This is a genomic window from Mycobacteriales bacterium, assembly GCA_040902655.1.
In the GTDB taxonomy this organism is placed as follows: domain Bacteria; phylum Actinomycetota; class Actinomycetes; order Mycobacteriales; family SCTD01; genus SCTD01.
This window is the reverse complement of sequence record JBBDWV010000056.1, coordinates 1-57,174: the sequence shown is the minus strand read 5'-3', so window position 1 is coordinate 57,174 and position 57,174 is coordinate 1. Positions and strand designations below refer to the sequence as shown.

Sequence of the window (57,174 nt, the reverse complement as noted above, 5' to 3'; positions counted from 1 at the left end):
TCGTGTTACCTTCCCCGCGTCCACCAGGGGTGGGGATGGGGTGGGGATGATGCAGCGCATTCCGCAGCGGATGGTTGTCATGGCCGCGGTCGTGTCGCTGGGGGTGGCCGGACTCGCGCCGGCGGCCGCCGCTCCGAACGACGGGGCCGGGCCCAAGGTGGTCGCGGCCGTGCAGGTCACGACCGACACCAACCCGATACGCGCGCACTCCTCGCCGCAGATGGCCATGAACCCCACGAATGGCGAGCTCGTCATCGTCAGCTCGGAGGTGCGTACCGACTTCGGCTGCCTGGTGCACCTGTCGACCGACGGCGGCCGGACCTGGAGCCAGGGTGGCGTCCCGATGCTGGAGCCGTGGACGGAGTGCTCCGGGAAGGCCATCAACGGTCCCTACGCCACCGCCGCTTTCGACCAGGCGGGCGTCCTCTACGTTGCTTTCTACGCGAATGACCCGAAATACGCGGCTGCCGCGAACCTGCCCATCCATATCTTCCTGGCCCGTTCGACGGACGGCGGGCGCACATTCGAGACCAACTTCGTCTATCGGGCGCCCGAGCCGGTGGTGGAAAACGAAGGTTTGCACAACAACGACCGACCCATGGTGGCCGTCGACCAGCAGGATTCCGAGAACGTCTACGTCTCGTGGATGGGACGCGGTGCCAAGGGCCAGAAAGGAACGAAGGCGCTGGTGGCGGCGTCGTCGGACGGCGGTCGGACCTTCCAGGAACCGGTCGACGTCACCGACGAACGCGGCGGCTACCAGGCGCGCCCGGCGGTCACGCCGGACGGCACCCTGCACGTCATCTACCCCATCGGCCTGGATGCCCGGCCGGAGGGGGTCGAGGCCATGGAGGTCGTGCGCACGGTCTATCACCGGGCTTCGAAGGACAACGGCGCGACGTGGTCGACGCCCGTAGAAGTCGACGAGGGGAACGCCGGATTCTTCGGCGGCCGCAAGTACCTGCTCGTGGCGGACCAGGAGGGCGGCGCGCTCCACGCCGTCTGGTCGGCCAGCGAGGTGCCGCTCTTCGACCCCAACGAGCAGGACGTCGACGTCTTCCTGCGCTCCTCCAGGGACGGCGGCCAGACCTGGGAGGAGCGGGTCACGGTCAACGATGACGCCGACCGCGACCTCGTCAACCACTACGACCCGGGCATCGCGATCGCGCCCGACGGTCGGATCGACATCGCCTGGTACGACTTCCGCAACAGCCCGTATCCCGAGCGCTTTCCGGCCGCGTTTTCCGCGCCGTTCAACCACGACGGCTATCAGGACGTCTACTACACCTGGTCGATCGACGGGGGACGCAGCTTCGCCCCCAACCTCCGGGTGACCGACCGGATCATCAACCGCGAGATCGGGGTGTGGTCGAACAACGTCCACAGTCACATGAACGTCGCGATGGCCTCCACGAACGACGCGACGTACTTCGCCTGGCAGGACAGCCGCAATGGTGACGAGACCAACCAGGCAGAGGACATCTACATGACCTCGGCCCTGCATACGGAGGATGTCGCAGGCGGGGAGCAGGGCGCCCCCTGGTGGGCGGTCGTGGCCGTGGGGGGATCGACCTTGCTGCTCGGCGTGGGGCTGGCCCTGCTGGGCCTGTCGTTGTCGGGACGGCGCCGGCTCGCTCCCACGACGGCCTGACCGCCGGCGCCTAGCCGCCCCCGCGAGGCGTCCAGGACAGGATCGCGTTCGGCAGGGTCGGGACCGGCGCGCGCAGCGTCCCGTCCTCGCGGCGGACCAGCCAGGTCTCCAGCAGCGCGGAGAGCCGGCCTCGCACGTCGTCGGCATCGTCCAGCCGCAGCAGGTCCAGGTGATCGTCGACGGCCTCGGCGACCGTTGCGTAACGGTCGGTGGCCGCCACCTCGACGATCTCGACCTGAGGGTCGATGTCGAGCTCGCGAAGGACCGCCACGGCGTCCAGGTACGTCGGTGCCGGTGGCCGCGGGCGCCCGTGGAAGTACCGCCACAGCGGGTCTGTACGCAGATCGGCCAGGCCGGCGCCCAGACAGACGAACACCCGGCGGCGGGCGGTCCGGTCGAGCCGCGCGAGGAACGTTCGCGCGTCGGTCAGCACCGGCAGGACGTGGGCGCAGAGCACGACGTCGCCGGTCACCTCGTCGAGGTCCTCGAGCCGGCCGTGCACCGTGCGGACGTTGACCACCCCCTGCGCGCTGGCCAGCTCGTCCAGGACCCGCAGCATCTGTGCGCTCGAGTCGACTGCCACGACCTCCCGGGCCGCCGCCGCCAGCGCCAGCGCCAGCCGTCCGGTGCCCGCTCCCACGTCGAGCACCACCGTGTCCTGGTCCACGTGTGGTCGGATCCGTGGGAGCAGCGGGTCGTGTGCGGCCGTGCCGGCGACCCGCCGGGCGAATCTGTCGGCCCGCTCGTCCCAGAAGGCGGGGGAGATCCCGTCCCGGCCGGGGTCGAGGAGCTCGGAGGCCGCCAGGCGGTCCCGCACCAGGCGTTGCCATCGCTGCGTTGCGGACACCGTGCGCATGCTGCCACCTCGGCCGGTGCACTCCCGGGCGCGTCGAAACCGCTCCCGCGGCGGGTGCCCGACCTAGACTCGGACACCGTGAGCTGCCGGTGATCCGCCTCGAGCACGTCCGCAAGAGCTTCCCCACGAGCACCCGGCCGGCCCTGGACGACGTGACGGTCGACATCGACAAGGGAGAGTTCGTCTTCCTGGTCGGGAGCAGCGGCTCCGGCAAGTCGACCTTCCTGCGGCTGCTGCTGAAGGAGGAGGTCCCGAGCGCCGGACGGGTGCACGTGGCCGGCAAGGATCTCAGCCGGCTCTCGAACTGGAAGGTCCCCGCACTGCGCCGCTCGATCGGCTGCGTCTTCCAGGACTTCCGGCTGCTGCCCAACAAGACCGTCTTCCAGAACGTCGCGTTCGCGCTCGAGGTGATCGGCAAGTCGCGGTCGGTGGTCGACAGGGTCGTCCCGGAGGTGCTGGAGCTGGTGGGGCTCGAGGGCAAGAGCAGGCGGATGCCCGACGAGCTGTCAGGCGGCGAGCAGCAGCGGGTCGCGGTCGCGCGGGCCTTCGTCAACCGGCCGATGATCCTCATCGCCGACGAACCGACCGGCAACCTGGACCCGAGCACCTCGGTCGGCATCATGAAGCTGCTCGACCGCATCAACCGCACCGGCACGACCGTCGTGATGGCCACCCACGACGCCGCGATCGTCGACTCGATGCGCCGCCGCGTCGTGGAGCTGTCCGACGGCAGGGTCGTGCGCGACCAGGTCCGCGGCGTCTACGGCTACGGCGCGTAGGACAAGGGACCCCTCGTGCGCGCGCAGTTCATCCTCAGTGAGATCGGCATCGGCCTGCGCCGCAACCTGACCATGACCGTCGCCGTGGTGGTGACGGTCGCGATCAGCCTCGCGCTCTTCGGCTCCGGGCTGCTGATCCGCAAGCAGGTCGAGGCGATGAAGGACTTCTGGTACGACAAGGTCGAGGTGTCGGTCTACCTCTGCGGCGAGTCCAGCCAGGCGGCCAACTGCGGCGGCGCGGCGGTGACGGAACAGCAACGCGACGAGCTGGAGGCAGACCTGCGGGGGATGCCCCAGGTCGAGCAGGTCTTCTACGAGTCACAGGAGCAGGCCTACGCGCAGTTCCGCGAGCAGTTCCAGGACTCGCCCGACCTCGTGGAGAACGTCACGGCCGACGCGCTGCCGGAGTCTTTCCGGGTGAAGCTGAAGGACCCGACGCAGTTCGAGGTGGTCGCGAGCGCCTTCGCGGGGCGGCCGGGGGTCGAGGAGGTGCAGGACCAGAAGGCGCTGCTCGAGGGCTTCTTCAACGTCCTGAACAAGCTCCAGCTGATCGCTCTGATCATCGCGGGGATGCAGGTCGTGGCGGCTGTCCTGCTGATCAGCAACACCATCCGGGTGGCGGCGTACAGCCGCCGCCGCGAGACCGGCATCATGCGGCTGGTCGGGGCGAGCAACCTCTACATCCAGCTGCCCTTCCTGCTGGAGGGGGTGCTGGCGGGCCTGGTCGGTGCGGGCTTCGCCAGCGCTGCGCTGGTGGCGCTGAAGGCCGTGCTGGTGGACGGCCAGCTGCGGCCCAACTTCCCTGTCATCGCCTTCGTCGGCTGGGGCGACGTGCTGTCGATCGTGCCGTGGTTGTTCCTCACCGGCATGCTCCTGGCGGGCCTGTCCTCCTTCGTCACCCTGCGCCGCCACCTGCGTGTCTGACCAACTTTTCACCGGTCCCGTGTTAGGCATGATCTTGTGGACGTCCCTGCTTCCCCCGGGCGCCGCCCGGTGCGGACGCGCCGGGGATCGGCGCTCGCCCTGCTGCTGGTCAGCGGGCTGCCGTTGCTGCTCGTACCCGGCACCTCCGCCAGTGCCACCGCCACCGCCACCGGGGCGGTTGTCGCTGCACCGCCGTCGGGGCAGAGCCTGGAGGAGCTGCGCCTGCGGGAGCAGGAGGCCGCCGGCGACCTCGAGGACTCCGGCGCCCAGGTACAGGCCGCCGCGGCCGCCCTGCGGACCGTGGTCGCCCAGCTCGCCGGCGCCCGCAGCGACGTCGCCCGGGCGAAGGGTGAGCTGGCCGGCGCGCGCGCGAAGGCCGCCGCCGCCACAGCCTCGCTGCGCCGCGCCGAGGCCGCTCGGGAGGCCGCCCAGAAGCGGGTGACGGCGGCCGGCAAGCGGGTGGACCAGGGCCGGGAGGACGTCGGCCGGCTCGCCCGCCGGGCCTACCAGCGGGGCCGGCTCGCCGGTCTGCGCGACGTCATGGAGGCCGGCGAACCGCACGACGCCGTCCAGCGCGCGAGCATGCTGCGCTCGGTGTTCCGCTTCCGGAACGACAGCCTGGCGCAGCTGAACCGCGACCGGCTGGCCCTCGCGGGCACGCAGGCCGAGCTGGCCGCCGACGAGCGCGAGCTGGACCGCGCCCGCGCGGCCGCCGACGCCGGCGCCGCCCGCACCCGTCAGGTCGCGGTCGAAGCCGAGCAGGCGGCCGCCCGGCTCGAGCGGCTGATCGAGCAGCGCAAGGCCGTACTGGTCAGCGCCGAGCAGCACCGGGCCGCCGACCTGCGGGACTACCAGGCGGCGCAGGCTGCATCGAAGGCGCTGGCGGAGCGGATCCGCGCTGCCGCCGCCCGCGCCGCCGCCGCCCGGGCCGCAGCGGCGAGGAAAGCAGCGGCCGAGGCCGCGGCGGCCGAGGCCGAACGCAAGCGGCGGGCCAAGGCCGGCAAGCCGGCACCTCGGGGCGGGAGTGCCGGCCAGCCACGCAACGGCCGGATGCTGTGGCCTGCGCCCGGCCGGCTGACCAGCCGCTACGGCTACCGTCGGCACCCGATCTACGGCGACCGCCGCTTCCACGCCGGGATCGACATCGGCGGCGGCATGGGCGCCCGGGTCAGCGCGGCCGACCCCGGCGTGGTGACCTACGCCGGCTATGCCGGCGGCTACGGCACCCTGGTCGTGGTCAGCCACGGGGTCGTGAAGGGCAAGGATCTCTCCAGCGCCTACGCGCACATGGGCTCGCTCGACGTGCGCGAGGGGCAGATCGTCGTCCGCGGTCAGAAGGTCGGCGAGATCGGCAACGAGGGCAACTCGACGGGTCCGCATCTGCACTTCGAGGTGCGTCTGGACGGCTACCCGGTGGACCCGCTGGACTACGTCGACCCGCCGTAGACTCGGGCGGTGACCAAGGGATCCGCCAAGAGCCGCAACCCGGCCAAGGGCCCGCCGGACGGCACCCGTGGCGGCCGCAACAAGCTGGTCGCGCAGAACAAGAAGGCCCGCCACGACTACTCGATCGAGGACGTCCTCGAGGCCGGGCTGGTGCTCACCGGCACGGAGGTGAAGTCGCTGCGCCAGGGCCGCTGCTCGTTGGCCGACTCCTACGCCGGTGTCCAGGACGGCGAGATCTACCTGCTCGGCGCGCACATCCCGGAGTACACCGAGGGGACCTGGAACAACCACGCGCCGCGCCGCCCACGCAAGCTCCTGCTGCACAAGAAGGAGATTGACGCCCTGGCCATGCGCACCCGTGAGGGTGGGCTGGCCCTCGTACCGCTGTCGCTGTACTTCAAGGACGGGCGGGCCAAGGTGGAGCTGGCGCTCGGACGCGGCCGCAAGTCGCACGACAAGCGGCAGGTGCTGGCTGAGCGCGACGCCCAGAAGGAGATCCGCAACGCCATGGGGCGGGCGCTCAAGCGGGGCCGGCACTGACGCTGCACGACGCCGACGTCCCCGCACTCTGGCGGGACCTCGGCCTGCCCGGGCTGGTGGACCTGCACGTCCACTTCATGCCGAAGAACGTGATGGACAAGGTCTGGGCGTACTTCGACGCCGCCGGGCCGCTGGTCGGCCGCCCGTGGCCGATCACCTACCGGACCGACGAGCAGGACCGGCTCGACCGGCTGCGGGCCTTGGGCCTGCGGGCCTTCCCGTCGCTGGTCTACCCGCACAAGCCGGGCATGGCCGGCTGGCTCAACGCCTGGGCGGCCGATTTCGCAGCCTGCCACCCCGACGTCCTGCAGACCGCCACCTTCTATCCCGAGCCCGAGGCACCGGCCTACGTGCGCGACGCCCTGGCTGGTGGGGCACGCATCGTCAAGGCGCACCTGCAGGTGGGGGCGTACGACCCGCGTGATCCGCTGCTCGACCCGGTGTGGGGCCAGCTGGCCGAGGCGGGTGTGCCGGTGGTCGTGCACTGCGGGGGAGGCCCGGTGCCGGGGCGGTTCACCGGCCCCGGGCCGATGGGTGAGGTGCTGGCCCGGCATCCGCGGCTGACGGCCGTCATCGCGCACCTCGGGATGCCGGAGTACGCCGACTTCCTCGACCTCGCCGACCGCTACGAGCGGGTCCACCTGGACACCACGATGGCCTTCACGGACTTCACCGAGGCCCGGATGCCGTTCCCGGCGGAGCTGCGGCCGCGGCTGCTGGAGGTCGGCCCACGGGTCCTGCTGGGCAGCGACTTCCCGAACACGCCGTACGACTTCGCGCACCAGATCGAGGCGCTGGTGCGGCTCGACCTGGGTGAGGCGTGGCTGCGGGGGGTGCTGCACGACAACGCGGCGGCCCTGCTCGGGCTGTAGTTCTTTCGGGTCAGGCCGGGCAGTCCCAGCCAGCTATGCACAGAACGCGATGAGTCGGTCACGATGTGTGGAGCTGCTGGTGTATGACCCGACCTGAGGTGAAGCCGTGTCCCACCTGTCCGCGAGCGCCGCCGGGCCGCCGCCGGCCGTTCTCGCCGAACAGCTGCCGTTCCACGACGGTCTCCGCAGACGCCGGCTGCTGCTCCTGCTCATCTGCGTCGGGAACATCGCGATCAGTGTGGCCGTGATGGGTTTGGCTCTGTGGAGCCGGTCGGCTCTGGTCGTCCTGCCGCCGCTGCTCGCCCTCGTGGGCATCGCCTACCGCGGCTACCTGCACGCCCTCGAGGAGCGGGACGTCTGGCAGCAGCTGGAGAAGGCGGCGCGGGAGCTGAACCAGCTCGACGCCGCGGAGGTTGCAGCGGTCGCGATCGGCCGGCTGACGTCGATGCTGGGGGCTGACTGGGCCGAGATCATTCTGCACAGGACGGCGACCTCGCCTGCCATGACCTACAGCGGCACGTCCCAGGGGCTGGACGAGGAGCTGTGCCGTCCGACGGATGCGCGGCCGGCGCGGTCGGCAGACGCAGGATCCGCACAGGTCTTCTACTCCGCGCCGCTCGACGGGCCGCAGGGCGCGGTCGGCACGCTGCGGGTCGGCTTCCGCGAGTTCACCGTCCTGAAGAAGCGCGAACTGCACGTGCTGCGGACCTTCGCCTACGCCGTCAGCAGAACGATGCAGAACGCGCGGCTCTACGACGCGATGTGCCTGCACGCGGCGGCGAAGGCTCACGAGGCCTCGCACGACGTTCTGACGGGGCTGGGGAACCGCGCCCTGCTGCACGACCGGGCCGAGATCGCCCTGGCGGCCGCAGGACCTCGACGGCAGTGCGCGTTGCTGATCGTCGACCTGGACCACTTCAAGGAGATCAACGACACCCTGGGGCACGCCGCGGGCGACCTGTTCCTGCAGCGGGTCGGCCAGCGCATCCTGTCCTCGATGGGTGAGGCCGTGGCGGTCTGCCGGCTCGGCGGCGACGAGTTCGGCATCCTGATCGAGGGGCTGCCGGCGGCCCGGCACGCCGATGCGGTGGCAGTCCGCCTGCTGGACATGCTCGCGCAGCCGGTCAGCTTCGACGGCCTGCACCTGTCCGTCGAGGGCAGCGTGGGGGTGGCCTGCTACCCCGACGACGCCTCCTGCTTCGAGGAGCTGTTGCAGCGGGCGGACGTCGCGTTGTACCAGGCCAAGTCCTCCCGGGGCTCGTTCTCGCACTACCGCGCGGACCGGGACCCGTCGAGCCTGCACCGGCCGGCGCTGGTGGCGGAGCTCCGCGCCGCGCTGGCCGAGGACCAGCTGGTGGTGCACTTCCAGCCACAGTTCGATCTGCAGAGCGGTGCAGCCAGGGGGGCCGAGGCGCTCGTCCGCTGGCAGCACCCCCGCCGGGGGCTGCTGGCTCCAGGGGAGTTCGTCGACGTCCTCGAGCATTCCGGGCTGGTCGGCGACTTCACGATGGTCGTCCTCGAGAAGGCCGTGGCCGAATGCGCCAGCTGGTCGGCGGGCAGCGTCGCCCTCACCGTGTCGGTGAACCTGTCGGCACGGAACCTGCTCGACAGCGAGCTGCCCGACCAGGTCCGGCGGGTGCTGCTGCGCCACGGGCTGCCGGCCGCGCGACTGATCCTCGAGATCACCGAGACGACCATGATGAGCGAGCTCGACGTGGTCGAGGAGGTGCTGTCCGGCCTGCGCGCCCTCGGTGTGCAGCTGTCGGTCGACGACTTCGGCACCGGCTACTCCTCCTTGGCCTTCCTGCAGCGGGTGTCGGTCAACGAGGTCAAGATCGACCGCAGCTTCGTGGCGGGCGCGGCGACCCGTGAGAGCGACCGCGCCCTCGTGCGGGCCACCGTGCAGCTCGCCCACAGCCTGGGTGCGCGGGCCGTCGGTGAGGGCGTGGAGGACGAGCGGCTGCTCGTGACCCTGCGCGAGCTGGGCTGCGACCTGGCGCAGGGCTACCACCTCGGCGTCCCGATGCCGGCCGAGGACCTGCGCAAGGCGCTGGGTCTTCAGGTGCGCCGTCACCCGGTGCCCGTACCACGTACCGCGGAGAGCGTGCGGCACCTGCGTGCGGTGGTCGGCGCCTGACCGCTGCGCCCACGGGGCCCCGGACGGGTACGGCCGCCGGGCACGATCCCGTCCCGCCCGGCGTTACTCTTGTCGTAGCACCACGAAGGGGGTGACAGGTCTCGACTTCGGATGTCGAGGCAGGTGAAGCGGGCCGAGGAAGGCGACGATGATCTCGTTAACCAACAACGTCGCAAAAAAATCAAGCGCCGACACCAGTCCGCGCGCGTACGCTCTCGCTTCCTAGCTAGAGCGTCGCTGTCAGCCCGGGAGAGCCTCCGGCCCGGGACCTGGCATCGCTAGGAGGACCACCACCCGCTTTGGCCACGGGGGCGGGTGGTGAACCACCGTGGCTGGGCCCGTTCCCGAGCTGCTGGCGGCATCGGGAGGGCCGAGAAAAGCACAGCCAGCTGCGCCCGGAGAAGCCCTGCTGAGGTACCGGAGGACGCGGGTTCGATTCCCGCCACCTCCACTGAGACAGCACGATCGCTAGACGACGAAAGCCCTGGTCGGAGGCCTGTGCTCCCGCCGGGGCTTTCGCCGTCCCTGCCGCCTCCGTCCCGGTCCCGGACGGCCAGGAGGTAGCCGTCACGAGCGACGGTCGCTGCGGGGCATGGGCACGGTGTGCCGCTCCGGAGACGTGTGGGCTGTCGGGCGACGTACACCACAGGTCAAGAATCTGGAAATGTTGACCTGTGGTGTACAGCCGCCGTGCGGCACATGTCGCTGCCCGCGTGGGCCGTGCGTGACTTTGCACGGCCCGCCAACCGGTCAGGCCTCGGCGGCGAGCAGTTCGGAGAGGTTGCGGTCGACCGCGTCGAGGTAGGTCTGCTCGAAGCCGAACAGCCCGAAGTGACCCGCGATGCTCGGCAGCACCCGCAACTCGCTGTTCGGGATGAGCTGTTGCTCGGCGGCACAGTCCCGCACCGGGAAGAACATGTCCTCGTCGATCGGCATGACGAAGGTCTTCGCCGTGATGCGCCCCAGGGCCGCGGCGAGGTCGCCGCCGGTGTTGCGGGCGACGTCTCCGCGTTGCCACTTCCACGCCATCGTCAACAGCGCGTTCGGGTCCATCTGGCTGAACACCGCCTCGATGAAGCCCTCCAGGAACTCCTCCATCGTCGAGAAGCTGGTGTCGCCCACGGTGATGCCGCGCCAGAACTCCGTCTTCCAGAACTGGGTCGACAGCCCGAGGACCGCCCAGATGTCGGCGTGCCGTCGCAGCCCGGCAGCGACCTGCTCGTGCGAGGAGTACTCGCCGCCCTGGAAGCCGGGGTCGGAGGTGATCGCGTCCATGAGGGTCTTGGTGAACAGGAAGTCGTGCGGGGTGTTCTGCGCCGTGCCGGCCAGGGCAGCCGCCCGCAGCACCATCTCCGGGTAGCGCACCGCCCACTCGTAGGTCTGCTGGGCCCCCATCGACCCGCCGACGACCAGGGAGAGCCGCTCGATGCCGAACAGGTCCGTGAGCAGCTGCCGCTGCGCGCGGACGTCGTCACCGATCCGTACGTTCGGGAACTTCGACATGGCGACCGGCCCGTCGCTGTTGTGCGGCGAGGTGGACAGGCCGTTGCCGATCTGGTTGACGACGACGATGAACCAGTGAGCAGGGTCCAGGGCGCGACCGGGGCCGATGTAGGCCTGCTCCCACGTCTGGTGTGTCCCGCTGAACCAGGTCGGGATGAGGATGGCGTTGTCCCTGGCCGGACTGAGCTGGCCGTACGTCGCGTAGGCCAGCTGCAGGCCGGGAATCGTCCCGCCCTCCTCGAGCGTGAAGTCCCCGATGTCGTGCAGCTCGTAGGCACCCTGCACCTCGGGTGTGTAGAAGTCGTTCTGGATCATCCGGTTCCTCCTCCTGCGACGTGGTCGCGGCATCCTGTCGCAGTTTCCGCTGCCATGGGTGAGCTGGCTCGACTAGGTGCCCTCGACATCTACTGACACGCTGCGGCCGCTGCTCTACACATACCCGCAGCACCTCATCGGCGTCGTACACCCGGAGCCGCGGGCGGCGCGCCCTGTCACCGGAGGCCAGCAACCATGCCCGTTCTGAACTTCCGTCTCGCGGCGACGGCGGTCGTGCTGGTGGTGACCGCCACCGCGTGCAGCAGTGGGAACGGGACGGAGGCCGGCGGGTCCGGGACCACGACCGCGGCACCGGAAAACGAGCGGATCACGCTCCGGGTCGCCGCCAACAAGCAGAGCGGCGGTTACCCCACGCCGTATGCCTCCATCCGTGGTCCCGGGAAGCTGGTCACCACCTACCTGTTCGACACGTTGGCGTTTCCCGATGTGACCGGGGAGCCCAAGCCGTGGCTGGCGAAGTCGTGGTCGTCCTCGCCGGACGGCAAGACGTGGACCTTCACGCTCCACGACGACGTGACCTTCCACGACGGCAAGCCGCTGACGTCCGAGGACGTCGTGTTCACCTTCGACTACAACCTCTCCGGCCCCGGCGCCCAGACCGGCGTCGGGCGGGGGGTGGACTACCTGGAGAGCGTGGAGGCACCGGACCCGGGCACCGTCGTGATCACGCTGAAGAACGCGCGGCCCAGCTTCCTGACCGACATCGCGGGCACGTTCGGCTTCGGCATCGTGCCCAAGCACATCTGGGCGGACGTCACCGACCCGGCCCGCTTCCAGGGACCCGAGTCGCTGATCGGCTCCGGGCCGTACAAGCTGGAGACGTTCGACCTGACCACCAACAGCTTCAACTTCGAGGCGAACGAGGACTTCTTCCTCGGCCAGGCCCACGTCGAGAAGTTCCAGATCGTGCCGGTCGCCGACCCGCTGCTGGCGCTGCAGGGGGGCGAGATCGACGCGGCCAGCGCCGGCAACGCCCTCGTCCCGCAGGTCCAGTACGACGCCCTGGCCGAGCAGTTCGAGGTGCTCACAGCCCCAGGCGAGTTCAACCTGGCGCTGTTCTTCAACCCCGACAGCGGTTTCCCGTACGACGAGAAGGCCTTCCGCCAGGGGGTCGTCTTCGCGCTGGACCGCGAGGACATGGTCGAGCGGCTGCTCGGCGGGCGAGGGGTGCCGGGGCCGGCGGGCGCGTTGGGGCCGGGCAACCCGTTCCTGAACGAGGACCTGCCGGAGTATCCGTCGGACAAGAAGAAGTCGGCGGCCCTGCTCGACCAGGTCGGTCTCCGGGACCGCGACGGCGACGGGCTGCGGGACAAGCCCGACGGGTCACCGTTCCGCATCCCCCTGTCGGTGGCGGCACCGGACAGCCAACAGGCACAGCTGGTGCAGCAGTATCTGCGGGCCGTTGGTCTGGAGGTGCAGATCGACGCGGTGGACCAGCAGACGTCGGACGCCCGGGGGGCCGGCGGGGCCTACGCCATGGCCATCCAGCACTTCGGCGGCCTGTCCGGCGACCCGTCGGGGCTGATGCCACAGTTCCTGTCGACCTCCAAGAGCACGTCCTTCACCCGCGTGCACGGCTACGACAACCCGGAGTTCGACCAGATCGCCAAGCAGCAGTCGAGCATGGTCGACGCCACCGAGCGCCGGAAGCTCGTCGACCGGATGCAGGCGATCCTGGCCGAGGACCTGCCCCGCATCTCGCTCTACGTGCCCGAGCAGGTCAGCTTCGTCGATGCGGAGAAGTTCCAGGGGTTCGCCTACACGCCGGGCTGCCCCCCGTGCGGGGTGACCGGCAACAAGCGTCATCTGGTCGTGGGCAACGCCGAGCCGGCCGAGCCCAACCAACCGGCGGGCTGACCTGGTGACGCGACCGGCCGATCCGACGTTCCTCGCACCACCCGGGCAGGTCGCCGACTGGCGCAGGGTCCTGTTGTGCGATGTCGCCGCCGGCACCGGGCTGCTGGAGGCCCTGCCCGGCACACCCGAGGTCCTGGCGGAGCGGCTGGAGCTGGACGCCCACGCGCTGCGGGTGCTGCTCGACGCCCTCACCGTCTACCAGGTCGTCTCGGGCGACGCGGATGGGACGTACGTCCGGGGCGCCGAGGTGCCGACGGACAGCACCCTGGCCGGCCTGCGGCACCACGCCCGCGCGCTGCGCCGCTGGGCGGCCGCCCTCGAGGACCGGACCCGGGACCGGCCGATCTCCTCCGCAACCGGCCCGGCTGACCCGGAGGCGTTCCACGACGCCCTGGCGGTGACGGCGAGGCAGGCGGCGCCCGGTGTGGTGGACGCCTGCCTGACGCGCTTCCCCCACGCCCGCAGCGTGCTGGACCTGGGCGGGCTGCACGGCGAGTACTCCCTCGAGTTCACCCGCCGAGGACTGGCGGCGACGATGCAGGACCAGCCGGTGATGGTCGAGGTGGCCCGGCGGCGGGGCCGGCTGGAGGCTGCGGGGGTGCAGCTGTTCGCGGGCAGCTTCTTCGACACGGTGCCCGAGGGGCCGTTCGACCTGGCGTTCTGCTCGGGCATCACGCACACCTTCGACGGGGACCACAATCTGGCGTTGTTCGGCAACTTGCGGCGGGTGCTGGTTCCGTCGGGTGCCGGGGTGGCCGTCGTGACCTTCCTGCGGGGGCGGCACCCGGTCTCGGCCCTGTTCGCGGTCCAGATGCTGCTCAACGCCAACGGCGGCGACACGCACACCGAGGCGGAGTACCGGCAGTGGCTGGGCGACAGCGGCTTCACCGCCGATCCGGCTGTGGTCGACCTGCCCGATCAGGCCGCACGGTCGGTGCTTTTTGCCAGCTGAGCCGGCTCGCGGCGCTCTCGAGGTCACCGACCTGGTCGTCACCTATCCAGGGCCGCCGCCCGTTCGGGCCGTCGACGGCATCAGCCTGCAGGTGGCGCCGGGAGAGTGCCTGGGGGTGCTCGGCGAGTCCGGCTCGGGAAAATCCACCTTGGCGCGGGCTGCCCTGGGCCTGTTGCCGGAGGGGATGGTCTCGGGGCGGATCCGGCTCGCGGAGCTGGACCTGCTCCCGCTCGACGAGGACGGTTGGCGCACCGTCCGCTGGCGACGGATCTCCTTGTCCTTCCAGTCGACCTCGGCCCTCAACCCGGTGCTCCGCGTCGGTCAGCAGCTGGCGGAGCCGCTGAGGATCCATCTGGACCTGGGCCGGGAGGCGGCCGCCCACCGCGTCGAGGAGCTGCTGGGTCAGGTCGGCCTGGGGAGCTGGGCCGCCGAGCGCTACCCCAGCCAGCTTTCGGGCGGTCAGCGCCGGCTGGTGCTGCTGGCCATGGCGCTGGCCTGTGGACCCGACGTGGCCATTCTGGACGAGCCCACCGCGGGTCTGGACCCGGCCACCCGCAATCTGGTGCTCGACCTGCTGCAGACGGTCCGGGCCGGCGGCACCTCGCTCGTCGTGCTGAGCCACGACGCGGACGCCCTGGAGCTGCTCGCCGACCGGGTCGCCGTGCTCTACCGCGGGTGGCTGGCCGAGATCGGCCCGCGCGTCCGGGTCCTCGGCGACCCCCGAAATCCGTACTCCTGGGCGCTGCTGAACGCCCGGCCCACGCTGGCGTCGGTGAAGGACCTGCGTGGCATCCGAGGTGCCCCTCCCGACCCGACCGAGCCTGCCGACGGCTGCCCGTTCCTGGGCCGCTGCCATCAGAGCCGCGACGAGCTCTGCGCCCCGGCGGCGCCGCCGCTGGTGCCGCCGCCGGGAGAGGACGGCGCACGGCTGGTCGCCTGCGCCCGGGGCGGCGTGGTCGCCCTGCTGTCCGCCCGCGACCTGCGCAAGACCTACACCTCGGGCGGCATCCTGGGCCGCCGCTCCCCGGTGCCGGTGGTCGACGGCATCAGCCTGGACGTACGCGAGGGTGAGGTGGTCGGCCTGGTGGGCGCCACGGGTGCGGGGAAGTCGACGCTGGGCCTGCTGCTCACGCGGCTGCTCGATCCGGACGCAGGAACGGTGTGCTTCGACGGCCAGGATCTCCTCCGCGCAAGGGGGGAGCAGCTCAAGGCACTGCGTCGGCAGGTCCAGATGCTCTTCCAGGACCCGTTCGAGGCGCTGTCACCCCGGCTGACGATCGGCGATGCGGTCCGCGAACCGCTCGACGTCCAGGAACTCGGGGACGCTCCGGCCCGCCGGGCGGCGGTCCGGCGCGCTCTGGTCGACTGCCGCCTTCCGGACGGCGAGGCGTTCCTCGGCCGGCACACCCACGAACTGTCCGGCGGTCAGCTTCAGCGGGTCGCGCTGGCCCGTGCCCTCGTGCTCGAGCCGCGGCTGCTCGTCGCCGACGAGGCGGTATCCATGCTGGACCCCAGCGAGCAGGCGAAGATGATCCAGCTCCTCAAGCACCTGCAGGTGGAGCGCGGCATGGCGATGATCTTCATCTCCCATGACCTGTCGGTCGTGCTGCGGGTGGCGGACCGGGTGCTGGTGCTCGACGGCGGTCGGATCGTCGAGGAGGGGGCCGGCGGCGGCATGCTCGCCGCCCCCCGACATCCGGTGACCCGATCGCTGCTCGCGGCCGCCGGTCGGGACCTGCTGTTCGCCGGTGCCGATGGCCGCCCTGCGCAGGATGTCGTGGAAGATTCGGCCCTGGACGGCCCCGGTACCGTCCGACGGGACCACTCGCGCGCGAAAGGGAGACGACCATGACGACGGACGAGAAGAGCCTCGACGAGGTGGCGACCTTCCACGGCCACGTCTGCCCGGGGCTGGCGATGGGCATGCAGGCGGCCCGCATCGCCCTGCGGGAAATCGGTCCGCACTCCAAGGACGAGGAGGTCGTCGCGGTCGTCGAGACCGACATGTGCGCCGTGGACGCCATCCAGGTGCTGACCGGCTGCACGTTCGGCAAGGGCAACCTGCTCCACCGCGACTGGGGGAAGAACGCCTACACGTTCTACCGCCGCTCCGATGCCAAGGCGATCCGTATCGCCGGCCGTCCGGACGCCTGGGTCCGCGACCCCGAGCACCAGGAGCTGTTCGCCAAGGTCCGTGCGGGCACCGCCAGTGACAGTGAGCGGGAGCGGTTCGCCGAGCTGCACGTGTCGCAGTCCCACCGGGTGCTGGAGATGGACCCGGAAGAGCTGTTCGCCGTGACGCCCGTGACCGGCGGCCCGCCCGGGAAGGCCCGGATCCACGCGTCGGCGCGCTGCGTGGCCTGCGGTGAGCAGGTCATGGAGACGCGGGTGCGCCGGCTGGGCTCGGCCGACTACTGCCAGCCCTGCTTCGACGCGGCGCTCGCCGCCGGCTGATTCGACCGCACGGTCGGCCCGGCAGGCGGGCTACCGCTGGTGCCGGGCCAGGCGCGGACTCAACCGGCGCTCGAGCGCCGTGCCCAGCAGCGTGATGCCTACGATGAGGGCGACGAGCGCGACGATCGGCGGCACCAGCCACCACGTCCAGGCCGAGGTGATGAACACGGCCCGAAAGGCGATGGCGTCCCGGATCATCGCGCCCCAGGACGGCTCGGTGGGGTCGCCGACGCCGAGGAAGGCCAGCCCGGCCTGCAGTGCGACGGCCCGGCTCGCCGCCGGGATGAACTCCGCGACGGACAGCAGTGACAGGTCGGGCAGGATGTGCCGTCGTAGCTGGTGCCAGGTGCCGGCACCGAAGCCGGTGGCCGCCCGTACGTGCGTGCGCGTGCGCAGGCTCAGCACCTGCGATCGCAGAATCCGCGCCGCCGTGGGCCAGAACAGCAGCGAGATGACCAGGGACAGGCCCAGCACCGAGCCGCCGGTGAGCGCGCCGACCAGCAGCAGCAGCGGCAGCTTGGGCAGCACGAGCACCAGGTCGGTCACCCGCATCAGTGCGGCGCTCGGCCAGCCGGGGAACCAGCCGGCCAGCACCCCGACCAGCGTCCCGAGCACGACGGTTCCGGTGCCTGCGAGCACGGCGACCAGCACCGAGGCGCGCACTCCCAGCAGGAGCTGGCTGGCGATGTCCTGGCCCAGCAGGTTGGTTCCCAGCAGGTGCCGCCCCCCCGGGCGCGAGAGCGACGGCCCGGCCAGCTCGTTCGCGCCGAACGGCGCCAGGCGGCTGCCGAACAGCATGAGCAGGACGTACAGCACCAGGATCAGCGCGCCGACCAGCCCAGCCGTTCCGGGTCGCCGCAGCCGCCGCCGCGTCGGGCGACCGGCGGCAGCAGGGCTGACTGCGCCCGTCACCGGTCACGCACCCGCGGGTCGAGCTTGCCGTAGACCAGCTCCACGACCAGGTTCGCGAGCAGCACCACGAGGGCCAGCAGGATGAAGGAGCCCTGCAGCAGGGGGTAGTCCCGCGAGGTCACCGCCCCCTCGACGAGGGTGCCGATGCCGGGATAGGCGAACACGACTTCCACGAACAGCGAGCCACCGACGGCAAAACCGGCCTGGATGCCCAGGGCGGTGACGAACGGCAGCATCGCGTTGCGGGCCGAGTGCCGGTACTTCAGCAGCCGGCGGGGCAGGCCCTTGGCCCGCGCCAGGAGCATGTAGTCCTCACCCAGCGTCGAGATGACCGTGTTGCGAACGATCAGGAACTTGTTGGCGGCCAGCCCCAGCGTCAGGGCCAGCAGGGGGAGCGCCAGGTGGTGGAGCACGTCTCCGACCGCCTGCACCGGTGACGTGTAGGACGCGAAGGCCGTCTGCCCGCCGGCCTGCGGGAACACCGGCCAGGTCACCGCGAACAGGATCAGCAGTGCGCTGGCGATGGCGTACTCGGGAATGGCCCGGGAAGTCGACAGCACGACGATCAGCGTCCGGTCGGCGAAGCGGCCACGGTGCCAGGCGGCGTGCACCCCGGCGAGGAAGCTGATGGCCGACGACAGCGCCAGTGCGCTACCGGTCAGCAGCAGCGTCCAGGGCAGGCGGTTCTGCAGCAGCGTGCCCACCGGCGCGTTCTGCGAGATCGACCAGCCGAACTCACCCCTGCTCAGCCCGGACAGGTAGGCGCCGTACTGCTCGTGCAGCGGCCGGTCGAGTCCGTAGTAGGCGGCCACCTGGTCACGGGCGGCCGCGTCGTAGACGTAGCTGCCGCTGTCCGGGTCGTCCAGTTGCCGGAGCGGGTCGCCCGGGAGCAGTCGCGGCAGGAAGAACACCAGCGTGACAACCGCCCACAGGGTGAGCGCGTAGAGACCGACGGTGGTCGCGTACCGCGTCCAGGATCGATGCTGCCCCGCCCGTTCAGGAGGTGCGGCCGGCCCCGCCCGTCCAGGAGGTGCGGGCGCAGGCGCGGCGTGCAGGGCCGGATGCACCGCGCGGCTCACCTCCTGCGGCCGACCCCCCGGAGGTGGCCTGGGCCTCGACAGCGCGCAACAGTAGGGGCAGATCGGTGCGGCGTCGCCCCCCGCTTGCACAGATCTCGCCGCTGACCCTGTGGTGCCGCATCCACGGCGGGCCATCGCCATCTGCAGCAAGATCTTCGGAACATCCACAGCCTCCTGGCCCTGTGGATGTTCCGAAGATCTTGAGGCTGGCCCGCTCCCCCGCGCCGCCGGACGACTCATGTTCCGGCCCCGCCTGCCGAGGATGTACGAGGGGCACGGGGGGCGAGTCGAGGAGCAGCAGGTGCAGGCAGGACGGGCAGTACTCGCGGTCGTGGCAGCAGCCCTGGTGGCGGGCGTGGCGCCGGTGGTTGCCAGCGCCCCGGCGCAGGCCGCGTGCGCGACCAACACCGGCAAGAGCATCAGCGGGACCGTCTTCGGGCAGGACGGCCGCGACGTCAACGTCTCCATCGGCTTCGACCTGGTCGACCGCAACGGCAAGGCCCTGAACGCCGACCCGAAGAGCGCCGGCTACGGCTGCGCCAAGACCGGCGGCTACTCCGTGCCGCAGAGTTACCTGAACCACTTCGTCGGCCCCGAGGGTGCGCCGCAGAACAGCGTCATGAAGGACGGCAACCGCACGACCCGCGCGTGGCGGCTCGGCAACATCCCGAGCAACGCCGTCGGCGCCTACATCGAGGTCTACTCCCGCGGCTACAAGGGCAGCCCGTGCAAGGACGCCAACGGCAACTACTGCTTCAACCCCCCGACGGTGACCAAGTACGGCTACGCCAACAAGCACCTGGTGCCGATCGGCACCCAGAACCTGCCGATCCGGCTGGCGATGACCTGCGCCTACCAGGGCACCACCGGCAACATCCAGGGCAAGATCTTCGATGCCGCGGGCCGGCCGGTGAAGGTCAGGAACGTCTTCGCCTGGACGGAGACGAAGTGGAACGCCTGGCCCTTCTACCAGGGCTGGGGCAGCGCGTCGTTCCCGCGCGACGGCTACTACGTCATCAACTCGCTGGCCAGCAAGCAGAGATACACGATCTGGCTGACGACCGCCGACGGGCGCACCATCAAGCGGACCGGCGTTCCGGTGAGTGACTGCAAGGCGACGCCGCTGTCCTTCCGCGTCTGAGACAGGGTCCCCGCCCGGCTGGCCCGGCGCTGCGGGGGCGTGGCACCGTGGAGCGGTGCCGAGGCGGTGGGAGGCCAGGGTGATCGACGTGTCGGGCGTGATCGACGTGCGGGACGACGGCGGGGTGCTGCCCGGACAGGTGCGCGCGTGACCGCACCCGCCGAGCTCGACCTGCCGGACGTGGACGACGTCGCCGACACCGACCGGCCGTGGGTGGCGATCGTCTGGAACGACCCGGTCAACCTGATGAGCTACGTGACGCACGTGCTGATGGAGCTGTTCGGCTACCCGCGGGCGCAGGCCGAGAAGCTCATGATGGACGTCCACTCCAAGGGGCGGGCCGTCGTCAGCAGCGGTACCCGCGAGCAGATGGAGCACGACGTCGCCCGCCTGCACGCCAAGGGCCTGTGGGCCACCCTGCAGCAGGACTGATGAGGTTCTCCCGCCGGCACGGCACGGTCACCGCCAGGCTCGACCGGGTCGAGGCCGACGTGCTGAGCGCCGTCGCCGGGGACCTGCTCGTCCTGCTCGGGGAGCAGGACGAGCAGGGCAGCGACCCGCTGGCCGCCCTCGTCGGCCTGTCCGGCGGCCCGGCCGAGCCGCCGGCCGACCCGGCGTTGGCCCGGCTGCTGCCCGACGCCTACGGCGACGACGAGGCGGCGGCCGGCGACTTCCGCCGCTACACCGAGGGCGACCTGCGGGCGGGCAAGCGGGCGAACGCGACCGTCCTGCTCTCCACGCTCGCGCCGCTGGCCGGCAGGGGCGGCCGGCTGGTGCTCGACCGTGACCAGGCAGCTGCCTGGCTGGGCTGCCTGAACGACCTGCGGCTGGTGCTCGGCACGCGACTCGGGGTCACCGAGGAGACCGAGCTCGACCCGCGCGACGAGGACCCCCGCGCGCAGGCGCTGCAGGTGTACGGCTGGCTGGGCTGGCTGCAGGAGTCGCTGCTCGGCTGCCTGGACCTACGCGGTCCTCGGTAGCCTCGGACGCGTGCTCCAGATTCCCCAGGCGATGGTCGACCGGATCGTCGCCCACGCCCGCCGCGACCATCCCGACGAGTGCTGCGGCGTCGTCGCCGGCCGGGACGGTGTCCCGAGCCGGCTGTTCGAGATGGAGAACGCCGAGCGCTCGCCGACCGGCTTCATGTTCGACAGCGCCGAGTGGCTGCGGGTCTACCGTGAGATCGACGACGCCGACGAGGACCTGCTGGTCGTCTACCACTCGCACACCGCGACCGAGGCCTACCCCTCGCGCACCGACATCCGCTGGTCGGTCAACACGCCCGGGACCTCCTGGCTGCTCGTCTCGACCCGATCGGCGGACCTCGAGCTGCGCTCGTACACCATCGAGGACGGTGTCGTGACGGAGGAGGAGGTCAAGATCACCTGAGCCTGCCGCATCCCGGGCGGAACAAGGCTCGGCTCACCCCCTGTTGTCCTGTCCTGACATCCGCGACACGAGGAGAACCGTCCGCATGGCCATCGAGGTCCGCATCCCGACCATCCTGCGCACCTACACGGGGGGCGAGAAGCTCGTGGAGGGCTCCGGCAGCACGCTCACCGCGCTGCTCGACGACCTCGACAGCCGGCACAACGGCCTGCGGGGCCGGCTGGTGACCGAGCAGGGCGCGCTGCACCGCTTCGTCAACGTCTACGTCAACGACGAGGACGTCCGCTTCCTCGGCGGCCTCGACACCAAGCTGTCGGACGGCGACTCGGTCACGGTCCTGCCGGCGGTCGCAGGCGGAGCCGCGCAGAAGGGGACCGCGGGCGGAGCCGCGCAGAAGGGGACTGCGGGCGGGTGAGGTTCGACTCGCTGCTGGAGTCCGTCGGGCACACACCGCTCGTCGGGCTCCCGCGGCTGTCCCCGTCGCCGGAGGTACGGCTCTGGGCCAAGCTCGAGACGGAGAACCCGACCGGCTCGGTGAAGGACCGCGCGGCGCTCTACATGATCGCGCAGGCCGAGAAGGAGGGCCTGCTCCGGCCGGGGGTCACCGTGCTGGAGCCGACGTCGGGCAACACCGGCATCTCGCTGGCCATGGTGTGCCGGCAGCGCGGCTACCGGCTGATCTGTGTGATGCCGGAGAACACCTCGGTCGAGCGGCGCCAGCTGCTGACGATGTACGGCGCCGAGATCGTGTCCTCGCCGGCCGCCGGCGGCTCCAACCAGGCGGTGGCGATGGCCAAGGAGCTGGCCGCCGAGAACCCCGACTGGGTGATGCTCTACCAGTACGGCAACCCTGCGAACGCGCTGGCGCACTACGAGACCACCGGGCCGGAGCTGCTCGCGGACCTGCCGACGCTGACCCACTTCGTCGCCGGGCTCGGCACGACCGGGACGCTCATGGGCACCGGACGCTACCTGCGCGAGCAGCGGCCGGGCGTGCGGATCATCGCCGCCGAGCCGCGCTACGGCGAGCTGGTCTACGGCCTGCGCAACATCGACGAGGGCTTCGTCCCGGAGCTGTACGACGGCTCGGTGCTGACCTCCCGCTTCTCCGTCGGGCCGCGTGAGGCGCTGCGCCGCACCCGCCAGCTGGTCGAGGAGGAGGGCATCTTCGCCGGCATCTCCACCGGCGCGATCCTGCACGCGGCGCTGGGCGAGGCGATGAAGGTCGTGAAGGACGGGGGCCGCGCCGACATCGCCTTCGTCGTGGCGGACGGTGGCTGGAAGTACCTCTCGACCGGCGCCTACGCCGGCACTCTCGAGGAGGCCGAGGCGGGCCTCGAGGGTCAGCTCTGGGCGTGACCGCGCCGGCCGCCGCCGGGCCCTGCCCTCGCGTACGCTGACCCACGAAGGCGTGGCGTTGCCCGCCCGCTCCTGGGATGGAGTCGCCGTTGCCAGGGTTCGCCCGTGGCCCGAGTTCGCGCGCTCCTCAGCTACGGGTCGCTGCCGTGATCTCGGCGCTGCTGCTGCTCAGCGCGGTGCTGCTGCCCACCGTCTGGGCCGGTGAGTCGGCGTCGACCGCCCTACAGCTGCCCTGGTGGCTGCTGGCGATGCTGTTCGCGGTCTTCCACCTCAACGTGCTCTACGTCGAGCGGGGCCGAGAGGCGCAGACGCTCTCCCTGACCGAGATCCCCATGCTGCTCGGGCTCTTCTTCGCCGACGCCCGATCGCTGCTGCTCGCGAACCTGCTCAGCGGCATCGTCGCCTTCGGCCTGGTCCGGCGTCAGACGCCGGCTCGGTTGCTGTTCAACCTGGCCCTGCTCGTGGCGGACGTGTGCGTGGCGTGGACGGTCTTCACGGCCCTGCACACCGGCGCGGTCACGGTCACGGCGACCGCCTGGCTGGGCAGCTACAGCGCCCTGTTCGCCGCGGGCCTGCTCGACGTCGTGGCCGTGGCCGGGGTCATGGCCGCTGTCGAGGGCCGGCTGGACCGGCGCGAGCTCCTGCGAGACCTTGCGAAGGAGACGGTGCCCTCGGCGATGGCGACCACGGTGGCGCTGGTCGCGGTGTACGCGCTGACGCTGTCGGTGGCGGCGGCGCTACCGCTGGCGGGCCTGCTCGTCATCGTGCTGTTGAACCAGCGGGCGCACGGCAGGCTGCGCCAGCGTCACCTGAGTCTGGAGCGCCTCTACCGCTTCAGTCAGGTGGTGAGCCGGGCGGGCGAGGGCGACGAGGTCGTTCCCAGCATCCTGGCCCAGGCCAAACAGATGCTCCGCGCCGACAGCGCTGCCCTCACCCTGCTCGCCGCGCCCCCAGCGGGCGGCGCCGCCCGCGCCGTGCTGACCGCCGGGGACCGGCTCGAGCGCTCCGCACTCGTGGACCTCGAGCTGCCCGATTGGCTGCTGGACAGGCTGGTCACCGAGCCGCACCCGGTTGCCCTGCACGCGCGCAACACCGAGCTCCGGGTGCAGGACTTCCTGCGGTCCCACGGCTGCACGGAGGCTCTTGTCGCGCCCCTGCGCAGCGAGGAGGGCTTCATCGGGATCCTGCTCGTCGCCGACCGGATCGGTCACGTCCGCGGCTTCGACGACAGTGACGTGCCGCTGCTCGAGACCATCGCCAACCACGCCGGCGTCGCGCTGCACAGCAGCCGGCTGACGGATCAGCTTCGGCACGAGGCGCTGCACGACGCGCTGACCGGGCTGCCCAACCGGATCCTGCTGCACCGCGACCTCACCAGGGCCGTCGAGCAGATCCGGCGGGGCGAGCTGACCGGCTGCGCCGTGGGAATGATGGATCTCGACGGTTTCAGGGAGATCAACGACGCGCTCGGCCACCAGCGCGGGGACGAGCTGCTGCAGGAGGTGGCTGCCCGGTTGACCCGTGCGCTCGGCGGTGTCTGCTGCGCCCGGCTGGGTGGTGATGAATTCGCGTTCCTGCTCACCGCTCCGACCGCCCTGGTAGAGGCGCCGTCCCTCGCCCGGCACCTGCTGGAGGTGCTGGAACAGCCGATCGACCTGCACGGCCTGCGCGTCGAGGTGCGGGCCTCCCTCGGCCTGGCGTACGCACCGGAGCACGCCCAGGATGCCGTCTCGTTGCTCAAGCGGGCCGAGCTGGCGATGTACGACGCGAAGTCCTCGGGGAGCGGGATCCGGACCTTCGAGTCGCGGCTGGACACTCTCAGCCCCACCCGGCTGGGGCTGGTGGCGGAGCTGCGTCAGGCCCTGTCGCAGGGCGAGCTGCACCTGCACGTGCAGCCCAAGTCCAGCCTGGCCACGGGACGGGTGGTCGGGGTCGAGGCGCTGGTGCGGTGGCAGCACCCCACGCTCGGGAACGTGCCGCCGGACCAGTTCGTCCCCGTCGCCGAGCGCAGCGGGTTCATCCGCCCGTTGACGCTGCTGGTGCTGGAGCAGTCACTCCAGGCCTGCGCGTCGTGGCGCCGTGCCGGTCAGGACGTGGGTGTCGCCGTGAACCTGTCGGCCCGCAGCCTGACCGACCCGGCGCTGGTGCGCGACGTTGCCGAGGCCCTGGAGCGACACGACCTGCCGGCGCGGTTGCTGACCCTGGAGATCACCGAGGGCAGCGTCATGACCGACCCGGCCCGCGCCATGGAGCTGCTCCGCACGCTGCGGTCGATGGGCGTGCGGCTCTCCGTCGACGACTTCGGCACCGGCTACGCCTCGCTGTCCTACCTCAAGCGGCTGCCCGTCCACGAGGTCAAGATCGACCGCAGCTTCGTCACGCACATGGTCACCGATCCCGACGATGCGACGATCGTCCGCTCGATCATCGACCTGGCACGCAACCTGGGTCTGGACGTGGTGGCCGAGGGAGTCGAGGACGAAGCCGCCTGGCAGCAGCTGGCCCGACTGGGATGCACCTACGCCCAGGGCTACCACCTCGGTCGGCCGATGCCGGTGGCGCAGTTCCTGCCGTGGCTGACCCGGCCGCCCGCCGTAGGCTGAGCCGGTGAGCGACGCGCCGATCGGGGTCTTCGACTCCGGGGTCGGCGGGCTGACCGTCGCGCGTGCGCTGCTCGACCAGCTGCCCGGCGAGCCGATCCGCTACGTCGGCGACACCGCCCACGGCCCGTACGGTCCGCTGCCGATCGCCGAGGTGCGGCGGCACGCGCTGGCCGCCTGCGACGACCTCGTGCAGGAGGGGATCAAGATGCTCGTGATCGCCTGCAACAGCGCCTCGAGCGCCTGCCTGCGCGACGCCCGCGAGCGCTACGACATCCCCGTCGTCGAGGTGATCCAGCCGGCCGTACGCCGCGCCGTCGTCGCCACCCGCAACGGCCGGGTCGGCCTGCTCGCCACCGCCGTCACCGTCCAGAGCAGGGCGTACGACGATGCCTTCGCGGCTGCCCCGCAGGTGACGCTGACCAGCTCCGCGTGCCCGCGGTTCGTCGACTTCGTCGAGCGCGGCGTGACGACGGGGCGTCAGCTGCTGCAGCTGGCCACGCATTATCTCGACCCCGTGCTGCGGGCCGAGGTCGACACGCTCGTGCTGGGCTGCACGCACTACCCACTGCTGACCGGCATGATCAGTCTCGTGGTGGGCGACGGGGTGACCCTGGTGAGCAGCGCCGAGGAGACGGCCAAGGACGTCTACCGCGTGCTGGAGCAGACCGGGCTGGGCCGCGACCCGGAGGCGCCGCCGCCGGTGCACCGCTTCCTGGCGACCGGGGACCCGGAGCCGTTCGCCCGGCTCGGCCGCCGGTTCCTGGGCCCGGAGATCGGCTGGGTAGCCGGCCTGCAGGCCCGCGCGTGAGGCTCACCGTCCTCGGCTGCTCGGGCACCTTCCCCGGCCCCGACTCGCCCTGCTCGGGCTACCTGCTCGAACACGACGGCTACCGCCTGGTCGTCGATCTGGGTGCCGGCGCGCTCGGTCAACTGCAGCGCCACATCGGCCTGCTCGACGTGGACGCGGTCTACCTCAGCCATCTGCACACCGACCACTGCATCGACCTGGTGGCGTACTCCTACGCCCGCCGCTACCACCCCGGCGGTGCTGCACCGGCACTGCCGGTCTACGGGCCGGCCGGCACCGCCCGGCGGATCCTCGACAGCTACGAGACAGCACCCAGCCAGGGGCTCCAGGACGTCTACGACTTCCGCGAGGTCGCGCCCGGCACACACCGGCTCGGGCCGTTCACGATCCACGCGACACAGGTCAACCACCCGATCGAGTGCCACGGCCTGCGGATCGAGGCCGGCGGTCGCTCACTGGTCTACTCCGGCGACACCGGTGAGTGCGACGCGCTGGTGGCGCTCGCGCAGGACTGCGACCTGTTCCTGTGCGAGGCCAGCTGGACCCACACCGACGGCAACCCGCGCGGCATCCACCTGTCCGGACGGCAGGCCGGCGAGCATGCCTCCCGCGCCGGGGCGCGCCGGCTGCTGCTGACCCATCTGGTGGCCTGGACCGACCCGGAGACGGTCCTGGCCGAGGCGGCGCAGGCGTTTCCCGGTGCGGTCGCGCTGGCCCGCTGCGGCAGCTCGTACGACGTCTGACAGGCTCGCCGGGTGACCCGACACGATGGCCGCGCGCCCGACCAGCTCCGCACGGTGACCTTCACCCGTGGATGGCTCGACCACGCGGAGGGCTCGTGCCTGGTGGAGTTCGGGCGCACCCGGGTGCTGGTCGCCGCGAGCGCGCAGGTGGGGGTGCCGCGCTGGCGCAGGGGGTCGGGTCTGGGGTGGGTGACGGCGGAGTACGCGATGCTGCCGCGGGCCACCCACACCCGTAGCGACCGCGAGTCGGTCAAGGGCCGGTTGGGCGGCCGGACGCACGAGATCAGCCGGCTGGTCGGGCGCAGCCTGCGCGCGGCGGTCGACCTGTCGCTCCTCGGCGAGAACACCGTCGCGATCGACTGCGACGTGCTGCAGGCGGACGGCGGCACCCGCACGGCGGCCGTCACCGGCGCCTACCTCGCGCTGGCGGACGCCTGCGCCTTCCTGGACAAGCCACAGGCGCTGGTGCGCAGCGTGGCCGCGGTCAGCGTCGGCATCGTCGACGGCCGCCCGGCGCTCGACCTCGACTATCCGGAGGACGTCACGGCGGGCACCGACATGAACGTCGTGGCGACCGGCGACGGCGAGCTGATCGAGGTGCAGGGGACGGCGGAGGGCGCGCCGCTGCGCCGCGACGAGCTGGACGCGCTGCTCGACCTCGCCCTCGCCGGCGTCGCCGAGCTGTCGGCGCTGCAGGCCTCCGCGCTGGCGCAGCCGCTGGCGGCCCGCGCCGGCGATCCGCTGAAGCTGTGACGGGGACACGGGTGGTGCTGGCCACCGCGAACCCCGGCAAGCTCGAGGAGCTGCGGCGGCTGCTCGCCACGCAGGCGCCGGCGGTGCAGCTGCTGGGCCTGGGCGAGCTGCCGCCGTACACGCCGGGTCCCGAGACCGGCGCCACCTTCGCGGAGAACGCGCTGGCCAAGGCGGTGGAGGCGGTGCGGCACACCGGGCTGCCGGCGGTGGCCGACGACAGCGGGATCACCGTCGACGCGCTCAACGGGATGCCGGGCGTGCTGTCGGCGCGCTGGGCCGGCCGGCACGGCGACGACGCGGCGAACTGCGCGCTGCTGCTCGGTCAGGTCGCCGACGTGCCGGACGACCGGCGCGGCGCCGGCTTCGTCTGCGCCGCGGCCTGGGCGCTGCCCGACGGGCGCAGCGAGGTGGTGCTCGGCGAGGTGCGGGGCCGATTGCTGCGCGCACCGCGGGGCAGCGGCGGCTTCGGCTACGACCCGCTGTTCGTGCCGGAGGGGCTGACCCGGACCGCCGCCGAGCTGGCGCCGGAGGACAAGGACCGGATCAGCCACCGTGGGCGGGCGCTGCGCCTGCTCGTCCCGCGCCTGGTCGAGGTGCTCTCGTGAACGAGGTGTCGTGGTGAGTGCGGTGGAGGGGAACAGCGGGCTGCAGTCCGAGGTGCTCGAGGACCTCGTCGAGGCGCAGAACTACCGCCGCTGGCTGGTCGGCCTGGCACTGCCCTACCTCGGGGACGACCCGCTGGAGGTGGGCAGCGGGCTGGGCCACTACGCGGCGGACTGGGCCGCCGCGGGGGTGCCGCGGTGGACCGCCAGCGAGGCCGATCCCGGGCGGCTGGACGCGCTCCGGACCCGGTTCGCCGGGGATCCCGTCGTGCGGGTCCGCGAGCTGTCCGTGCCGATCACCGGGACCGCCGAGCACTCCGCGGTGGTGGCCTACAACGTCCTCGAGCACATCCCGGACGACGTCGGGGCGCTGCGCGGCTTCGCCGGGCTGCTGCGGCCGGGCGGCCGGGTGGTGCTCGTCGTGCCGGCCTTCCCGAGTGCGATGAGCAACTTCGACCGGGCGGTCGGGCACCAGCGGCGCTACCGCCGCCGGACCCTGCGGGCGGCCGCCGAGCAGGCGGGGCTGCAGGTCGAGGTGCTGCACCACGTGAACTCGATCGGTCTGCTGGCGTGGTACGTGCACATGCGTGTCATGGGCGCCCAGCCGCGCGCCGGCCTGTCGCTGCAGATCTTCGACAAGGTGTTCGTGCCCGTCCTGCGCCGGCTCGAGGCGCGGGTACCGCCGCCGGCCGGCCTGTCGCTGTTCCTCGTCGCCCGCGCGGGCTAGGAGCCGGTCGACGGGACGGTCCGCACCACCGCCAGGCAGCGCTCGGGGTTGCGCGGCTCGGCGCCCGCGTCGGTCTCCGGCGCGGCCGGGTCGAACAACACCGCCTTCGCGCCGAACCGCTCGATCGCGCCGGCCCGGTTGGTGACGTCGTCGATGCGGGCGAGCATGTCGCCGCGGGTGCCGAGCCGCTGGGTGTCCTGCAGCTGGTGGGCGAACACCACCCACACGCGCTGGCGGGCGAACCTGCCGGTCAGCAGGGCCGCCTCGTCGTTGCAGCGCCCGCCGACCTCCTCGGTCGTGGCGAACAGGATCACGCCGTCCCGACCCAGCCCAGTGAGTTCGGTGTAGAAGTCGAACGGCGCCTTGGCCGGGATGTCGACCAGCACCAGGTCGTCCGGCTGCTTGTCCTCCCTCAGCTGCTCCATCACCGGCCGCAGCTCGTTGCGCTGCAGCACGCTCCCCATCTGCGGCAGCGAGACGGCCGCCATCGGGGCGGCGACCAGCGTCAGCGCGGCCGCCCCCAGCATCAGCGACCGTCCGCGGTCCAGCCTCGGTGGCACGGCGGCCGCCAGTGCGATGCCGGCCAGCGGCACGATCCACAGCGCCAGCCGGCTGGCGAACGGGTAGACGCCGGCCGCGGCCACGACGACCGCCACGAGCACGCCCGCGGCCGTCAACCGCCCGGCGCGGGGGGCGGTCCGGGCGATGCGCCAGGCTCCGACCGCCAGCAGCCCCAGCGCCACCGGCCAGACGGCCAGCTCGAGCGGGTCGCGGGTCAGCGCGACGGCCCGGCGCAGCAGCCAGGTCGGCAGGTCGGCCGTGCTGTCGGGGAAGGTGTCCTTCCAGAAGGTGGACAGGATCTCGCTGTTCCGCAGCCGGTCCAGCACCAGGACGTACGAGATGCCCAGCGAGACGACCCAGCCGCCGAGCAGGCCGGCCGTACGGAGCGCGCGGGCCAGGCCGTCCCGGCGCAGCGCCTCGAGGACGAGCAGCACGCTGAGGCCGGTCAGCACGAAGGCGGCGGCGAAGGAGGCCCACACCGCCACCACGGCGGCGACCGCGAGCGGCCGGACGTCCTGCGTCGCGCGGACCGCCAGCAGGATCAGGCCGAGCACCACCGCGACGTCCAGGGAGTACGGCTTGACCTCGTTGGAGAAGTACAGCAGCGTCGGCGACAGGACCGTGAGGGCGACGGCGAGCGGGACGAGCCCGTCCGGCAGCAGCCGCCGGGCCAGCCGCCAGGTCAGGACGAGCGAGGCCAGCCCGGCCAGCAGCGAGACCAGGCGCAACTGCCGTTCACCGTCGCCGAACAGGTCCAGCGACAGCCGGGTCGACCACAGCCAGAGCACCGGGGCGGCCTGGCCGCCCTGCAGCGGCTCGGCGACCAGGGCGAGATAGTCGCGGCTCACCAGGCTGCGGGCGATCAGCGCCTCGTCCAGCCACAGCGAGCGGGCGCCGTCCCACTGGCGCAGCCGCATCCAGGCGCCCAGCGCCAGCAGCAGGACCGGTACCCAGCTCACCCAGGCGCGGCGCAGCGCGGCGGGGACGGGCGGCTGTGGCCTGGCGTGCCGGCCGCGCAGCCCCCGGGTGGTGCGCGGCGGCCGGGCGAGCCCGCCCGGCGCCGCCGTCGTGGTCAGCCGCCGGCGGGGGTGCGTCGCAGCTCGCGCCCCCGCACCCGCTCACGGGTCAGGATCCACAGCGCCTCGACGCCGTCCTTCCAGGTCAGCTTCTTGCCCTCCTCGCGGCTGCGCGCCTTGTAGGAGATCGGCACTTCGTAGGGCCGGTAGCCGCGCACCAGCAGCTTGCCGGTGACTTCGGCCTCCATGCCGAAGCCGGCGCTGGTGATGTCCAGCTCGCGGTAGAGGTCCAGCGGCAGCAGCTTGAAGCAGGTCTCCAGGTCGCTGATCCAGCAGTCGTAGACGACGTTGGCGAACATCGTCACGCCCTTGTTGCCCAGGACGTACCAGAAGCTGTACGCGGTGTGGCTGCCGAAGGTGCGGGTGCCGTAGACGACGACTGCCTCGCCGGCCAGGACGGGCGCGAGCAGCAGCGGGATCTCCTCCGGTGCGTACTCGAGGTCGGCGTCACAGATGATCATGTAGTCACCGGTGGCGGACTGTGCGGCGGTACGGATCGCCGCCCCCTTGCCCCGGTTGACCGGGTGGTGCACGATCTTCGCGCGCGGGTCGTCCACGGCGTCGAGCAGCGCGGCGGTCGCGTCCGCGCTGCCGTCGTTGACGATCACGATCTCGACCTCGCACGGGTAGTCGACGTCGAGGACCCGCTTCAGGGCGGTCGTCAGTGTGGCGGCTTCGTTGTAGACCGGGACGAGAACGGACAGCTTCATCCCCGGAACGCTACCGAACCAGCTCCGGATGCTCGCGGAACCAGGCCAGGGTTCGCTCGAGCCCCTCTTCGTACCCGACCCGGGGCTCCCAGCCGAGCTCGGTGCGGGCCAGCGTGATGTCGGGCTGGCGGACCGTCGGGTCGTCGGTCGGCCTCGGAATGAACACGATCTCGCTCTCGCTGTTCGTGAGCTTCTTGATCGTCTGCGCGAGGTGCAGCACCGAGGTCTCGTGCGGGTTGCCGATGTTGACCGGGCCGGGGAGGTCGCTGCGCAGCAGCTCGAGGATCCCGGCGATGAGGTCGTCGACGTAGATGATCGAGCGGGTCTGGCTGCCATCGCCGGCGACGGTGATCGGCTTGCCGGTCAGGGCCTGGCTGGCGAAGGCCGGGATCGCGCGGCCGTCGTGGGGGCGCATGCGGGGGCCGTGGGTGTTGTGCGCCCACAGACCGCCGGCCCAGAAGTTCTCCCGGCCGGGGACGACGAAGTCGTAGACCAGCGGCGTGGCCGGCACCTCGGTGATCTCGCGGACCTGAGCCCACACCAGGTCGCCGGTACGACCGGCGTTCAGCTCCTGCTGCACGCCGGTGTGCCAGTCCAGCGGCGACCACGGGTCGACGACGCACAGGGTCAGGCACCAGAAGGGGTAGCGTCGGTCCCCGCTCTTTCGCGTGAGCGTGCTCTCGTAGCGGCCCACGCTCGCCATCAGGCCGAAGCGGCTGAAGGCCACCACGAGGTCGTCCTTCAACGCCTCGCTGGTGGTGGAGAAGTCGTGCCGTCGACCCTCGGCGAAGGTGTCTCCGGAATGCACGCCGTCGCCCTCGCGGTAGCCCTCGATCACGTGGCCGAGGCGGCGCAGCGGCAGCCCGAGGACCCAGCCAGGGAGCCGCTTCGGGCCCTCGCCGAAGCCGAGGTGGTCCAGGAGCCGCAAGAGCATCGAGGAGTGCAGGACCATGTGCGCCGCGCGAGCCTCGCTGGCGGGCGCGCGGACGGCGTGCAGCCCGAGGTCGCGTTCGACGATCTTCTGCGCACGGTCGAGCGTGTCGACGTCGCACGAGACGTCGACGAAGGCTGACGTGCCGGGCTTGTCGTAGCGGCAGCCCTCGGCGACGTAGAGCCCGAGGAACCACAGCAGCTCGTCCGTGATGACCACGAACCGGGGAAGGGCGGTGCTCTTGCCGGAGGTCCACGGCCGGAGCTCGGCAGTCGTGGGCACGGTGAGGCCACAGGCCTGCAGTGCTCCGAGCGGGACGGCTCCCGTGGCGGCCCAGCGCGTCAGCGATCCCCATGCGCTCTGCCGCTGCGGCCCGGTCAGGGACCGGCCGTGTCGGGTCAGGTAGGCCGCCAGCAGCTCCGAGCGGTGCTGCTCGACGACCTCGCGCAGGGACGGATCGACGACCCCGACGGTCCACGGATCGAGGTCGGCGACGACGTCCAGCAGGTCGACCACCGGACGATCCCGCTCGGGCACGCCGACCTTCGCAGCGAGGGCGACGTGATCGCCGACGGCGAGCTGGGTCACCGGTCGGGCCGCCGGCGCGCCGTCCGTCCCGCGGACGAACAGGCTGTGATCACCGGTGACCCGCAAGGTCCTGCCGTAGCGCGTGCGCACCTCGAAGCAGCGCTGGTCGGTCGGGTGCGCGACGAACCAGTCCGTGTCGGACGCCGAGACCCGACTGTCGGCGTCGAACGCCGGGACAGACCAGCCGGGCAGCGGCACCGAGCCCGCGCTGGTCAGCCCGAGCCGTTCGGCGAGCTCCCCTGCCGTCGTGCGGTGCAGCTGGACGCCGTCGTCGTACAGGACCTGCTCTGATGCCAGGACGGAGTTGAAGATCCGCACGATCGCGGTGTCGACGTCGTGCGTGCGGCGGTAGGCCATCGTGAGCGCCTCCGCGAAGCGCTTCGCCTCGTCGTACACCCCGCGCGGACCCACCGGGTTGACGTGCCCCCAATAGGTCTCCGGCTGCGGGTGGACCTGCGGGTCGCCGTAGGTCTCGCTGGTGGAGGCCAGCAGGAAGCGGGCGCCCTTCTCCTTGGCCAGCCCGAGCGCATGCAGGGTGCCCAGCGAGCCGACCTTCATCGTCTCGATCGGCAGCTCGAGGTAGTCGATCGGCGAGGCCGGGCTGGCGAAGTGCAGCACCTGGTCCACCGGGCCGGGGATGTGGATGTACTCGGTGACGTCGGTCTTGATCAGGCGGAAGCCGTCGTGCTCCATCAGGTGCTCGACGTTGGCCGGTGTCCCGGTCAGGAAGTTGTCGAGCGCGATCACCTCGTGCCCGTCGCCGAGCAGCGTCTCGCACAGGTGAGAGCCCAGGAAGCCGGCGCCGCCGGTGACCACCGTCCGTGTCATGGGGCGACCCTACTGAGCAGGTCCGACCGTGGGCGTGGCGCGTCTTGGTGCGGGTGGGGGGATTCGAACCCCCACGCCCTTTCGGACACCGGGACCTAAACCCGGCGCGTCTCGCCGTTCCGCCACACCCGCGTGGCGAGAGCGTACGACGACCTCCCGCCCGTCCCCTTGATGATCAAGGTGCCGTCAGTGCCCGCGCATGCGGAACGGCGGCACCAAGATCGTGCAGCCTGCACCAGTCGGCGGCCGGCCGTGCTGATCTTGGTGCCGCGAGCGCCTGCTCCCTGCGCAGCGGCGGCCCCGAGATCGGCACCCGCCTCCAGCCCCTTGTTGGCAGCACCCGCAGATGCGGCGATAGGATGGCGATCATGCCGCAGTTGAGGATGCGCGAGGTCGCCACCCTGCTCGGCGTCAGCGACGACACCGTCCGTCGCTGGGCCGAGAGCGGCCGGCTGGCCACGACGCAGGATGCCACCGGCCGGCAGGTCGCCGAGGGCGCCGACGTGGCGGCGCTCGCCCAGTCGCTGGCCGACGAACCCGGCCCCCTGCGCACCTCGGCCCGCAACCGGCTGCCGGGCATCGTCACGCGGGTCGTCCGGGACGGCGTCATGGCGCAGGTCGAGTTGCAGGCCGGGCCGCACCGGCTGGTGTCGCTGATGAGCCGGGAGGCGGCCGACGAGCTCGGGCTCGAGGTGGGCGTGCTGGCCGAGGCGTCGGTCAAGGCGACCACCGTCGTCGTCGCGCTTCCGCCGCCGTGAAGGCCCTGGCGGCCGCTGCGCTCCTCGTGCTGCTCGCCGGCTGCGGCTCCGCGCAAGGCTCGACCGCCGCCGACCCGCTGCTGGTCGCGGCCGCCGCCGACCTTCTGCCCGCCTTCCGCGAGCTCGGCGAACGCTACACCGAGCAGACCGGGCGGCCGGTCACCTTCACCTTCGGGTCGTCGGGACAGCTGGCCCAGCAGCTGGCCAACGGCGCGCCCTACGAGCTGTTCGCGTCTGCCGACGTCCGCTACGTCGACCAGGTCCTGGCGGCCGGCCGGGGCGAGGCCTCCACCAAGGCCGAGTACGCCCTCGGGCGGCTCGCCGTCTGGTCGCGGGACGCGCCGGTCGCGCTCGACCAGCTCGCCGAGCCGCGCTTCGGCCGTATCGCCCTCGCGAACCCTGAGCATGCCCCCTACGGCCGGGCCGCCGAGCAGGCGCTGCGCAGCGCCGGCGCACTCGACCCGGACCGTCTGGTCTTCGGCGAGAACGTCACCGACACGCTCCGGCTGGCGACCTCCGGCAACGCCGACGTCGCGGTCGTCGCGCTCTCGGTGGCCCGGACGGCCGGTGGTCACGTCACGCCGGTGCCGGCCGCGGCGCACGAGCCGCTGCGGCAGGCCCTGGTCGTCACCGGCCGGCCCGATGCCGCCGCCCCCTTCGCCGAGCTGGTGACGAGTCACGAGGGACGCGCCGTCCTCGCCCGGCACGGCTTCGCGCCGCCGCAGGGATCCTGACCGGTGGACTGGTTCCCGCTGCTGCTGTCACTGCGCGTGGCGGCGTTCGCGACGCTGATCGCGGCGGTCCTCGGCATAGGCGGGGCCTATCTGCTCGCCAAGGGCCGTTTCCCCGGCCGCGGCCTGCTCGAGGCGGTGGCCAGCCTGCCGATCGTGCTGCCGCCGACCGTCCTCGGCTACTACCTGCTCGTCACCCTCGGAGCCCAGAGCCCGCTCGGCCGGGCCTGGGAGGCGGCGATCGGCAGCCCGCTGGTCTTCAGCGTCAGCGGCGCCGTCGTGGCCGCGTCGATCTCCGCGCTGCCCTTCTGCCTGCGCACCGCCCGCGCGGCCATCGAGCAGGTCGACCCACGGGTCGAGGCCGCCGCCCGTGCGATGGGCCTGCCGGAGTGGCGGGTAGCGCTGCAGGTCACCCTGCCGCTCGCGCGCCGCGGGGTCGTGGCGGGTGTCGCGCTGGGCTTCGCCCGGGCTCTTGGCGACTTCGGCGCCACGGTGATGGTCGCTGGCGACATCCCGGGCCGCACCCAGACCATGCCGATCGCCGTCTACGACGCGGTGCAGGCCGGCGACGACGCGCGCGCCGGCACCCTCGCGCTGATCCTCGCGCTCGTGGCGATCGCCCTCCTGCTGCTGGTCAACCGCTTCTCCCGGGTCGGCGTGTGACCGCCGTCGTCGAGGTCGACGCCGTGCTGCGGGCGGGTGAGTTCACCGTCGAAGCGGACTTCGTCCTCCTCCCCGAACACGGCCCGGTGACCGCGCTGTTCGGCCCGTCCGGCGCGGGCAAGTCGCTCACGCTCGCCCTGCTCGCCGGGCTGCTGCGGCCCGACAGCGGCCGGGTCGCCCTCGCCGGCCGCCCTGTCGCCGACGCGGCGACCGGTCTGCACGTCCGCACCCAGGACCGCCGCGTCGGCATGGTCTTCCAGGAGGCGCTGCTGCTGCCGCACCGCACCGCCGCCGACAACGTCGCCCTGGCGGTCCGGTCCGGCTCCCGCAGCGAGCGGCGTACGAGGGCGTTGTCCGAGCTGGACCGGGTCGGAGCCGCTGAGCTGGCCGACGCCGCTCCGCGCACCCTGTCCGGCGGCGAGCGTCAGCGGGTGGCGCTCGCACGGGCGCTGGCCGCAGACCCCCAGCTGCTGCTGCTGGACGAGCCGCTGTCGGCGCTGGACGCGCCGACGCGGGTGCGGCTGCGCACCCTGCTGCGCGACACGGTCACCGAGCGGGGCCTGCAGACGCTGCTGGTCAGCCACGACCTGGACGAGGTGCGCGCGCTGGCCGACAGCGTCGTGCTCTTCGAGCCCGGCCGGACCCTCGGCCTCCACCCCGTCGCTGATCTTTCGCAGATGGCCGGCGACACGTCGGCCGGCAGCACCATCCGCGGAAGATCACCGCGGGTCGCGCGTGTCCAGAGCGGCCCAGGTGCAGAACACCAGGCCCGTCCCGAAGAGCCGCATCAATGAGGACTACCTGCTCCGCGCGCCGGTCTTCGCCCCGATGTCACCTACGCCCGTCGTACGCGCAGCCTTGCGGCAGCGTCATCCGCAAGGACATGCTCCGCCACCTGTGTCGTCCGCATGCGAGGCGCAGCGCCTGGGCGGCAGGGTGATCTGACCGTCCACGAAGTCGAGGCCGGTCAGCACGAGGAAGTAGGCGTCGGTGACGGTGCGCCCGAGCGCCTGCGCGGGAAAGCCTGCGGGGTCCAGCGTGACGGCGCCTGCTCCTCCCAGTGCACGCAGGGACCGGTAGTCGGTGGCCCACTTCGCCAGTCCGGTGCCGGCGTGCCCGTACTCGACGAAGCTGCCGGCGAACTCGACCGGCGCCGTCGCGACTCCCGTGAAGGTGTAGCGCTCGCCGCCGTCGAAGGACCAGCCCGCGTCCAGTGCCACAGCAGGCGCACCGCTCCCCGTCGACGGGACGACCTCGTCGCTCCACAGGTCGAGCGCCACGTGACCGTCGCGGGCAGGCACGCCGTACTCGCGCAGCAGCTCACGTCGGGGCTCGTCGGGCACCAGGGTGTCCCACTTGAAGAAGGTGAGCTGCTTGCCGTGGTCAGCCAGGTGCGCCGGTGGTTCGACGAAGGTCCAGAAAGACGCGTAGTCCAGGCCCTCTACCGGCCCGTGCAGCCCCTCGCCCTGCACGCAGTCGAACACCTCGAGGCCGAGGACCGCCTCGAGCCGCGGGTCCGGGGGCAGCAGCGCCGCGACGCTCGGCGGGAGCGTCGGCGAGAAGCCGGCGGGCAGGTGCGGCTGCAGCGTCGCCCTGTCCACGGGGATGAGCGCCACGACGCCTCGACAATCGGTCAACCCCCACTCCAGGGTCCGGCCCGGCTGGCCGCCGGCCGCCGACGCGGGCGCGCTGAGGGCCACGGCGGCGACCGACGCCACCAGCGTGTGGATGACTCTGGTCCTGCCTCGCATGACGCCCCCTCTGACTGCTTGTCGGCACAGGGTGCAGGACGGCGCTGACAACTCGCTGACAACGCGCGGTCAGCAGCGGGCGCTCGGGCGGTGCGGTCGCTGGACGCGTGGCAGTACGCGCGACACCATGCGGACGTGGAGCAGGGACGGTCACCGCGCCGGTCGCCGTCCTTCCCCGCGCCCCCCGGTTGCTGGGACGCGTCGTGGCCGGCGTGAGCTTCGGCATCCTCGGCGACCTCGACGTGAGAGACGACCACGGGCGACCGGTGCCGATCCCCGGCTCTCGGCAGCGCGCCGCTCTCAGCGCCTTGCTGTGGCACGGCGGCACGAGCGTGAGCGCGATGCGGCTGGTGCAGCTGGTCTGGGGCACCGACGGCCCGGCGGACCCGAAGGCAGCGCTGCACACCTGCATGTCGCGGCTGCGCAGAGCGCTGCCCGAGCCGGATCGGCTGCAGCACAGCAGCGCGGGGTACCGGCTCGACCTGGACGGCGCCGAGCTGGACCTGGTCCGCTTCCGCGCGCTCGTGCAGGCTGCCGACCAGCGACGGGCACGGGGGGAGCACGCCGTGGCGGCGACCCAGCTGCGCGAGGCGCTGTCGTTGTGGCGCGGGCAGGCCTTCGCCGGGCTCGACGGCTTCCTGGCTGCACGTGGCGGGCTGGCGCAGGAGCGGCTGGACGCCTGCGAGCAGCGCATCGAGTGTGAGCTGCAGCTGGGCCGGCACGCCGAGATGCTCGCCGACCTCCGTCAGCTGGTGGTCGACCACCCCGGTCGTGAGCGACTGCACGGCCTGCTCATGCTGGCCCTCTACCGGTCGGCCCGCCAGAGCGATGCGCTCGAGGCGTACCGCACGGCTCGCGACGTGCTCCTCGAGCAGCTGGGAGTCGAGCCGGGCCCGGCGCTGCGTGAGCTGCACGCGCGCTTGCTGCGGCAGGACGCTGCCCTCGTCGGCAGCGCCCCAGAGGTGCAAGCGGCGGGGAACCTCCCGCACCCGCCGACCAGCCTCGTCGGCCGGGACGAAGCCGTCGTCGCTCTTCGCCGACTGGTCATGACGGCCCGCCTGGTGACGCTCGTGGGGCCGGGAGGGACCGGGAAGACGCGGCTCGCGGTCGAGCTCGCGCGGGCCCTGGAGGACGACCATCCTGACGGTACGTGGTTCGTCGAGCTCGCTCCGGTCGCCACTGCCGGGCTGGTCCCGCGGCAGGTCGCCGACTCCCTGGGGCTGGCCCTCGAACCCGACCGAGCCGTTCTCCCTCCCCTGGTCGAGCACTGCCGCCGGCGCGCGCTGCTGCTGGTTCTCGACAACGCCGAGCACCTGCTGGATGCCACCGCCCACCTCGTCGTGGCCCTGCAGCGGGAGTGCCCGCAGCTACGGGTGCTCGTGACCAGTCGCGAGTCGCTGGCATGCGACGGCGAGCACCTGTGGGAGGTACCGACGCTCGAGGTGCCCGGACCGTCGACGCCGGACTGCGGGCGGGACATGACCCGGTACAGCGCAGTCGAGCTGTTCCGCCAGCGCGCGACGGCGGTCGCCCCGCGGTTCGAGCTGACGCCGGCGAACCGCGAGGCGGTCGCCTGCATCTGCCAGCGCCTCGACGGCCTGCCGCTGGCGATCGAGCTGGCCGCGGCCCGGGTCTCGACGACGAGCTGCGCCCAGATCGCCGACCAGCTCGCGACGCCGGGCAGCATGCTCGAGGCCGTGCGCCGTGGCGGCAGCCCGCGCCACCGCACGCTGCGCGCGACCCTGGACTGGAGCTACGACCTGCTCGCCGAGTCCGAGCGCCACGCCCTGCGTCACCTCGCCGTCTTCGTCAGCGGCTTCTCGCCGGTGGACGCGCAGGCCGTCACTGGCGCGCACCCGGCGTCTGGCGTCGGACCCCTGTTGCAACGCTTGCGCAGCACCTCGCTGCTCGTCGCCGACGAGGTCGAGGACGAGCGCTATCGGATGCTCGAACCGGTGCGCCAGTACGGGATGCAGCGCCTTGCCGAGGCAGGGGAGACCGACGCCGCCCGCGCGGCACACGCCGCACGGCAGTGCAGCATCGCCACCTCGACCGAGCCGGTGCTGCGCAACGACCCGCCGCGCGGGCCAGCCGTCTCCGCCGAGCTCGAGCGCGGGCACGGCGACCTGCGAGCCGCCCTGGACTGGGCGGTCAGCGGCAGCCACGTCGACACCGCACTCACCCTTGCCGGAAATCTGTGGATCTTCTGGTGGTCCTCAGGACACATGATCGAGGGCATCGAGCGGTTGACGGCCGTGCTCGCCCTGCCCGGAGGACAGCAGGCGCCGCGAGCACGTGCGGCGACCGGTCTTGCGTTTCTGGCCAGCCAGGACTTCCGGTGGACCGTCGCCCGGACGTACGCCCAGGTGGCCCTGGACGCCTTCGTCGTTGACGAGCTGCGCGCATCGTCCGCGCACCACGCCTACGCCTTGTTCGTGCAGGCCGAGGTGCTGACGCACGACCGCCGGTTCGACGCGGCGTCCCGCGCAGTCGAGGGCGGGCTGGCCGTCGTGCAGGCGACCGACGACGGCTGGGGGTATGCGTTCGGCTCCTGGGTGCGCGCGAACCTGGCCTTCGAGCAGGGGGACCTCGATCGGGCGCACGCCGGGCACAGCGAGATGCTCGCGGCGATGCGAGCGATCGGGCTCCCCGTGGCGATGGTCGCCGCGCTGCACAGCCTCGGGACGCTCGAGCTCGCGCGGGGCCGGTATGCCGAGGCGCGAAGGCATCTGGACGAGGCCGTGGAGCTGCGTCGGCAGAGCGGCGCCGACCGGCTGGGCCGCTACCACGGGAGCACCGCCTCGGAGCTGCGGGACCTCGCCGTGGCGGCGCTCGCGCAGGACGACCGGGCAGCCGCCCGGCGGTACGCCGAGGACGGGGCCGCCGCCGCCCGCCCGTACCGCGACCACGAGATCCTCGCGGCATGTCTGGCGGTGCTCGACGCGCTCGGCGAGTAGCCGTCGGTCGGGCAGCGCCGACGCGGGGGGCCATCAGCCGATCCTGTCAGCGCACCGCGCCGACGAGCGGCACAGGGGGCCGCAGGTCGCCGTGGTCGTCCAGGCCCGCCGCCCGGCGCAGGGACCGCCCGCCGGTGAACAGCAGGACCGCGACGAAGGCTGCGGCGTTCACCAGCACGATCGTCGTCCCGGACGGGATGGCCAGCTGGAACGACAGATACATCCCGACGGCGCCGGCGGCCGCGCCCAACCCGGTCGAGAGCCACAGCATCCGGCTGAAGGAGTTCGACAGCATCCGCGCGACGACGGCCGGGATGACCAGCGTGGCCGCGACCAGCGTCACGCCGATGATCTTCAGTGTCGCGAGGATCGACACCGACAGCACGAGCATCAGCAGCGCGTCCATCCGGCGGACCGGGACACCGGAGACGTCGGCGACCTCGGGGTCGAAGGTGGAGAACAGGAACGCCCGGTAGAGCACGGTGAACACCCCGGCCGCGAACAGCAGAGCCCCGCCGAGCAGCAGCAGGTCCGAGCTCGAGACACCGTTGATGCTGCCGAACAGCAGCGCGTCGAAGACCGGCCCCTTGGTGCCGAACCGGGTGAGCAGCGCCACACCGAGGGCGAAGGATGCCGTGGTGACGACGCCGATCGCGGCGTCCGCTCCGATTCGACGGGTGCGGGTGACGGCGTTGATGGCCAGCGCCGAGGCCAGCCCCCACGCGCCGGCGCCGAGCACGACCGGCAGGCCGAGCAGCGGAGCGGCCGCGTAGCCGCCGAAGATCGCGTGCGACAGGCCGTGGCCGATGTAGCTCATCCCGCGCAGGGTCACGTAGACGCCGATCAGGCCGCACAGCGCGCCGGCCAGAACCGCGGCGACCAGGCCCTTCTGGAAGAAGACGTAGTGAAACGGGTCGAGCACCGTCTGCCACAAGGTCATCCAGCCACCAGGCGTACGGGGGCGCCGCCGTCGACGACGACCGGCATCCCCAGGTGCTGGAGCACCTCCATGCGCGCGCCGAACGTCTGCTCGAGGACGTTCGGGACGATGACGTCCGCCGGTGCCCCGGCGGCGATCACCGTGTGGTTGAGGGCGACGAGATTCGGCAGGTGGGCGGCCATCCCGTTGAGGTCGTGGGTGGTCAGCACGATGGCCAGGCCGTCCTGGTGCAGCTCGTCGAGCAGGTGCAGCACTTCGTGGCGGGTGGCGATGTCGACGCCGGACGTGGGCTCGTCCAGAAGAAGCAGTTGCGGGCGGCGCAGCAGGGCGCGGGCCAGGAACATCCGCTGCTGCTGGCCGCCGGACAGCTCCCGGATGTGCCGATTGGCCAACCCGCCGATGCCGAGCCGGTCCAGAACTTCTGCCACCTCGCGCTTCTCGGCCGGCGTCACCCACGGAAGCAGACGGCTGCTGGCCCGTGACATCAGCACACACTCCGCGACCGTGACCGGGAAGCTCCAGTTCACGGTCTCGAGCTGAGGGACGTACGACACGGCGGTGCCGGGCCGGCGGGTGACCGACCCGCGCTGTGGCCGTGCCGTGCCGAGCAGCAGCTTCAGCAGTGAGGTCTTGCCCGAGCCGGACGGGCCGACGATCCCGGTGAACTCACGGTCCTGCACGGTGTAGCTCACGTGGGACAGCACCGGCGCGCTGTCGTAGCCGAAGCTCGCGCCGGCGATCTCGACGAGCGGCCCGGCGAGCCGCGGGCCCGTCATTGCGGCGGGCCCGTCACTGCGGGTACCGCGCCGCGTCGACGGTCACGTCGCTCACGTCCAGCGCCTCGAGGTTGCTCGTCGTACCGCCCAGGCCCTTGATCATCGTGACGTAGTCGTAGCGCATCAGGCCCAGCCATGAGTGCTCCGGGTCCCCGGGTTCCCCTGGCAGGTCGTCGTCTCGCAGGGTGTCCTCGTAGCGCGCGCCGGTCTCCGCGGCGATCTGCTCGAGAACCTTGGAGGGGAAGACCTCCGAGCCGAAGATGACCGGCACCTTGCGTTCGCGGACCTGGTCGATGATCCGGGCGATCTCCTTGGGCTGCGGGTCCTCGAAGTTCGACGGCTGCACCGCGCCGATGACCTCCCAGCCGTAGGTCTTGGCGAAGTAGGCGTAGGCATCGTGGTAGGTCAGCAGCTGCTTCCTGCCTGGCGGCAGGGTGGCCGAGTCCGCTTTCAGCGCATCCGAAAGGGCCGTGGCCCGCGCGACGAAGGCGGCGGCGTTCCGGCGGTAGGCCGAGGCGTTGTCGGGATCGCGTTCGGCGAGCGTGTCGCGGACCACCTCGGCGTACTTCGCGGCGTAGGTCGGGTCGGTCCACAGGTGCGGGTTGGGCTTGCCGTTCTCTTTCGGGAAGGAGAAGTCGTAGAGATGGTCGGCCTCCGGCAGAACTGCGTCGCCGAGCGCGACGATCACCGCCTCGGCCGGGGCGTTCGCCCGGGCCAGCTCCAGCGTCGGCTCCTCGAGCTGCAGCCCGTTGACGAACACGACGTCGGCCTGCGACATGACGCGGGACACCTGCGGCGGCGGCTCGAAGGTGTGGCTGTTCGTACCCTCCGGCACCACGCCCTCGATCCGGGCGAGGTCGCCGGCGACGTTCGCCACGATGGAGGTGATCGGCGCGACGGTGGAGACGATCGTCAGCCGGTCGTCCGTGGCCGGAGCGCCGGCGGACGTGCCGGCGGACATGCCGCAGCCGGTCAGGACGGCGGCGGCGAGAGCGCCCGGCAGGACGGTGCGCAGCAGGGTCAGGTGCACCACGCCAGGCTACCGGCCATCCCGCATTGTTGCCAGTTGATTGCAACAGCGCATGAGATGCAGCACCGCTGGATCGCCGGCAGCAGCGTCGCGCCGAGCGGGTGGGAGGGCCTGGCGGACGCCGCACCACGGTTCCTGTGCCGCCGGTGCGGGCACGCCCTCCGGCAGGAACCAGACGCAGACGACGCCCCAGAGCGGTATCGAGGGAGTAGGCAGTGGCGAACGACAGCAGCGGCGGACCGGGCGCGCCCGATCCCGAGGTTCTCGCGGGCGCGATCGAGGACACCCGTGAGGAGCTGGCGGAGACGCTGGACGCCATCGCGGACAAGGTCAGCCCGAAGCGGGTCGCCACGCGTACCAGGAAGAAGGTGGCTGAGGCGGTCAGGGACGGTGCCAACGACGCGGTGGAGAGCGTGCAGGACAGCGCGGCTGTGGCCGCCGACGCGGTCAGGAGCGGTGTCGCCCAGGCCAGGGGCGCGGTGGCCGGTGCGGGTGCGGGCGCAGCCGTGGGGTTCGCCGAGCCGACCGGCTCCGCGAGTCACCCGCCGCCCCCGTCTGCCGCACCCGCGCCCTCGCGGCTGCCGGTCCTGGTCGGTGCGGGCGCCGCCGCTCTCGTGCTGCTGCTCATGCTGAGACGCCGCAGGCGCTGACGGCCCGAGCGGGGGGCCTGCCCGGTCATGGGACCAGGCCTGCTGTCGGGTGGGTTACACCACAGGTCAAGAATCGGGAAAAGGTGACCTGTGGTGTACAGCCGCTGAACGGCACATGCCGATGCGGGTGCAGAAGGTGGTGGTTCTTCAGCTCATCTTCAGGAACACCTGCCACCGTGTGGTGCATGGCGAGCGAGGACAAGCGGCTGGTGGCGGTCATCTGTGAGAACGACGCCCGGCTGGCGGCCGCGATGGTCCACAACGTCGGCGACATCTACGGCCTCGGGATCGGCGCCGTGGTCACGTCGGGCAGGGCGGTGCTGAGCGCGGCCGAGGCCCTCCAGCCCGACCTCGTCGTGGTTCAGCTGGCCGTGTGCGGCACCCTCGGGTTGCGCGTCATCGGCGAGCTGCACCGCGTCGCCCCCGCCTGCGCGGTGGTGGTCGTGACACCCCCGGAGTTCGGCGGCCTGCGGCTGGACGCGGTCGCCGCCGGCGCCCTCAGCCTGGTCGTGGCGTCCGACCTGCGCCCGCTGCAGTGCAGCGTCGAGCGGCTCATGAAGCTGCACGGCGAGGAGGACTGTCCGAGCTGCGTCTTTCGCGCCCGCAAGATCTACTGGCAGACGGCACAGTGATGCTCCAGCCGCCGCGGTCACGGGTCACGTGATGCAGATCTCCGGTACCGATTTTCCTCGTTCTTGACCTGTCCCCGGGGGCCGGCTTTTACGCTCGTGTCATGAGCAACGCGGGGCTGCTGACAGTCGGCCAGGTGATGAAGCAGACGGGGCTGTCCCGCAAGGCCCTGCGGCTGTACGAGCAGGCTGAGCTCGTGGTGCCGGTGACCCGGACCGATGCCGGCTACCGACTGTACGAGCCGGCCGCCCTGCCGCGGTTGGACCTGATCCGCCGGGCCCGGGCGCTGGACGTGAGCATCAGCGAACTCGGCGAGCTGCTGGACATCGCCGAGGGCCGCAGTGACCACGCTGAGGAGAACCTGCTGTCCATCGTGACGCAGAAGCTGCAGGAGACCGCAACCCGCATCGCCGAGCTGCGGGCCCTGGAGCAGCTGCTGGTCAACGTCCAGGATCGCCTGGCACACCCGGCCCCGGCGGCCGTTGAGCCGGTGTACCGCTGCGGTTCGCTGCTGTGCACCTGTCCGGTACACGGAACGAGCAGGAGAGGAGGTGAAAAGATGACGTCGATCGAGAAGGACGAGCAGAACACCGCGACTGCGAGTGGCTGCGGCTGTGGCTGCGCTACCGACACCGCGGGTGGCGAGAAGGCCGCGACTGCGAGTGGCTGTGGTTGTGGTTGCGCTACCGACACCGAGGCCGGCAACAAGGCGACCCAGCCGACCAAGGACGGTAGCTGCGGCTGCGGCTGCGGTAACTGACGGGCGAGCGGGCGGCCGGCCGGCCTTTTTCGAGGCCGGCCGGCCGCCGCGCGGCGCGCCGTCACCCGTGCGGCCGGTGCCGCAGGAGCTGCGCCTGAAGGGCCGACACCAGCGCGTTGACCACCAGGCTGAAAAGCCCCGCCACCAGAATGAGGCCGTACCCCCGGGCGAACTGGTAGTTGCGTTGGGAGAGCGCGATGAGCGCGCCGATCCCGTCCACCTGGGTCAGGATCTCGACCAGCAGGGTGATCACCAGAGCCACCGGTGCTGCCACCCGGACGCCCAGGAAGATCGAGGGCAGCAGGGCGGGCAGCGTGACCTTGCGGATCCGGTCCAGCCGGCCCAGCTGCAGTGACCTGGCCATCTCGTGCAGCACCGGATCGAGTTGCTGCACCCCGGAGCGGGTGTTGAGCAGGATCGACCAGACGGCAGCGGAGGTCACCACGACAACCTTCATCGTGCCCGTGAAGCCGAGCAGCAGCGTCGCTATGGGTACCACTGCGGCCGGAGGCATGGCCCGCGCCGACTCCAGGGTCGGCCGCAGGGCCCGGTCGACCCGGGGCGAGGCGCCCACGGCCAGGCCGAGCGCGGTGCCGAGCACGGTCGCGGCAGCCAGTCCCAGGCAGAACGTGCGCACCGTCGCCGCGGCGGCGGGCAGCAGCACACCCTGGTTCCACAGGTCCAGCAACGCCGATGCCCAGGACGACGGCGGTGGGAAGTACGGCGACAGGCGGTCGGCAGTGACCTGCCAGGCGATGAGCAACAGCACGAGAGGCAGCAGGCCGCGAAGCGGCGGGAAAGACGTCGGCCGGGTGCGCTGAGCCGGCCGCCTGGCGGGAGGCGGGAGCGCGCCCGTCGCCGCGTCGGCCGGGAAGACGGTCACTGCGCCTTCTCCAGTGCGGGCCGGGACGAGGGAAGCGTCCGGGCCACGAGTTGGCGGAGGGCGGCGTTCAGCGTGATGCCGAGCAGGCCGATGGTGAAGACGTAGGCGAACATCTCCTCCGGCCGCAGGGCCAGCTGGGCGAGGATCAGCGCGTTGCCGAGCCCGGCCGGGTTGCCCACCAGCTCGGCGACCACAGCCAGCACCAGCGCCAGCGACAGGGCCAGCTGCAGGCCGACGACGATGGCGGGAGTGGCCGCCGGCAGGATGATCTTACGGAGGGTCGTGAGTCGCGACAGCTGCAGCATCCGGGCGACGTCGTGCAACTCCGGCCGTAGGGTGCGCACGCCCTCGATGGTGTTCACCAGGACAGGCCAGGCGCTGGCATAGACGATCAGGGTCAGCTCGGTCCGGATCGAGAAGCCGAAGACGAGCAGGGCGAGGGGCACCAGGGAGATCGGCGGGACAGCGCGGAGCAGTTCGAGGCTGGCCATCGACCAGCGCCAGGCCGGTTGCCACAGCCCGAGGAGCAGGCCGAGGCCGAGCCCGAGGCCGCAGGCCAGCAGCCAGCCCAGCAGCGTCACCCGCACGGTGTGCAGAAGATGCTCCGGCAGCTCTCCCGTGGCTACCAGGTCCTTCCCGTGCATGGCGACGGCCGAGGGCGCGGGGAGGTTCTGGAAGTCCAGCAACCCCGAGCGGACGAGGACTTCCCACAGCCCCAGGAGCAGGACCATGGTGGCCAGGCCGAGGACGTTCATGCGCCGCAGCGCGGTTGCTGCGCTAGGCACGGTTCTCGACGATGGCGTCGTACACCTGGCGCCTCAGCCGCAGGAACTCCGGCAGCTCCTTCGTGCAGAGCTGGTCCCGTGGCCGCGGCAGGTCGACGGCGATCTCGTGCGCGACCGTGGCCGGGTCGCCGTCCAGGACGAGGATCCGGTCGCTGAGGAACACCGCCTCGTCGATGTCGTGGGTCACGAAGACGATGGTGGCGCCGGTGTGCTGGTGGACGCGCTGGAGCTCGTCCTGCAGCGACGCCTTGGTCATGGCGTCGAGACTCCCGAACGGCTCGTCCATGAGCAGCCCGCGCGGGCGCATGGCCAGCGAGCGGGCGAGCTGGAGCCGCTGCTGCATGCCGCCGGACAGCTGCCACGGGTAGTCCTTGGCCCGGTCCGCGAGCCCGACCATCGTCAGCGACTCGGTGACGCGGGACCGGATCTCCTGCGCCGGGACCTTGCCCTCGAGTCCCAGTGCGACGTTCTTGCGGACGGTGCGCCAGGGCAGCAGTGAGGCCGCGTAGTTCTGGAAGACGAAGACGACACCTCGGGGCGGACCGTCGACGGGCCGGCCGTGGAAGCTGACGACCGAGCCGGGAGTCGGCTCGAGCAGGCCACCGAGGACCCGCAGCAACGTCGTCTTGCCCGTCCCGGAGCGACCCAGGATGGCCACGAACTCCCCCTCGAACAGGGCGAAGTTCAGGTTGCCGAGGATGCGTCGGCTGCCGGCACCGGAGGCCAGGTCGACGCTGGCATCGCGGCACTGGCAGGCGACCGGCCGGGCCGGCGCTGCGCCCGGCGGGTCACGTGGTGCCTCTGGAGCTGGGCACACCGGAGCGGAGTCCTTGGTGGTCACCTCCCGGACAGGACGAGCTTGCTGGTGTCGACGTCACCCTCGAGCTGCCCGAGCTCCTCGAGGACATCGACCCACTTGTCCAGATCCTCGGCCCGGATCTCGAAGTCGTAGGTCGGCAGCGGGACCGACGCGGCCACCGGCGCGGGAAGCCCGGTGTACTCCTGGAGGATCGCTCGGGACTCCTCCGGCTTCTCCTCGATGAACGCCGCGGCCTGTTCCATCGCCGTGACGAAGCGCCCGATCGCCTCCTTGTTCGCCTCGGCCCATTCTCCCTGGGAGATGTAGAAGTTGGTGGCCAGCGGGTCCGCGATGGCCGAGAAGGGGTCACCGAGGGAGGCGTTGCCGGCCTTCACGAGCTGGCTCGCGAACGGCTCCAGCGCCTCGACGCCGTCGACCCGGCCGGCCTCGAGCTGATCGGGGAGGTTGGGTGGCGGCACCTGGACGCCCTTGACGGTGGCTGGGTCGACCCCCTGCTGCTTGGCGGTGTAGAGGGTGCCGATGTGGATGACGCCGCTCAGGGTCGGGGAGCCGAGCGTCTTGTCCCCGAGGTCGCCGAAGTCCTCGATCCCCTTGCCGGCCGGGACGATCACCCGGACGAACGGGTTGTCCTTGGTGTTCACCGTGTTCCCGGACACCTGGACCACGTCGACCCCGGCGGATCCCGCCCTGATCAGGTCGGTCGCGGTGCCGATGGCGAGGTCGAACTGGCGGCCGAGTGTGCTGGGGATGTCGGAGATGTTGGCTGCCGCGGTCAGCGTGACGTCCAGGTTGTTGTCCTCGAAGAACCCCTGCGCCGCCGCCACGTGCAGCGGTAGCGCGGTCGTCGCCGGCACGAAGGCGATCCGCAGGGCGGTGCTCTCTGCCGCGCCCCCGCTCGTGGGACTCGGAGGCGCGCCCGGGGCGCCGGTCTCGGCCCCGGTCCCGTTGCCCCCGCATGCGGCGACGGCGCTGAGGGCCAGCACGGCCAGCAGCTTGCCGACCGGACGTGGCGAACTCCTGCGTCGCTGGACCGGGTCCGGCACCTGGAGCCGTCCGCTGGTCGTTTTCGTGGTCATGGTCGCCTTGTGATGTGACATGGGTGATCCGCTCGCTTCCTCTGGCGCGTGGCAGCAGCCCTGCCCCAGGGGCCAGCTTTCTATGCAGGGGTTCTGCCGACATCCCGGTTGTCCCTGTCCAGGTTCGGGGCACAGCAGGTGTCACGGCATCAGCGTTGTCTCACGGCTCGGGGAGAGGCAGGTCACAGCACCGATGGCACAAATTCTCGGCTTCCACCACCTCAGCCTGAGCGTCCGGGACCTCAGCAGGAGCACGCAATGGTACGAACAGGTGCTCGGCTTCGCGGTCACCGATCACGTCCAGGGTGCCGGCTTCCGCAGGACGCGGATGCGCTCCCCGGCGGGGACCACTCTCACCCTCACCTGTCACGAGGAGCAGGACGGGCTAGCCTTCGACGAGCGGCGGGTCGGGCTGGACCACGTGTCCTTCCGGGTCGGGGGGATCGATGACGTCCAGGCTCTGCAGCCGCACCTCGAGCAGCTCGGCGTGGACCACTCCGACGTCAAGCTGACGCAGTGGCAGACCGCGTCGATCACGATCCGTGACCCCGACAACATCCAGCTCGAGGTTTTCGGCGGGCCGTCCGAGCCGTCGAACTCTTCTTGACGTCTGCGTGACCGTGCGCCGACGTGGGTGCAGCTGCCTATGACAAGTGTGGACGAAAGGCACAGCACCGCTGCCCCAACGGGTGCATCTTCTTCGTTCCCCGGACAGCCACCCCCCGCGCTGTCACCGTCGGCCGACGGGCAGCGCGCCCGTACGCGTAAGGGGCGGGGGGCCGATGTCCGAGCCGAGGATCTTCGTGGAGGAGATGGGGGACGAGGGCGATGAACCCTCATTGGACCTGGTCTGCCGGGAGTGCGGCGGGCGCTTCAGCCTGCTGTCGGACGAGAGCGCCGTCGTGCAGATCGTGGCCTTCGCCGACCGGCACCGGCACGGCCGGCCGAGCCGTTCCCAGCCATGACACCCTTCAGACGCAGGCGACCAGACGGCGGATCGGCAGGGTGATCCGCCGGCCAACCCAACCTCGGACGACGCGGCGCGCAGCCGCCAGCCGGTCGCCCGGTGCGCCCGGCAGATAGAGCCCGTCGAGGAGCTGGTCGGCTGCCGCCTGGGACACGACGTCCACGCCGAAGCCCTGCGCGTCGTCCGATACGAGCGTCAGGCCGGCCGCTGCCACGACCTCGTCGGCGCGGGCCAGCGCGTCATCGTTCGGGTAGCGCAGGCGCGGCTCCCGCAGGGCCACGAGCAGGCGTGCCCAACGCAGCGCGTCACGCGGCGGCATCGGCCGGGCCACCGGCACCGTGGCGACGAACCTGCCGCCGGGGCGCATGACGCGGCGTACCTCGGCCAGGGCCGGCTCCAGCGGAAGCAGCTGCAGCGCCATCGAGCACACGACCGCGTCGACGTCGGCGGCGGCGACAGGGAGCCGGGCGGCGTCCGCCTGCGCCACGGGAAGCCCCCGGGCGGCGGCCAGGTGCAGCTCGGCGCGGGACAGGTCCACACCGACGTACTGCGCGCCGTGGAGGAGCTCGGCCATCGGTGCGCTGCCGCAGGCCAGGTCCAGCACACGGCCGCGCATCGGGACCGCCTCGGCGAGCCAGCTGTACGGCGTCCGGCCTCTGGAGTCGGTGGCACAGCCCAGCAGGCCCTCCGTGATGCCCGACCGCTGGGCGTGGAACTGCGCCAGGTACGCACTCCAGTCCGGCTCCGCCGGCGTCACGCAGCCCCGTTTCGAGGGCACCCGACCGGGTGCCTGAGGGTCACGCTCAACGGATGTTCAGGGTGCTGTCGGCACCCTCGGGCCGGGCCCCCGCGACCGTGAGCATCGCGTCGAGCGGCCGCTGCAGCGGGCGCACCGTGCGGGTCAGCAGCAGGTCGGTGTCGAGCACGCCCTTGCGCACGGTGGGGGCGAACGGCGACCAGAAGGCTCCGTCGGCAGTGATCGTCAGCTCCGGCTCCAGGTCGAGGTAGCGCGCCACGACGCCCATTGCACCGGTCTCCGCTCGGCCCCGCTGGAGAATGGGGCGGACGACGTGGTCCTCGTCGCTGACGCCGAGCCCCCGGTGCAGCGCGCACAGCCGCTGCAGGTCGTCGGCGTCAGCCTCCTCGACCGTGGTGGCGATGCGCACCGGAATGCCACGCTCAAGCAGCTCGGGCACCGCCTCGACCACCTTGCGGAAGTTCTCCTGGCCGCGCATGACGTCGTTGGCCTCGGGTTCGGCGTGGTCGAGCGAGATCTGCAGCGTCACGTCCGCGCCGCGCAGCACCTCCATCCGGTCCAGCAGCGCCCGCTGGAAGAGGGTGCCGTTGGTCAGCACGAGCACCGGCAGCACCTGCGAGAGTTCACGCAGGAACGCAGGCAGCTCGGGAACGAGGAACGGCTCCCCACCGGTGATGCCGATCCCGGTGAAGCCGACCTCCTTCGCCTCGCGAGCAAGTTCGAGCATGGTGGCCGGGTCCAGCTCGCGCCGGGCGACCTTCGGCCCCGACTCGGTGAGGCAGTACGTGCAGACCAGGTTGCAGTGGTAGTTGCTGTACATCCACAGCCTGCTGCCGACACTGCCCTCGGCCAGCGCTTCGGAGATGACGGTCACAGGCCCTCCTTGACCAGCCGGTCGCGGACGTCGGGGGAGGTCGGCAGCGCCAGCGCGGTGGCGTAGCGGTTGAGCAGCACGGTGGTCGAGACGAGCAGGGTGAGCTCGACGACGCGGGCGTCGTCGGCGACCAGCGCCGCCCTTGCGCGCTCGAGGTCGGCGTCGGCGCCGTGCGCGACGGCGTCGCACCAGGCGACGAGTGCGAGGTCGGCCGGCTCGGGGAAGGCGTCGTCCAGCGGTAGCTCGCCGCGCAGGGCGCGCACCTCGTCCCGCGTGAGGCCCGAGTCGAGCGCGACGACGGTGTGCGCCTCTGTGCAGTAGCGGCAGCCGAGCACTGCCGACGTCCGCAGGATGACGATCTCCTTGTCCCTCAGCGAGATCCACGACGGCCCGAGGACAGCACCGAGGAAGGGCAGCGTCGGCGCGAGCAGCTCCGGCACCTGTGCCAGCGACGCGGCGACGGGACCCGGGTCGCCGGAGGCGAACAGGTCACGGGCGAGCAGGGGCGCTGAGGCTGCCTCGACGAGAGCCACGCGAGGCTCGGGGCGTTGCCGCTGTCGTAGCGGCGCGGAAAGGACTTCTGAAGACGACACGGATCGACTATCCCTCCTCTTGCCTCGGCTCCGCTCTGCCGTAGCTGCGGAGGGCAACCAGCGATGCAATCTCCGTGATGCCTGCGCCTCCACAGGGCAGAGGGCATCAGAACGGTGAGTCCAGCACAGCAGATGCTCGGCACGTCGTCGTCGCTGTTCCGAAGGCACCACGAGGAGGGCCGAGCATGACTCCGGACCACGCCGACAGCGATACGACGAGCGGGACGACCGCCGGAGTGCTACCCGGCGCACGCACCCTGGGCAAGGGTCTGGCGGCCCTGCGGGTCTTCATGGGGCTCGTCCTGTTGGCGAATGGGATCGCCAAGCTCTTCGGCTTCACCAGGATTGAGCTGGGCCCGTATGTCGTGAACCTCATCGATCGCGAGGCGGCGCGCTCCATCCTGCAGTTCGAGGTCTTCGACAACCCGGCCGGCGGGCAGGACGGGACAGGCGTCCCGGGCGTGCGCTGGATCGCCGAGCTGATGCTGGACAACTGGAGCCTGTTCGGCTGGGTCATCACCGCGATGGAGCTCTCCGTCGGGGCGCTGCTCATGGTCGGTCTGCTGACGCGGCTGGCTGCCCTCGTCGGGCTCGGTCAGGCGTTGCTCCTGGCGCTCGTGTACGCCAGCAGCGATCGTTGGGCCTTCGAGCAGCCGCACGAGTACGTACCCCTGATCATCCTCGCCCTCGTCCCGGCGGGGCGCGTGTGGGGCCTGGACGGCCGGGTCCTGCGCCGCAGGGGGACGGACCCCGGCGAGCTGCGCGGCTGGCCGTTCTGATCCGCGGCCCCAACCGCCCGACCTGGACGAGGCGTGGCGGCGAAGCTCGTGCGCGCCGAAGCGGCATACGCATGTGGGACAGGTTGCCCTCGGTGAATCCTGTGTCGTAGCCAGCGCCCGGCAGGAGGGGGCGGCTGCCGACGGACGACCCAGCGCCGGAGGACTGGGGTGAGCCCCTCGCCGTCCCAAGCCGCGGATGTCGAGGACGCGCTGGCTACCGCACGGCGCTCACGCGCAGCCGAGCCCAAGCACTCGCCCTCGACATCGCCCGCTGATCCGTCGCGCCCGTGAAGTCCGCCGAGTACCGTCATCACCGTCAGGAGGTGGTCATGACGACTGAACCCACAGCAGGTGCCGACGCAATCGACCGCGCCAGCGTCGCCTTCTGGCAAGCCACCGGCCTCGGTACCCAGGTCCTCGGCGCCGAGCCACTGACCGCCGGCGAGTCCTTCGTCATCCCGGACCTCACCGACGACGAGTGGGAAGCCTTCATGCGCGCCCTGCACGAATGAGCGTCACGTCGCCCAGGGCAACACCCGGCGATGCATGGGTCGTGCCAGGGGTCGTTCCCCGGTCTTTGGTGCAGAACCTACGGAAGCGGACAGTCCTGACGACCGATATGAGCCTTGTGTGACGTTGGCCCGTGGCATGGCGTTGCTGCGCTTCGCCAGCGGCTCGCGGGCTCGGTAAGTCGTGCCCCTCGGCAATCGTTCTTCGGTTGGCGCCGCCCAGCTGAGCCTCACCGGCGACCTGGTGGCGATGCGTTCCCGGATCGGTGAGCTCGAGGCCGACAACGCCCACCTGCGCGGGCTGTTGAAGATCTCCGAACAGGAGAGCAAACGCCCCGGGGCGGCACCGACGGTGATGTTCGATGCCGCGCCCGGGACGGTCACGGCGGAGTCGCCCGCGGGGGAGAAGGTCGCCTTTTACGCGAGTCTGTTTCGGGCTCGCAGTGATATCTACCCCAGTCCGGTGGGACAGCGACCGCACCGGTCGCGGTGGCTGGATGCCTGCCGTGCAGGGCGGGTTTCGCAAGGAAGTTCGCCCCGCCGACCGGCGCTACCTACCGCTCACGGAGGAAGTGGTCACCCGGCATCTGTCGGGAGACCTGGAGATCGGCCTGTACCCGCTGCTCGACAACGACCGGTGCCACTGGCTCGCCGCGGACTCCGATGGCTCCACCGCGATGCTCGATGCCTTGGCGTACGTGAAGGCCGCTCGTGCCTACGAGGTCACCGCGGCTCTGGAGGTGAGCCGCTCGGGAGCGGGTGCGCACGTCTGGGTCTTCTTCACCTCAGCCGTGCCCGCGGGCCAGGCCCGGCAGCTCGGCACCGGGCTTCTGCGCGAGGCCATGACCATGGCCGGCCGGCTCAACCTGGCGAGCTACGACCGGCTCTTTCCCTCGCAGGACCTGCTCCCCGCGGGCGGTATCGGCAACCTGATCGCTGCCCCTCTGCAGGGTCGTCGGCGCCGGACGGGCACGACGGTGTTCCTGGACCTGGCCACCCTCGAACCGCACGAAGATCCCTGGAGCTACCTCTCGTCGCTCCCGCGCCTCACCCCGGCAGAGCTGACCCGTGCCGCGACGCGGCTCGGGACGCTGCGCACGGGCAGCCGCGTCGACAAGGTCGTCAAGCCGAGCGCGACGAAGATCGACGTGCCGGTGCCACGGTCGGTCGACGTGGAGCTCAGCAGCACGATCCGCGTCAAGGCGGCCTCACTGCCGCCGGCCTTGCTCGCGACCCTGCGTCACGCCGCGTCGATGCCCAATCCCGCCTTCTACGACCGAGAGCGGCGTCGGCAGTCGACCTGGGACACACCCCGCTTCCTGCGTCTGTACGACGAGACGATCGAAGGGGATCTTCTGCTGCCCCGGGGCATGCACGACCGGCTCGCAGCCCTTCTCCATCGGGCGGGTAGCAGCCTGGTGGTGACGGCTGATCTGCGCAGCGCCGGAAGCCCGCAGGAGCTCCACTGCTCCGCGATCCTGACACCGGAGCAGCAGGCAGCGCACGACGCCGTGCTCGCCCATGACCTCGGCTTGCTCGTCGCCCCACCGGGCGCCGGCAAGACGGTGATGGCCAGCGCTGTCATCGCATCCCTGGGCGTCTCGACCTTGGTGCTCGTGGACCGCAAGGCCCTTGCCGACCAGTGGCGCACGCGCCTGCGCGCGCTGCTCGGGGTCAACGTGGGACAGCGTGGCGGCGGCAGGACCAAGACCACCGGTGTGCTCGACATCGCGACCCTCCAGACCCTGGCCCGTGACGAAGACGTCGCCTCGTGGACCAAGGACTACGGCCTCGTCGTCGTCGACGAGTGCCACCACGTACCGGCCGCCGCCTTCACGCACGCCGTCTCACAGATCCCGGTCCGGCGCTGGCTCGGCCTGACCGCAACGCCCTATCGTCGGGACCAGCTCGACGACCTCATCGCTCTGCAGATCGGGCCGGTCCGGCACACGGTCGCGAGGGCGACACGAGACACCCTCACCTCCGTCGATGCTCCGGTCCCGGACCCGGTACTGCATTTGCACCCCACCAGCTACGCCTACGGCGGCGACGCGAGCCCCCAGTTGCCTGGAGGCATGGCGGCCATCTACCGTGACCTCGTTGCTGACGAGGACCGGCTTCAGCAGGTCGTCCGGGACGTCCTCGACGCCCAACAGCGCGGCCGGAACTGCCTGGTTCTCACGCAGTGGACCGCGCATCTGGAGCGACTGACTACGGAGCTCACCGCACGCGGCCACACGCCTGTGGTGCTGCGCGGCGGCATGGGAACCAAGCAGCGAACTGCGGCCCTCGCGCAACTGGAACAGCCAACTGAAGATGATCCGCTCCTGGTCGTCGCCACGGGACCGTTCGTCGGGGAGGGCTTCGACTGTCCCGCTTTGGACACCCTGTTCCTCGCCGCACCGATCGCGTTCAAGGGCCGGCTCGTCCAGTACGTCGGACGCATCCTGCGTCCCTACCCAGGCAAGGCGACGGCCGAGGTGCACGACTACCACGACGTGCACGAGGGTGTTCTCGCCTCGTCGCTGGCCAAGCGTGCGTCCGGCTACCTGAGCCTGGGCTTCCCCGACCCTCGGTGACGGCCTCGTCGGCTGGGATGCCGGAGCACCAGCGCCGTTCCGACTTGACGGCCCGACTGCCCCCCGCCGGCAAGTACATGACCCTCTGAAACTGACAGGGCCACGTGGCAAGGTGCGATCGCATCCGGCTCAGATCACCCGACTTGGGAGGACCTCCATGGCTCGACCGACCGCTGCCAGGGCAGGTCCATGCGCCCGCGGTCGGTCGAAGCGTCAGAGGCCACAGAGACGATCGAGGTGGACGGGATGCTGTGGCGTCCAAACCGGGCTCGAGTGTCTCGGCCGAGGAGTTCCGGGTTGCGCGCGAGGTGATGATGGCCATCCACCAGGACGCCAGGTGGAACCTGTGGATCGAGCGAGATCGCGCGGACGAACTCGAGCACGCGATGGCCGCCTTCGACCAGTGGGCTCGCGCTGAACCGGATCATCGGCCGATGAACGATTCCGAGGTCAAGGACATGCTGGCCGGTTGGGAGGCGGACTGGAAGCGGGAGTGGAGCGAAGCGTGCGCAGCGCGTGAAGAGCGCAAAGCTCAGTTCGACCCGGACAGGTCCGAGGCCCGGCTGGCGCTGCTTGAACGGCAGGCGCAGCTGAACATCGCGACGCGGCGCCACGGCCGGTTGGTCAGTGGCGAGCTGCATCCGGCCATGAGCGAGGAGCGTCGCCGTGCCGCGATTGCGGAGGAGCGTGAGCGCAGTGCGAGGGCGACCGACGCTGTAGCCAGCTTGTCGTCGCAGGTCGGCGACCCTGAACAGGTCGTGGATGCCCAGGGGTGGCTGCCGAGCGAGCGTCGGGACATTGCGTTGACCGGGTTCTCGCTACGCCGTCAGCGTGAGGTCGAGAGGCTACGTGCGACAGTCGCGGAGCTGCCCGCGACGTTGAAGGCCACCACAGGACGGGAGCCGCGCGCTGAGGTGCGCAGCCGTTTGCGCTCTGCCGAGAGCGAGTTGGCGTTCTGGCTCGCCATCCCGCCGTTGCAGGCAGAGGAGATGTGCTCGGAGTGCGAGGATCCCTTGGACTGGCACGAGAGAGACGGGCACCTCGGGTCGCAGCCCACGGGCCCCTGCCCGTGGTGGCCAGGCTGGCGAGCCCGTGTGCAGAAGGCCCGCGACATGATCCTCTCCTTCGCCGCAGCCCGGCAGGCGCCGCCTGGGCCGCCGGCCCCCAAGCCGCAGCCGATCGCGATCCTGAAGTCCGGCACACCCATTGAGCAGGTGATTGCCAAGCTGACCCGGATCAGCGCGGAGCATCCCGCGGCTGAGGTCCGGCGCGGCAACGCCGACCGCTGGGAGATCTGGCCCGCCAAGCACCAGCCGGTGGGAACCCCAGAGCCCAAGGGGACCTGACTCGCCGGGCCGTCTGACGCGACCGGGGTTCCGGTCTCACCTTCGAGGGCTGCGTCTGCGTGGTGTCGGCCCAGCCGCCTCCTGGCTGAGCCAGGCATCCACGTCAGCGGGGCGCAGCGACCAGGACTTCATCCCGCGCGGTCGCGTTCCCTTCAGGTCGCCGCGCGCCAAACCCGTCCGGACGCTGCTGACGGATCGACCGGCGTAGTCGGCGGCCTGCTGCACACTCATCCACGCCGGCCTGGGCTTGTCGTTGTCCAGCTGCTCGAGGTGCTGGACGTGCTCACGATGCCAGCGGAGCTCGGAGGTGAGTTCGTAGAAGCTGTCGCTCTGCGCGTACAGCGCCTCCAGTACCCGCCCGTCGGGGCGCCAGCGCAGCTCAGCCTCGGCTAATGGGTCTCGTACGGCACGTCGCCTTGGTAGCCCTGGGTGATCGCGGCAGG

56 protein-coding genes, 1 tRNA gene and 1 other RNA gene are annotated in these 57,174 nt (G+C 71.5%); 38 read left to right on the top strand and 20 right to left on the bottom strand.

The genetic code is table 11. The annotated features are described in order from the left end of the window. Positions 1–49: 49 nt before the first annotated feature. A complete protein-coding gene (locus WD794_16245; GenBank protein MEX2291862.1) occupies positions 50–1,651 on the top strand; it encodes a sialidase family protein in 1,602 nt (533 codons plus the stop codon). A 10-nt stretch (positions 1,652–1,661) separates the two neighbouring features. On the opposite strand, the gene WD794_16240 is transcribed toward WD794_16245, so the two are convergent. Then, on the bottom strand, positions 1,662–2,507 hold the full coding sequence (locus WD794_16240) for a class I SAM-dependent methyltransferase (protein ID MEX2291861.1): 846 nt from the start codon (positions 2,505–2,507) through the stop codon (positions 1,662–1,664). Between the two features lie 89 nt (positions 2,508–2,596). Here WD794_16240 and ftsE point away from each other — a divergent pair, with 89 nt between their 5' ends. The 7 genes from ftsE to ssrA all read left to right on the top strand — a co-directional run bounded on the left by ftsE (position 2,597) and on the right by ssrA (position 9,659). Beyond that, positions 2,597–3,286, top strand: coding sequence for a cell division ATP-binding protein FtsE (gene ftsE / locus WD794_16235; GenBank protein ID MEX2291860.1), 690 nt, complete (start codon positions 2,597–2,599; stop codon positions 3,284–3,286). A 15-nt stretch (positions 3,287–3,301) separates the two neighbouring features. After that, positions 3,302–4,210, top strand: a complete 909-nt coding sequence (gene ftsX, locus WD794_16230; GenBank protein MEX2291859.1) for a permease-like cell division protein FtsX — start codon at positions 3,302–3,304, stop codon at positions 4,208–4,210. Between the two features lie 69 nt (positions 4,211–4,279). Then, the gene (locus WD794_16225) at positions 4,280–5,656 is read left to right on the top strand and encodes a M23 family metallopeptidase (GenBank protein ID MEX2291858.1); all 1,377 of its coding nucleotides are present in this window, start codon (positions 4,280–4,282) and stop codon (positions 5,654–5,656) included. 84 nt (positions 5,657–5,740) lie between these two features. After that, entirely contained in the window at positions 5,741–6,196 is a 456-nt protein-coding gene (gene smpB, locus WD794_16220; GenBank protein ID MEX2291857.1) for an SsrA-binding protein SmpB, read from the top strand. Beyond that, entirely contained in the window at positions 6,193–7,068 is an 876-nt protein-coding gene (locus tag WD794_16215; protein ID MEX2291856.1) for an amidohydrolase family protein, read from the top strand. The genes smpB and WD794_16215 overlap by 4 nt, the downstream gene beginning before the upstream one ends. A gap of 106 nt (positions 7,069–7,174) precedes the next feature. Beyond that, the gene (locus tag WD794_16210; protein MEX2291855.1) at positions 7,175–9,205 is read left to right on the top strand and encodes a bifunctional diguanylate cyclase/phosphodiesterase; all 2,031 of its coding nucleotides are present in this window, start codon (positions 7,175–7,177) and stop codon (positions 9,203–9,205) included. An 87-nt stretch (positions 9,206–9,292) separates the two neighbouring features. Continuing rightward, positions 9,293–9,659, top strand: a transfer-messenger RNA (tmRNA) gene (gene ssrA / locus WD794_16205). Positions 9,660–9,955: 296 nt separating this feature from the next. On the opposite strand, the gene WD794_16200 is transcribed toward ssrA, so the two are convergent. Beyond that, entirely contained in the window at positions 9,956–11,023 is a 1,068-nt protein-coding gene (locus tag WD794_16200; GenBank protein MEX2291854.1) for an alpha/beta fold hydrolase, read from the bottom strand. A 195-nt stretch (positions 11,024–11,218) separates the two neighbouring features. On the opposite strand from WD794_16200, the gene WD794_16195 reads away from it, so the two are divergent. From WD794_16195 to WD794_16180, 4 genes are read left to right on the top strand one after another with little or no spacing between them, the layout of a single operon-like run. Next, positions 11,219–12,901, top strand: coding sequence for an ABC transporter substrate-binding protein (locus WD794_16195; GenBank protein ID MEX2291853.1), 1,683 nt, complete (start codon positions 11,219–11,221; stop codon positions 12,899–12,901). Between the two features lie 4 nt (positions 12,902–12,905). Next, entirely contained in the window at positions 12,906–13,853 is a 948-nt protein-coding gene (locus WD794_16190) for a class I SAM-dependent methyltransferase (GenBank protein ID MEX2291852.1), read from the top strand. Continuing rightward, positions 13,843–15,705, top strand: coding sequence for an ABC transporter ATP-binding protein (locus tag WD794_16185; protein MEX2291851.1), 1,863 nt, complete (start codon positions 13,843–13,845; stop codon positions 15,703–15,705). Before WD794_16190 ends, WD794_16185 begins: the two co-directional genes overlap by 11 nt. Further along, on the top strand, positions 15,702–16,307 hold the full coding sequence (locus WD794_16180) for an FmdE family protein (GenBank protein MEX2291850.1): 606 nt from the start codon (positions 15,702–15,704) through the stop codon (positions 16,305–16,307). The genes WD794_16185 and WD794_16180 overlap by 4 nt, the downstream gene beginning before the upstream one ends. A 30-nt stretch (positions 16,308–16,337) precedes the next feature. Here WD794_16180 and WD794_16175 read toward each other — a convergent pair whose 3' ends face one another. Continuing rightward, a complete protein-coding gene (locus WD794_16175; protein ID MEX2291849.1) occupies positions 16,338–17,219 on the bottom strand; it encodes an ABC transporter permease in 882 nt (293 codons plus the stop codon). Then, entirely contained in the window at positions 17,216–18,298 is a 1,083-nt protein-coding gene (locus tag WD794_16170; GenBank protein MEX2291848.1) for an ABC transporter permease, read from the bottom strand. Before WD794_16170 ends, WD794_16175 begins: the two co-directional genes overlap by 4 nt. Positions 18,299–18,536: 238 nt before the next feature. On the opposite strand from WD794_16170, the gene WD794_16165 reads away from it, so the two are divergent. The 12 genes from WD794_16165 (at position 18,537) to WD794_16110 (ending at position 28,423) form a co-directional block, all read left to right on the top strand. Then, the gene (locus WD794_16165) at positions 18,537–19,439 is read left to right on the top strand and encodes a hypothetical protein (GenBank protein MEX2291847.1); all 903 of its coding nucleotides are present in this window, start codon (positions 18,537–18,539) and stop codon (positions 19,437–19,439) included. A gap of 147 nt (positions 19,440–19,586) precedes the next feature. Then, entirely contained in the window at positions 19,587–19,871 is a 285-nt protein-coding gene (gene clpS, locus WD794_16160) for an ATP-dependent Clp protease adapter ClpS (protein ID MEX2291846.1), read from the top strand. Beyond that, a complete protein-coding gene (locus tag WD794_16155) occupies positions 19,871–20,419 on the top strand; it encodes a DUF2017 domain-containing protein (GenBank protein ID MEX2291845.1) in 549 nt (182 codons plus the stop codon). The genes clpS and WD794_16155 overlap by 1 nt, the downstream gene beginning before the upstream one ends. Positions 20,420–20,429: 10 nt before the next feature. Further along, positions 20,430–20,828: a M67 family metallopeptidase gene (locus tag WD794_16150; protein ID MEX2291844.1), complete on the top strand. Its 399-nt coding sequence runs from the start codon at positions 20,430–20,432 to the stop codon at positions 20,826–20,828. Positions 20,829–20,913: 85 nt separating this feature from the next. Further along, positions 20,914–21,243 (top strand): MoaD/ThiS family protein, encoded by a 330-nt coding sequence (locus WD794_16145; GenBank protein ID MEX2291843.1) that lies wholly within the window; start codon positions 20,914–20,916, stop codon positions 21,241–21,243. After that, positions 21,240–22,187, top strand: coding sequence for a cysteine synthase (locus WD794_16140; protein ID MEX2291842.1), 948 nt, complete (start codon positions 21,240–21,242; stop codon positions 22,185–22,187). Before WD794_16145 ends, WD794_16140 begins: the two co-directional genes overlap by 4 nt. 146 nt (positions 22,188–22,333) lie before the next feature. Continuing rightward, the gene (locus WD794_16135) at positions 22,334–24,790 is read left to right on the top strand and encodes a GGDEF domain-containing protein (protein ID MEX2291841.1); all 2,457 of its coding nucleotides are present in this window, start codon (positions 22,334–22,336) and stop codon (positions 24,788–24,790) included. A 4-nt stretch (positions 24,791–24,794) separates the two neighbouring features. Then, positions 24,795–25,598: a glutamate racemase gene (gene murI, locus WD794_16130; protein MEX2291840.1), complete on the top strand. Its 804-nt coding sequence runs from the start codon at positions 24,795–24,797 to the stop codon at positions 25,596–25,598. Continuing rightward, positions 25,595–26,341 carry an MBL fold metallo-hydrolase gene (locus WD794_16125; protein ID MEX2291839.1) on the top strand — a complete coding sequence of 249 codons (747 nt, stop codon included), beginning with the start codon at positions 25,595–25,597 and terminating at the stop codon, positions 26,339–26,341. Before murI ends, WD794_16125 begins: the two co-directional genes overlap by 4 nt. Before the next feature lie 12 nt (positions 26,342–26,353). Continuing rightward, the gene (gene rph, locus WD794_16120; GenBank protein ID MEX2291838.1) at positions 26,354–27,094 is read left to right on the top strand and encodes a ribonuclease PH; all 741 of its coding nucleotides are present in this window, start codon (positions 26,354–26,356) and stop codon (positions 27,092–27,094) included. Further along, a complete protein-coding gene (gene rdgB, locus WD794_16115; GenBank protein MEX2291837.1) occupies positions 27,091–27,699 on the top strand; it encodes an RdgB/HAM1 family non-canonical purine NTP pyrophosphatase in 609 nt (202 codons plus the stop codon). The genes rph and rdgB overlap by 4 nt, the downstream gene beginning before the upstream one ends. Before the next feature lie 13 nt (positions 27,700–27,712). Continuing rightward, complete coding sequence (locus WD794_16110; GenBank protein ID MEX2291836.1) at positions 27,713–28,423, top strand: class I SAM-dependent methyltransferase; 711 nt, start codon at positions 27,713–27,715, stop codon at positions 28,421–28,423. On the opposite strand, the gene WD794_16105 is transcribed toward WD794_16110, so the two are convergent. The 4 genes from WD794_16105 to WD794_16090 all read right to left on the bottom strand — a co-directional run bounded on the left by WD794_16105 (position 28,420) and on the right by WD794_16090 (position 33,249). After that, the gene (locus WD794_16105; protein MEX2291835.1) at positions 28,420–29,943 is read right to left on the bottom strand and encodes a glycosyltransferase family 39 protein; all 1,524 of its coding nucleotides are present in this window, start codon (positions 29,941–29,943) and stop codon (positions 28,420–28,422) included. The genes WD794_16110 and WD794_16105 overlap by 4 nt on opposite strands. Positions 29,944–30,056: 113 nt before the next feature. Continuing rightward, complete coding sequence (locus tag WD794_16100) at positions 30,057–30,770, bottom strand: glycosyltransferase family 2 protein (GenBank protein ID MEX2291834.1); 714 nt, start codon at positions 30,768–30,770, stop codon at positions 30,057–30,059. A 10-nt stretch (positions 30,771–30,780) separates the two neighbouring features. Continuing rightward, entirely contained in the window at positions 30,781–33,117 is a 2,337-nt protein-coding gene (locus tag WD794_16095) for an NAD-dependent epimerase/dehydratase family protein (GenBank protein ID MEX2291833.1), read from the bottom strand. A 45-nt stretch (positions 33,118–33,162) separates the two neighbouring features. Then, a tRNA-Leu gene (locus WD794_16090) sits at positions 33,163–33,249 on the bottom strand. 236 nt (positions 33,250–33,485) lie between these two features. Between WD794_16090 and WD794_16085 the strand changes: the two genes are divergently transcribed. Genes WD794_16085 through WD794_16070 form a run of 4 tightly spaced genes read left to right on the top strand, consistent with a single transcriptional unit; the run spans position 33,486 to position 36,063 of the window. Further along, a complete protein-coding gene (locus tag WD794_16085) occupies positions 33,486–33,875 on the top strand; it encodes a TOBE domain-containing protein (GenBank protein ID MEX2291832.1) in 390 nt (129 codons plus the stop codon). After that, complete coding sequence (modA, locus tag WD794_16080) at positions 33,872–34,609, top strand: molybdate ABC transporter substrate-binding protein (GenBank protein ID MEX2291831.1); 738 nt, start codon at positions 33,872–33,874, stop codon at positions 34,607–34,609. Before WD794_16085 ends, modA begins: the two co-directional genes overlap by 4 nt. Before the next feature lie 3 nt (positions 34,610–34,612). Next, positions 34,613–35,269, top strand: coding sequence for a molybdate ABC transporter permease subunit (gene modB, locus WD794_16075; GenBank protein MEX2291830.1), 657 nt, complete (start codon positions 34,613–34,615; stop codon positions 35,267–35,269). Then, positions 35,266–36,063 (top strand): ATP-binding cassette domain-containing protein, encoded by a 798-nt coding sequence (locus tag WD794_16070; GenBank protein ID MEX2291829.1) that lies wholly within the window; start codon positions 35,266–35,268, stop codon positions 36,061–36,063. Before modB ends, WD794_16070 begins: the two co-directional genes overlap by 4 nt. 75 nt (positions 36,064–36,138) lie before the next feature. On the opposite strand, the gene WD794_16065 is transcribed toward WD794_16070, so the two are convergent. After that, positions 36,139–37,020 carry a hypothetical protein gene (locus WD794_16065; GenBank protein MEX2291828.1) on the bottom strand — a complete coding sequence of 294 codons (882 nt, stop codon included), beginning with the start codon at positions 37,018–37,020 and terminating at the stop codon, positions 36,139–36,141. A gap of 203 nt (positions 37,021–37,223) precedes the next feature. On the opposite strand from WD794_16065, the gene WD794_16060 reads away from it, so the two are divergent. Next, complete coding sequence (locus WD794_16060) at positions 37,224–39,977, top strand: BTAD domain-containing putative transcriptional regulator (GenBank protein ID MEX2291827.1); 2,754 nt, start codon at positions 37,224–37,226, stop codon at positions 39,975–39,977. 46 nt (positions 39,978–40,023) lie between these two features. Here WD794_16060 and WD794_16055 read toward each other — a convergent pair whose 3' ends face one another. From WD794_16055 to WD794_16045, 3 genes are read right to left on the bottom strand one after another with little or no spacing between them, the layout of a single operon-like run. After that, the gene (locus tag WD794_16055; protein ID MEX2291826.1) at positions 40,024–40,917 is read right to left on the bottom strand and encodes a metal ABC transporter permease; all 894 of its coding nucleotides are present in this window, start codon (positions 40,915–40,917) and stop codon (positions 40,024–40,026) included. Beyond that, positions 40,914–41,693 carry a metal ABC transporter ATP-binding protein gene (locus tag WD794_16050; protein ID MEX2291825.1) on the bottom strand — a complete coding sequence of 260 codons (780 nt, stop codon included), beginning with the start codon at positions 41,691–41,693 and terminating at the stop codon, positions 40,914–40,916. Before WD794_16050 ends, WD794_16055 begins: the two co-directional genes overlap by 4 nt. A gap of 13 nt (positions 41,694–41,706) precedes the next feature. Then, positions 41,707–42,723, bottom strand: a complete 1,017-nt coding sequence (locus tag WD794_16045; GenBank protein ID MEX2291824.1) for a metal ABC transporter substrate-binding protein — start codon at positions 42,721–42,723, stop codon at positions 41,707–41,709. A 215-nt stretch (positions 42,724–42,938) separates the two neighbouring features. On the opposite strand from WD794_16045, the gene WD794_16040 reads away from it, so the two are divergent. From WD794_16040 to WD794_16030, 3 genes are all read left to right on the top strand, one after another. Next, positions 42,939–43,373, top strand: coding sequence for a DUF3618 domain-containing protein (locus WD794_16040; protein ID MEX2291823.1), 435 nt, complete (start codon positions 42,939–42,941; stop codon positions 43,371–43,373). Positions 43,374–43,558: 185 nt separating this feature from the next. Continuing rightward, entirely contained in the window at positions 43,559–44,005 is a 447-nt protein-coding gene (locus tag WD794_16035) for a hypothetical protein (protein MEX2291822.1), read from the top strand. A gap of 101 nt (positions 44,006–44,106) precedes the next feature. Continuing rightward, the gene (locus tag WD794_16030) at positions 44,107–44,763 is read left to right on the top strand and encodes a MerR family transcriptional regulator (protein ID MEX2291821.1); all 657 of its coding nucleotides are present in this window, start codon (positions 44,107–44,109) and stop codon (positions 44,761–44,763) included. Positions 44,764–44,824: 61 nt separating this feature from the next. Here WD794_16030 and WD794_16025 read toward each other — a convergent pair whose 3' ends face one another. The 4 genes from WD794_16025 to WD794_16010 are packed head-to-tail and all read right to left on the bottom strand — an operon-like array spanning position 44,825 to position 48,327. Beyond that, entirely contained in the window at positions 44,825–45,646 is an 822-nt protein-coding gene (locus tag WD794_16025) for an ABC transporter permease (protein MEX2291820.1), read from the bottom strand. Continuing rightward, positions 45,643–46,431: an ABC transporter permease subunit gene (locus WD794_16020; GenBank protein ID MEX2291819.1), complete on the bottom strand. Its 789-nt coding sequence runs from the start codon at positions 46,429–46,431 to the stop codon at positions 45,643–45,645. The genes WD794_16025 and WD794_16020 overlap by 4 nt, the downstream gene beginning before the upstream one ends. After that, a complete protein-coding gene (locus WD794_16015; protein MEX2291818.1) occupies positions 46,424–47,272 on the bottom strand; it encodes an ABC transporter ATP-binding protein in 849 nt (282 codons plus the stop codon). Before WD794_16015 ends, WD794_16020 begins: the two co-directional genes overlap by 8 nt. Continuing rightward, on the bottom strand, positions 47,269–48,327 hold the full coding sequence (locus WD794_16010; GenBank protein ID MEX2291817.1) for an ABC transporter substrate-binding protein: 1,059 nt from the start codon (positions 48,325–48,327) through the stop codon (positions 47,269–47,271). Before WD794_16010 ends, WD794_16015 begins: the two co-directional genes overlap by 4 nt. Before the next feature lie 193 nt (positions 48,328–48,520). On the opposite strand from WD794_16010, the gene WD794_16005 reads away from it, so the two are divergent. Both WD794_16005 and WD794_16000 read left to right on the top strand, forming a co-directional pair. Further along, positions 48,521–48,934 (top strand): VOC family protein, encoded by a 414-nt coding sequence (locus WD794_16005; GenBank protein ID MEX2291816.1) that lies wholly within the window; start codon positions 48,521–48,523, stop codon positions 48,932–48,934. 175 nt (positions 48,935–49,109) lie between these two features. After that, on the top strand, positions 49,110–49,292 hold the full coding sequence (locus WD794_16000) for a hypothetical protein (protein MEX2291815.1): 183 nt from the start codon (positions 49,110–49,112) through the stop codon (positions 49,290–49,292). Between the two features lie 6 nt (positions 49,293–49,298). Here the strand turns inward: WD794_16000 and WD794_15995 are convergent, their stop codons facing one another. The 3 genes from WD794_15995 to WD794_15985 are packed head-to-tail and all read right to left on the bottom strand — an operon-like array spanning position 49,299 to position 51,458. Next, on the bottom strand, positions 49,299–50,051 hold the full coding sequence (locus WD794_15995; protein MEX2291814.1) for a class I SAM-dependent methyltransferase: 753 nt from the start codon (positions 50,049–50,051) through the stop codon (positions 49,299–49,301). 46 nt (positions 50,052–50,097) lie between these two features. Beyond that, positions 50,098–50,925, bottom strand: coding sequence for a radical SAM protein (locus WD794_15990; protein MEX2291813.1), 828 nt, complete (start codon positions 50,923–50,925; stop codon positions 50,098–50,100). Beyond that, entirely contained in the window at positions 50,922–51,458 is a 537-nt protein-coding gene (locus WD794_15985; protein MEX2291812.1) for a carboxymuconolactone decarboxylase family protein, read from the bottom strand. The genes WD794_15990 and WD794_15985 overlap by 4 nt, the downstream gene beginning before the upstream one ends. 245 nt (positions 51,459–51,703) lie before the next feature. On the opposite strand from WD794_15985, the gene WD794_15980 reads away from it, so the two are divergent. The 4 genes from WD794_15980 (at position 51,704) to WD794_15965 (ending at position 56,731) form a co-directional block, all read left to right on the top strand. Further along, positions 51,704–52,297, top strand: a complete 594-nt coding sequence (locus WD794_15980; GenBank protein ID MEX2291811.1) for a DoxX family protein — start codon at positions 51,704–51,706, stop codon at positions 52,295–52,297. Between the two features lie 329 nt (positions 52,298–52,626). Beyond that, a complete protein-coding gene (locus WD794_15975) occupies positions 52,627–52,809 on the top strand; it encodes a hypothetical protein (GenBank protein MEX2291810.1) in 183 nt (60 codons plus the stop codon). A 494-nt stretch (positions 52,810–53,303) separates the two neighbouring features. After that, entirely contained in the window at positions 53,304–55,385 is a 2,082-nt protein-coding gene (locus WD794_15970; GenBank protein ID MEX2291809.1) for a DEAD/DEAH box helicase family protein, read from the top strand. Between the two features lie 251 nt (positions 55,386–55,636). Beyond that, the gene (locus tag WD794_15965; GenBank protein ID MEX2291808.1) at positions 55,637–56,731 is read left to right on the top strand and encodes a hypothetical protein; all 1,095 of its coding nucleotides are present in this window, start codon (positions 55,637–55,639) and stop codon (positions 56,729–56,731) included. Between the two features lie 36 nt (positions 56,732–56,767). On the opposite strand, the gene WD794_15960 is transcribed toward WD794_15965, so the two are convergent. Continuing rightward, positions 56,768–57,174 (bottom strand): helix-turn-helix domain-containing protein (locus WD794_15960; GenBank protein ID MEX2291807.1); only part of this gene is annotated, 407 nt, incomplete at its 5' end.

Excerpts from the sequence above, each read along its gene's own strand:
- WD794_16245 (MEX2291862.1), top strand. The coding sequence starts at position 50 with ATGCAGCGCATTCCGCAGCGGATGGTTGTCATGGCCGCGGTCGTGTCG.
- WD794_16240 (MEX2291861.1), bottom strand. The coding sequence starts at position 2,507 with ATGCGCACGGTGTCCGCAACGCAGCGATGGCAACGCCTGGTGCGGGAC.
- WD794_16200 (MEX2291854.1), bottom strand. The coding sequence starts at position 11,023 with ATGATCCAGAACGACTTCTACACACCCGAGGTGCAGGGTGCCTACGAG.
- WD794_16195 (MEX2291853.1), top strand. The coding sequence starts at position 11,219 with ATGCCCGTTCTGAACTTCCGTCTCGCGGCGACGGCGGTCGTGCTGGTG.
- WD794_16180 (MEX2291850.1), top strand. The coding sequence starts at position 15,702 with ATGACGACGGACGAGAAGAGCCTCGACGAGGTGGCGACCTTCCACGGC.
- WD794_16165 (MEX2291847.1), top strand. The coding sequence starts at position 18,537 with ATGTTCCGGCCCCGCCTGCCGAGGATGTACGAGGGGCACGGGGGGCGA.
- WD794_16155 (MEX2291845.1), top strand. The coding sequence starts at position 19,871 with ATGAGGTTCTCCCGCCGGCACGGCACGGTCACCGCCAGGCTCGACCGG.
- WD794_16145 (MEX2291843.1), top strand. The coding sequence starts at position 20,914 with ATGGCCATCGAGGTCCGCATCCCGACCATCCTGCGCACCTACACGGGG.
- WD794_16100 (MEX2291834.1), bottom strand. The coding sequence starts at position 30,770 with ATGAAGCTGTCCGTTCTCGTCCCGGTCTACAACGAAGCCGCCACACTG.
- WD794_16095 (MEX2291833.1), bottom strand. The coding sequence starts at position 33,117 with ATGACACGGACGGTGGTCACCGGCGGCGCCGGCTTCCTGGGCTCTCAC.
- WD794_16085 (MEX2291832.1), top strand. The coding sequence starts at position 33,486 with ATGCCGCAGTTGAGGATGCGCGAGGTCGCCACCCTGCTCGGCGTCAGC.
- WD794_16065 (MEX2291828.1), bottom strand. The coding sequence starts at position 37,020 with ATGCGAGGCAGGACCAGAGTCATCCACACGCTGGTGGCGTCGGTCGCC.
- WD794_16055 (MEX2291826.1), bottom strand. The coding sequence starts at position 40,917 with ATGACCTTGTGGCAGACGGTGCTCGACCCGTTTCACTACGTCTTCTTC.
- WD794_16050 (MEX2291825.1), bottom strand. The coding sequence starts at position 41,693 with ATGACGGGCCCGCGGCTCGCCGGGCCGCTCGTCGAGATCGCCGGCGCG.
- WD794_16035 (MEX2291822.1), top strand. The coding sequence starts at position 43,559 with ATGGCGAGCGAGGACAAGCGGCTGGTGGCGGTCATCTGTGAGAACGAC.
- WD794_16030 (MEX2291821.1), top strand. The coding sequence starts at position 44,107 with ATGAGCAACGCGGGGCTGCTGACAGTCGGCCAGGTGATGAAGCAGACG.
- WD794_16010 (MEX2291817.1), bottom strand. The coding sequence starts at position 48,327 with ATGACCACGAAAACGACCAGCGGACGGCTCCAGGTGCCGGACCCGGTC.
- WD794_16005 (MEX2291816.1), top strand. The coding sequence starts at position 48,521 with ATGGCACAAATTCTCGGCTTCCACCACCTCAGCCTGAGCGTCCGGGAC.
- WD794_16000 (MEX2291815.1), top strand. The coding sequence starts at position 49,110 with ATGTCCGAGCCGAGGATCTTCGTGGAGGAGATGGGGGACGAGGGCGAT.
- WD794_15980 (MEX2291811.1), top strand. The coding sequence starts at position 51,704 with ATGACTCCGGACCACGCCGACAGCGATACGACGAGCGGGACGACCGCC.
- WD794_15975 (MEX2291810.1), top strand. The coding sequence starts at position 52,627 with ATGACGACTGAACCCACAGCAGGTGCCGACGCAATCGACCGCGCCAGC.
- WD794_15970 (MEX2291809.1), top strand. The coding sequence starts at position 53,304 with ATGCCTGCCGTGCAGGGCGGGTTTCGCAAGGAAGTTCGCCCCGCCGAC.